The sequence below is a fragment of the Vibrio sp. 1288 genome (genome assembly GCF_033344475.1).
Window position 1 is genome coordinate 57672 of record NZ_JAWPOX010000002.1, and the last position, 57671, is coordinate 115342.

Sequence of the window (57671 nt, forward strand, 5' to 3'; positions counted from 1 at the left end):
GCAAAGTTGAAGGTATGGAGTACGCTATCTGTAACTCGTTTGGCTTTGGTGGTACAAACGGTTCTTTGATCTTCAAGAAGTTCGCTGAGTAACACTATCTAACCTAATTTAGATAAGCGAAACTTGTATTCTAACGGCTCGATGCTTAGCATTGAGCCGTTTTGTTTTATTTGTTGTCTGCTAATTTGAAGGTACGTGAATGTTTTGGGTAAATGGAGTTCCGCAAACGCATGTAGAGCTAGGTGATCGCTCATTCCAATACGGTGATGGAGGCTTTACCACCATCCTGACCCAAAATGGAGAGTTGGTTTACTGGCAGGAACATACTGAGCGCATGAGTGCTTGCCTTGACGCTTTGAAGATCTCTTCACCTGACTGGAAAGTTGTGCATGATTGGGCAAGCAAAGCGGTTTTATCTGACGCACGAGCGGGGGTGAAGATTCACGTTAGCCGCGGTATTGGCGGGCGAGGGTATAGCCCTAATGGGATTGAAAGTCCTATCGTGACGATTTCCAATTTTGCGTTTCCTTCTCATTATTCATCTTGGCAAGAACAAGGTGTGGACTTGGGCGTTTGTAATACTCGTCTAGGGATTCAACCTTTACTTGCGGGACATAAGCACAACAACCGTTTAGAGCAGATTCTCGCCAAGGCTGAAATCGACAATACAGAGTTTGCAGATGCAATAACGTTAAATGTGCAAAACCATGTCATTGAAACTACAATGGCCAACCTTTTTTGGGTTAAAGGTAATAAAGTATTTACGCCGGAGCTGACCTTATCAGGCGTTACGGGCGTAATGCGTCGTAAGGTGCTTGAGTTACTTAAAGTAAGTCATATTGAAGTCATCGAGGGGCGTTTTATACTTCCAGATTTGCTGAGTGCTGACGAGGCTTTCATGTGTAACTCAATATTAGGTGTCGCACCTATTCGCAGCATAGTGACATCGAACTCTAAGACTATATTTCCGATAGGAAAATTGACTCAACGACTGCAAGGGAATTTAACTACGTGATTAAAAAACTGTTGGCTTTTGTTGTGCTGATCGCAGTGATAGGCGCAGCAGCTGTTTTTTATATAATTTCACAGGCTAAACAATACGTTGAAAAGCCTATTCTATTGGAACAACCTCAGCTGTTTACTGTAGAAAGTGGTACAAGCTTTCATCATGTCATGCGCGCCTTAGTTGAAGATGAGGTGATTGAAACATCGGAGTACATCCGTTTAATTCCTCACTTATATCCAGAATTGTTGCAAGTGCGAGCGGGTACTTACCAACTTGAGCCTGGTATGTCACTTTCGCAAACATTGGAGCATCTGAATACTGGAAAAGAATACCAGTTTGCGATCACTTTTGTTGAAGGCAGCCGCTTTTCTGAATGGGTAGATCAACTAAAAAGTGCTCCTTATTTAAAGCATGATTTAACCGATCTTTCAGAAAAAGAAATGGCTGCGAAGCTCGGAATTGAGAGAGAAAAGCTAGAAGGGTTGTTTTTAGCAGAAACCTACCATTACACAGCGGGTGCGAGTGAAAGCCAGTTATTAAAACGAGCGCATCGAAAACTCAATAAAATACTGGACGCTAGCTGGGAAGCTCGTCAAGAAAAGCTGCCATTACAGGATAAATATGAAGCCTTGATTCTCGCGTCTATCATCGAGAAAGAGACGGCTATTGATTCTGAGCGTGAGCGCGTCGCTTCTGTGTTTATCAACCGATTGAACAAACGTATGCGGTTACAAACTGATCCGACAGTTATTTATGGTATGGGTGACGCCTACGATGGCAACATTCGTAAGAAAGATTTGCGTACGCCGACACCATATAACACCTATACCATCAATGGTTTGCCACCAACACCGATTGCGATGGCTGGTGAAGCTTCCATTGAAGCGGCTTTGAATCCAGAAAGCAGCAACTATTTATATTTTGTAGCAAGTGGAAAGGGCGGACATGTATTCTCGAAATCCCTTGCTGAGCACAACCGTGCTGTTCGTGCCTATTTAAGAGAACTAAGAAAGAACAAATGATGAAAGCAAACTTTATTGTCGTTGAAGGCCTAGAAGGCGCGGGTAAAAGCACTGCGATTAAAACCGTTTTAGATACGCTAAAAGCGGCCGGTATTGAGGATATCGTAAATACCCGTGAGCCAGGAGGCACACCGCTAGCAGAAAAAATGCGCGCTCTGGTGAAAGAAGAGCACGAAGGCGAAGAACTTAAGGACATGACGGAGTTGCTTCTTCTGTACGCTGCACGTGTTCAGTTGGTTGAGAACGTGATCAAACCAGCTTTGGAAAACGGTCAGTGGGTGGTTGGTGACCGACACGATATGTCGTCGCAAGCTTATCAAGGTGGTGGCCGTCAGATTGACGCATCGTTAATGAAAAATCTCCGAGATACAACGCTTGGTGATTTTAAACCTGCTCTCACTCTCTATATGGATATTGACCCTCGTGTTGGGCTTGAGCGTGCACGTGGGCGTGGTGAGTTAGATCGTATAGAGAAGATGGATATTAGTTTCTTCGAGCGTACACGTGAGCGTTATTTGGAGATTGCTCATGCCGATCCTTCCATCGTTATCATTAACGCAGAACAGACGATTGAAGGCGTGTCGCGTGATATTCGGGACGCTCTAAACGAGTGGCTAGCTCGTCAATAAGTGAAACGTAAATTTAGGTGACTCATGTTAAATGATTATCCATGGCTACAGCCAATATGGGATAACCTCAAAGTAGGGTTAGAGTCGGACAGAATACCAGGTGCGCTTTTATTACAAAGCGAGCAGGGCTTGGGCATCGAAAAACTTATCGAGTTTTTTAGCCAAGCACTTCTTTGCCAAAATTACGCGAGTGAAGCATGCGGTTTTTGTCATAGCTGCCAGCTAAATCAATCTCAAAACCACCCTGATTTACACTGGATCAAGCCAGAGAAAGAAGGAAAGGCGATAACGGTGGACCAAATTCGCGCTTGTAACCGTCTTGCTCAGGAATCATCTCAGCTTAATGGTTACCGCCTATTTGTAATAGAATCGGCGGACTCTATGAACGAGTCGGCATCGAATGCGCTGTTAAAGACGCTAGAAGAGCCTGGGGAAAAGTGCTTGTTTTTGCTCGTTACCCACAATCAGGAGCGTCTGCTCCCAACGATTCGTAGCCGTTGTCAACACTGGGTTGTTGCGCCTCCGTCAGCGGAACAAGCAATGCAATGGATGCACGAACAAGGGGCGAAGCAAGTTCCTGCTTATGCCTTAAAACTGAATATGGGATCTCCAATAAAAACATTGGATGCGTTAAATAATGGTGAGCTCGAAGCTTACTTGGCTTTTGAACGCAGTTTTATTAAGGCAATGTCTTCGCCTGTTTCAGACGTTTCTGAGTGTGCTTCTTTAATCGCTAAACACTCAGAGCAATCATTAGACTGGGCATGGTATTTACTGACAGATGCTCAGAAAGCGCAGTTTGGTGTATCAGAAGCTCAAATGCTTCCGGGCGCGACAAAGTTTCAACCGGACAACTATAACGGTTTGTACTCATCAGCGAAGGCGCTGATGAACCTGAAAGCTCAGGTGCAAGCCTTTCCTGGCCTGAACCTTGAGCTACTATCAATGAATTGGTTAATTGAATCACGAGAGGCATTATGTTCGTAGATTCTCATTGTCATTTAGACAAATTGAATTACGACGATCTCCACATCAATGTGGAAGACGTTATTAACAAAGCTAAACAAGCAAACGTAACTGAGCTACTTTCTGTTGGAGTAACGCTGGATTCTTTCCCGAAAATGATGGAAATGATCGAGCCTTATGACAATGTTTATGCTTCGTGCGGTGTGCACCCACTTGATGTTGAAAGCGACTTTTCGATGGACGTATTGCGCCACCATGCGTCAAATGCAAAAGTCGTCGCTATTGGCGAAACGGGTTTAGATTATCATTACAAGCCCGAAACGGCCGCGTTACAGAAAGAGCGCTTTGAGCAACACGTTGATCTTGCAGTGGAGCTCAACAAACCTTTAATTATCCATACCAGAAACGCACGTGCGGATACTCTAGATATTTTGCGTAAGGGTGGGGCAGAGAAATGTGGTGGTGTTATCCACTGTTTTACAGAAGATCTTCCATTTGCTGAAGCTGCACTGGAGCTGGGGTTTTATATTTCTATCTCGGGGATTGTTACTTTCCGTCAAGCTACAGAGTTAAAAGAAGTGGTGAAGACTCTACCTTTAGAGAAGCTTCTTATTGAGACAGATTCTCCTTACTTGGCTCCTGTCCCTCATCGTGGCAAAGAGAATCAACCCGCTTACGTTGTCGAAGTCGCTTCTTATATTGCGCAACTCAAATCGTGCTCTCTTTCTGAAGTGGCACAAAAAACCACCGAAAACTTCCGAAATCTTTTTTTGCGATGAAAAAATAATAAGAGCATAAAAAAGGAGCTTAGGCTCCTTTTTTGTTGATAAAAACAACAGATACGCTCACGAGTTTAATGTTTACTAAAAATGTTGATTTAATAACATTCAAAAATCACAAATGTAATTTTGTTACTAAAAATAACATTGAGGCGTATTTTATTTACGCCTTAAAATTAATTATATAAATAATTAATTCTTTATAAAACAGTAATATAAGTGCAATGCAAACCTTTTCATCGGCTGTTTTTGGGTGTGATCCAAGACTTGTTTTGAAACTAAATTTCGTAACTGTGTGGAAAGTTTGAGGGTCATCAATATATATTTAGAGCCGGAAAATATAATGCAGTTGTGGTTACATTTTCATTGGGTGCTAACCTTTAGGCTACGGGGGTGTGCCGTTAGTGCCCAAATAATACTTATAAATTTATCAGGAGCATAAACATGTTTAAGAACCTTTTTGCTAACCTGCAAAAAGTTGGTAAGGCTCTGATGCTTCCAGTATCAGTTTTACCAGTTGCAGGTATTTTATTAGGTGTGGGTGCTGCCCATCTAAGCTTTATTCCAGAGATCGTTTCTAATCTTATGGAACAAGCTGGTGGTTCAGTATTCGGCCAAATGGCACTTCTATTTGCAGTAGGTGTAGCGCTAGGCTTCACTAACAACGACGGTGTTGCAGGTCTTGCAGCTATCGTTGGTTACGGCATCATGACGGCAACGCTAGGTGTAATGGCGGGCGTTATGGGTGTTGAGAAAATCGATACAGGTGTACTAGGTGGTATCCTTGTCGGTGGTGTGGCTGCTTGGGCATTCAACCGTTTCTTCAAAATCCAACTTCCAGAGTACCTTGGCTTCTTCGCTGGTAAGCGCGCAGTGCCAATCATCACTGGTTTTGCTGCGATCGTCCTAGGTGTTATCCTTTCTGTTATCTGGCCACCAATTGGCGGTGCAATTTCTGCATTCTCTGATTGGGCTGCACACCAAAACCCACAGCTAGCATTCGGTATCTACGGTGTTGTTGAGCGCTCTCTAATCCCATTCGGTCTACACCACGTCTGGAACGTACCGTTCTTCTTCGAAGCAGGTTCTTGTGTTAACGCTGCCGGTGAAGCTCAAAATGGTGTACTAACTTGTTACCTAGTTGCTGATGAAGCATCTCGTGCTGCTGGTAATGGCTTCGGTCAGCTAGCGGGTGGTTACATGTTCAAGATGTTCGGTCTACCAGCTGCAGCAATCGCAATTGCTCATTGTGCTAAACCAGAAAACCGTGCAAAAGTAATGGGTATCATGGCGTCAGCTGCACTGACTTCATTCCTAACTGGTATTACTGAGCCAATCGAATTCTCATTCCTATTCGTTGCTCCACTACTATACGGTATCCACGCTCTACTAGCTGGTTCTGCATACATCGTTTCGAACACTCTAGGCTTTGTACACGGTACTTCTTTCTCTCACGGTCTGATCGACTTCCTAGTTCTATCTGGTAACGCTCAGAAGATGGTGCTAATGATTGCCGTTGGTCTAGTTTACGCAGTAATTTACTACGTAGTGTTCCGTGGTGTAATCACAGCGCTTGACCTAAAAACACCTGGCCGTGAAGATGAAACGGAAAGTGCAGCTGTAACTTCTGGCTCTGATATGGGCGGTGAACTGGTTGCAGCGTTTGGCGGTAAAGCTAACATTACTGGTCTAGATGCATGTATCACACGTCTACGTGTAGCAGTTGCAGATACAGCAGCTGTTGACCAAGACAAGCTAAAACAACTAGGCGCTGCTGGTGTTGTAGTTGTAGCTGGTGGTGTACAGGCTATCTTCGGTACTAAGTCTGATAACCTAAAAACTGAAATGGATGAGTGGATTCGTAACCACGGTTAATCGCAGTCATTCATAGTAATGCATAAAAGGAGGCTTCGGCCTCCTTTTTTAGTTCCTATTTTATTAACTGACAGTTCCTTTTTAGTGTGATCCTAAACTCATCTTTACTTTTGTCAGCTTTTTCATACATCGAGCTTACCCATCGTTGACATATTGATATGCCATTATGTTTGAATAGCGAATAATGTTTTTTTGAATAATTGATAACGTGTATGAAGAACAAATTCATTTTAGTTTTGGGACTAGTTTCTAGTACGGCAATGGCGGCAAGCGAGCCAACGGATCTATCAGTTGGTATGGCTGTCGATCAACAATTAAGTGTTGTTGTAGAGTTAGATAACAAATATCGTGGCATTATCGGAAACGATGGTATGGCGTTTGATTACATCGCTAAGCGTGGAACATTCGATCAAAACATGCCTGTGACTTGGTATGTCGGCGTTGGTGGCTGGTATGAATGGGATGACGAGTTTGGTGTGAGAGTACCACTTGGTGTGAACTGGGATTTATCACGCGGCTGGGACCTTTATGGTCAAATACACCCAGAGCTAGATCTTTACAAAGGTGCTGACTTGCAACTTGGCGGCGCCGTTGGCATCAAGTACAGTTTCTAGAATTGAACTAATGTATGTATAAAAAAACGCCGGTAACTACCGGCGTTTTTTATGTGGAACTTAACGTTCTATTGTTTATCCATGGCTCGCTTGATGCAAACGGCAGCGCCGCCCCAAGTGATACCTAAACCAATAACCATCATAATAATTGCGCTGATTGTCATTTTGCTGTCTCCTTGCGGTTCACTGCGTTGATCACTAGACCAAAGATAAAGAGTGCGGCGATAAGTGCCCAGCCTAAAGTTAGATCATAGCCACCGTAGCCTTCAGTAATTAGGGCGTATAGCTTGGTCGCTAAGATAATGGCGAGCATGATTGGTGTAACGAAGCGTAAGCAGATCTCGAACCATTGACCAACAGAGAAATCAGAGCGCTCGTTAACGTAATTACGTACTTCTGGCACGCGCTTCAATAGCCACGCCATCAAGACAATCTCAACCAGACCACCAACCATGATGCCAACGTTGTTTGCAAAGTGGTCTACTAGATCGAGTAGCAGCAGACCGCCATTGGTAGCAAACGCCATAGAGACAACGAAGCCAATACCAATCACAACATTTGCAGCTTTTTTACGGCTCCACTTCAGCTTGTCGATAATGGCTGAAGTTACGGCTTCCATAATTGAAATATGCGAACTTAGACCAGCAACCACCAGTGCAAAGAAGAACAGTGGACCAAGAATATATGGGGCAGGTAGTAGGTTAATTGCCGCAGGTAAAGTAACAAAAGCCAAGCCAACGCCTGCAGATACCACCTCTGTTAACGGCTTACCTTGCTCTTGAGCCATGTAACCCAATACTGAGAAGATCATGATGCCGGCTAGGATCGAGAAGCCACAGTTGATCAACACGGTCATAAACGCGTTATTCGTTATGTCTGACTTTTCTGGTAGGTAGCTAGAGTAAGCTAGCATGATGGCGAAGCCGATACTTAGCGTAAAGAAGATCTGACCATATGCCGCTGCCCATACTTTCACATCCCAAATTTTGCTGAAATCGGGTTCGAACATGTAGTTCACGCCATCTAGAGCTCCTGGCAAGAAAATCATACGTCCGATTAAGAAAATCACCATCAAGAATAGGATTGGCATCATAATTTTAGATGCTCGTTCAATTCCTGATTTCACGCCTTTGGCAATGGCGGTGTAAGTAATTGCCCAAGCAATTACCATGGATAAAGCAATCTTCCATTGAATACTGCCTAAGTCTGTTGGTGAGTTGTCACCTAGCTTTAGGTATTCACTAAAGAAAAATGCGTTGGTATCGGTTCCCCAACCTTGAGTGAACGACAACCCAAAGTAAGAAATCGACCAACCGATAACAGCCACATAGTAAACGGCAATAACTGCAGCCACACCAACTTGGAACCAGCCAAGCCATTCAAATTTAGAATGAATTTTCGCAAGTGTTTTTGGTGCCGAGCCTCGGTATTTTTGTCCCATACTGAACTCAAGGATCATAAATGGAATACCGGCAGTGATCATGGCAAAAATGTAAGGAATAAAAAATGCGCCGCCACCGTTTTCATAGGCCATGTATGGGAAACGCCAAATGTTTCCCAAACCGATAGCAGACCCAACTGCTGCTAAGATGAATCCCGCCCGGGATCCCCATTGTTCTCGCTTCATATTTGACTCCTATAAGACTCCCTGAGGAATGAAGCTCTCTACGTAACACAGTAATAATTGCGCAAACAGTTGGAAGAAAGGACCGCTGTTATCCATCAGCTTTTCTATCCTTAATTCTAACTTTTTATAATTTTATAGAGCTATATTCTGGCTACTGTAAGAGAAAGTAGATTATTAATCTTAAAATTTTGATGTGTGTTTGATAAAACTGAAATATTTATCTGTTTTCACTGATCAGACTAACTTCTAATAATACTTAGCGCAATAGAATCTAAATGTTAATTCAGATGCGTTGTCTGGTTTTAATCTTGTTAAATTTGAGTTTGATTGTGGTTTTGTGTGGGTGGTTGGTTGTTTGTCTGGAATAAATGACTGGGATCTAATAATTACTTTGGTGTTTAAGACTATTTTGATGAATTAGGGCGTACGGCTATCTTTTGTGCACCTATCTAGATGATGCTTCGTTACTTTGCCAAACAATGGTGTTTAGACGATGTCCTTTATCGGCTCTGTGCAGGACTCGTTCAGCGTTCTTTGTGACGAGCCCTACAGAGGAACATGCATAAAAATTAGAAGCGGAAACTAAAACCGACATTTGATTGGAATTGGTTCATCCAATCAGTATCGAACTTAATGATACAGTTTGAGCCGTCATTAGGTAGATTACAGGCGCCAGATGTATCGTTATCAACGACCGTTCCTAACCATCTCAGTTGGGCTGTTAATGCAAAGTTCTTTGAAAATTCATATTCCAGCCCTGCAAAAGCGCTAGCCGAAAATCCGTATTTTTTGTCTACCCAATCCACATCGGCATAAGAAGCGCCCAAACCTACACCGATATAGGTTTGCCAATTTTCTGCGACAGGATAGTACATGCTGCTTTGGAAGTGCAGATAATGGATATCTGCTGAGTTGGACAGCTTTTCAAGTTCCGTCGATTGATTGGAGTAAAACAATCCGATCCTTCCTTTTTCTAAGGGAGTCTCGACTGAAAGAGCGTAGTTCACTGCGGGGGCGAGATCGTATGTATTACCACTTTCATCCTCTACTTGGCCGCCTCCTGTATAGCCTATGTATGGTGTAACGATGATATTCGCTTGTGCATTGATAGCAGTACTCATCATCATGATTCCTACTAGCCAGCTGAGTTTTTGGTTCATGCCCTATCTCCTTATTATGACTAAGCTAATTGTGATGGGTTAGTCAAAATTGCGCGACTAAATTAAGCAAATCTTGAACATATTTCACACCGGTGTTATTAATTTGTTACATATTAAGGAGGTGTTTATGGAACACGATCTAAAATCCGCATTAATCATTGTGGTGACTGTTTTTGCAGTGCTTTTGTCATTTGGCATCATTGCTATTACAACAGCTTAAGATAACCACTTTTACCAAACGTTTTAACAAAATGGCGTGAGCCTATGATACGTAACAGCGGTATAATCACAGAAAGCCATGCAGAGCTTGATGTAAAAGTTTATGAGCACTTTAGGCATGGTAAAACTGCTTTAGTCACGCAAGGTGGAGGGCAGAGAGGGATTTTTACCGCTGGCGTTTTAGACGCCTTTTTACTTTCCAACTTCGATCCTTTCGATGAATTCTATGGCACCTCTGCCGGAGCACTTAACTTATGTTCTTACTTGTGTCGTCAACATGGCATGGGCAAAGCTTTTATTACCGAGCTGACAACGTCTCCTGAATTTTTTAATCTGTTTCGCTATATCCGAAAGCAGCAGTACTTAGGTTTAGAGTGGGCATTAGAACGGATTCAAGATTTCCCATACAAGCTTGACCTTGATTTAGGTCGTAGTGCATTGGGAAAACGAGAAGCGTTTGCTGCGGTAACGAATATAGAGACGCTATCAGATCAATATCTACCAATCTTGGATGACTCGTGGTTTAACACTATGCTAGCGACATGTGCGATTCCCAAGTTGTACCACGGACCTGTCGACGTAAATGGCAATAAGTTTGTTGATGGCGGCGTGTCTGCCTCTATCCCTGTTCAAGAAGCGTGGCGTCAGAATGCTCGCAACATTATTGTCATTCGCACAGAGCCGTTTTCAGAGATTGAAGCGAGAGCCCAAAGTGAAGTGGGGGATGTGCCTGTCGAATGGTATCGAGAGTCTATCAACTCAGTACAGCAATCATGGCAGCAAAAAGTGAATCAGTGGAAGCTGGATTGGGCGTCGTTCTTCCAACAAAAAATTAATGCAGCACATCAATCGAAGCTTGCAGGGAAAATGCTGCTAAATGGAGGCCGTTGGTTGTTCGGTGCCGATAACTTGTATCGTTTAAGTCATCTGATTGGTGAGAATTTTGATTCAGGTTTAGCCGACATGCTGATGATTCATTATCAAACATTTGAGCTCACTCAGGCCTTTATTTCTGCTCCACCTGACGACACTTTTATTTTACAAGTTGCGCCTAAAGAGGGACTTCGTTCTTCTTCTTTGTTAAGTGACCAAGAGTCACTAGAGCATGACTATCAACTTGGGCTTCAAGCTGGGTTTAACCTAGTTCAACTCTATGACCAGCTGGATGTTGAAATTGATGGTAGAGAGAGTGCATAAACCTTCTTACGTTCACGATGTGCGCAATATACAAAGCATATAAATAAGGCTCCATTTTCGGAGCCTTATTTGCGGGTTCTTGTGGTTAACTCCGGTTAGGTATAACGACTACGCTTGTAGAATGCGCATGCAATTGGTTGAGCCAACAACATCCATTACATCGCCTTGAGTAATAATGACTAAATCACCTTTGTGCAAGAACCCTTGCTCTTTAAGGCTAGTAATTGCAGCTTGAGCCGTTGGTAAACCCGCATCACTTTTTGACTCGAAATATACAGGTGTCACGCCTCGGTATAATGCTGCTCGATTTAGTGTCGATTCATTCCGTGATAAGGCAAATATTGGCAAGCCAGAGCTTAAGCGAGACATCATCAACGCAGTCCTGCCGGACTCAGTTAACGAGATCATCGCTTTAATTCCTTCCATGTGATTCGCAGAGTACATGGTTGCCATTGCGATGGTTTCTTCAGCGGTTTCGAAGGTTCTATCTAAGCGATAAGTAGATAGACTTGCCTCCGACATTTTTTCTGCCCCCACACATACTTCGGCCATGGATTTGACCGTTTCTACAGGATATTTACCTGCAGCAGTCTCTCCAGACAGCATCACCGCGTCAGTGCCGTCTAGAACCGCATTGGCCACATCCATCACTTCAGCACGCGTTGGCATTGGGCTAGTAATCATGGATTCCATCATTTGTGTCGCAGTAATCACGATACGGTTTAAACTGCGTGCGCGGCGAATCAGTTTTTTCTGGACACCAATGAGCTCAGGGTCACCGATTTCTACACCAAGGTCACCACGTGCAACCATCACCACATCGGATGCGAGAATAATGTCGTCAATAGACTCATTGGTCGCGACGGTTTCTGCTCGTTCGACTTTAGCCACTAACATAGCTTCAAGGCCTGCATCTCTGGCTAAGCGTCGAGCGTAATGCATGTCTTCGCCGTTACGTGGGAATGAAATAGCAAGGTAGTCTACTTGAATTGCTGCGGCGGTAAGAATGTCGGCTTTATCTTTCTCTGTGAGCGCATCGGCTGACAATCCGCCGCCTTTTTTGTTGATCCCTTTATTGTTGGACAGTGGACCACCGACAATCACACGGGTATGAACTTTATTACCCTCTACTTTGGTAACTTGCAGCTGAACGCGTCCATCATCGAGTAATAAAATGTCATTTGGTGAAACATCTTGCGGTAGTTCTTTATAATCTAACCCTACAGATTCTTGATTGCCTTCACCTTTTGGTAAATCACTATCTAATGTGAATTTATCGCCCACATTCAAAATGACTTGGCCGTCTTTAAACGTTGATACACGGATTTTAGGGCCTTGTAAATCACCAAGAATTGCAACCTGACGCCCAAGTCTTGCTGCAATGGTACGGACTTTGTTCGCACGTTGAATGTGGTCTTCACTGGTTCCATGTGAAAAATTCATACGGACAACGTTTGCACCGGCTTTGATGATCTCCTCAAGTATATTGTCCTTATCCGTTGAAGGACCCAGCGTAGTGACAATTTTTGTTCGTCTTAATTTGGAAGTCATAGATTCTCCGATGAATGTGTGTGTAAAGGTAACTTGAACTCTATCCTTACTTTACGCAATCGCTCTCAAGGTTAGCCTCGTTGCTGAGCCCACACCTTAAAGCTACTTGAATATAAGTATATGCACAGAATGTTTACATTAAGAGTAACCCCGGTAAAACAGACAGATATTCGACAGGCAATGGCCTTATTGATAAAAATACGCTGCTTTAAAGGCATTACTTCATAATTTAGTGAATAAAAATAAGTTATTTTTCAAACAATTTAACAGGAGTAGATTCTTCGTTATTTGATTGAATACACAAACAAACAGGTTTATACGTGATGCTTGTCACGGGGATTTATTAATTCACTTCACAATTAGTTCGCAAAGTAAAAAAATTGTCCCGTTATAGAATTTCGGAGTGCAAGATGTACATGGCTCAACCGGGCCATATTGATCATATCAAACAGGTCAATGCTGGTCGTGTATATAAACTAATTGACCTAAAAGGTCCTATTTCTCGAATTGATTTGTCCAAGCAGAGTGAGCTTGCTCCTGCTAGTATCACCAAAATCACTCGAGAATTAATTGAAGCGCACTTGATTCATGAAACGACAGTACAAGAAGCGACGAGTCGTGGTCGACCTGCTGTCGGTTTGCAGGTCAATAATGAAGGCTGGCAATTTTTGTCAATGCGTTTGGGGCGAGGTTATTTAACCATTGCTTTGCATGAGTTAGGCGGTGATGTACTGATCGATACTAAAATCGAGATACACGAGCTTGATCAAGACGATGTGCTTGAGCGCCTGCTTTACGAAATTGATGAATTCTTTCAGACTTACGCGGATCAACTTGATCGTGTTACCAGTATTGCTCTTACGCTGCCTGGTCTCGTGAACTCAGAGCAAGGTGTCGTTTTGCAGATGCCTCATTACAATGTCGAAAATCTTGCTCTTGGACCAGAGATATACAAAGCAACAGGCTTGCCAGTTTTCATTGCCAATGACACGCGAGCTTGGGCATTAGCAGAAAAGCTTTTTGGTCATTCTCAAGATAATGACAACTCCGTTCTTATCTCTATCCACCACGGTTTAGGTGCGGGCATCATTCTGGATGGGCGCGTTTTGCAAGGCCGTCACGGTAACATTGGTGAACTCGGGCATATTCAAATTGACCCAAATGGAAAACGTTGTCATTGCGGCAATATTGGCTGTTTGGAAACCGTTGCCAGTTCTCAGGCAATTCGTGAAGAAGTCGTAAGACGAATCGCTGATGGCGAAGACTCTATTCTTGCTAAACAAGAAGAAATGAGTATTGAGAGCATTTGTGAAGCCGCTGCAAACGGTGATCCTTTGGCCGTCGATGTGATTGAAAAACTTGGAGGCTACTTAGGCTCTGCAATTGCTATTGTGATCAACTTATTTAACCCTGAGAAAATCTTGATCGGTGGTGTGATTAACCAAGCAAAAGATGTGCTTTATCCTGCGGTTCGTCGCTGTATCGAAGAGCAGAGTTTACCTGTTTATCACCAAGATCTTGAGCTGGTGGAGTCTCGTTTCTATAAGCAAGCCACAATGCCTGGTGCCGCGTTGATTAAGCAAGCGTTGTACGATGGTCAACTATTGATGAAGGTTGTGGAAGGTTAAGTACTTTTTAACATGATGATGTGCCTGGCTGTTGAGACTACATTTGTAGGTGATTTAGGGTGAGACTTAACGGCTCACCCTTTTTGATCGCCTATTACTAGAATGGGAATTTGAGTTATGTTGCATTGCTATATCTGCGCCATTCATGTAATTTCCTAAAAAGCTCAAGTAAATAAACAAAATGGCTTTCAATGTGCTGCGTGACTTTGCGTCTGATGCAAAGAGAAGTAATACGCTAAAACTGTTGTACTTTAAAGCTGTGCTCGAAAAGCCAAATATTTTAAGGTTATTTGGTTATATAACCTTGCTGTGTCTGTACTGATTTCGAGTAAAATAAGAATTATCCATAATTTAGGTAGTAGTATGTCCGGAGTGTTAAATACGGTTGACCAGCGTACAAACTTGGTTGGTGAAAATCGACTAGAGCTTCTGCTGTTCACTTTAAATAGTCGCCAATTATTTGCGATTAATGTGTTCAAAGTGAAAGAGGTCATCAAGCTTCCACCGTTAACCAAGCTCCCTGGATCGCACTACAATATTCGTGGGGTTGCTTCTCTACGAGGTGAAGCGGTACCAGTGATTGATTTACGAGGCGCAATTGGTTTTCCTGCTTTACGTGGTGAAGCGGAAGAAGAAAATTTGATCGTGACAGAGTACAACCGCACGGTGCAGGGCTTCTTAGTCGGTCCGGTTAAAAACATTATTAATACGGCATGGACTGAAATTCAGCCGCCTCCTTCCACGTCTGGTCGCTCGAATTACCTCACGGCTATCACGCAAATCAAAGAGGGGGATGCCTCTCAAATTGTCGAAATTATTGACGTTGAAAAAGTTTTAGCAGAGATCGTACATTACGACGTGACTATCTCGGAGGACATTCTCGATCAAGAATTGGCCCAAGCAATGGTCGGGCGTAATGTTCTGATTGTGGATGATTCCTCTACAGCTCGTAATCAAGTTCGCGATACGCTTTCTCAATTGGGTATGAATATCATCGAGTGCCGTGACGGGCTAGAAGCGTTAACGGTTTTAAAACGTTGGTGTGATGAAGGTAAAGATGTAGAAAAAGAGCTGTTGATGATGATTACGGATGCTGAAATGCCTGAAATGGACGGTTATAAACTGACCCATGAAGTGCGCCAAGATCCACGTATGTCTAAGTTGTTTATCACATTGAACACTTCTCTGAGCGGTAGTTTTAATGAAGCCATGGTACAAAAAGTAGGCTGTGATCGCTTTATATCTAAATTCCAACCGGATCTGCTGGTTGAAGTTGCTCAAGACCGATTACGCCAGATGCTTTCTAAAAGTGCATGATTAGATCTAGTGAAATCAGAGGGAGCGCACCTCTCTCTGATTTTTAACATTTCTCTCCTTAATTCCTCTGTACTAATGGAAATCCCGAGATTTACTTTGTAGATTGTTCAAGTAGTGCGTGCAATCCATCAACTTGCCAGCAATAACGTGTGTGACTTCTCCCTCTTTTTCAAGAATGCCTTTCACCATTAATACTTTAGCGCCTAAATACGCTTGCTTTTGGGCTCGTGCTGTCGCTTGCCAAACGACCACATTAATGTTGCCCGTGTCATCTTCTAACGTAAAAAATGTCACGCCAGCGGCGGTGCCTGGAGATTGTCTTCCTGTTACCACACCTACCACTGTGACCAGTGACTTATGCGGTTTCTCTGTCAGTTGCCTCATGCGGGTAAAGTGAGGGAGTTTGCCCGTTTCTTCTAATAATTTAATTGGATGGCGGCTAAGAGATAGTCCCGTGCTTGCGTAATCCTCAATTAAATTTTCATATTCAGAGGGTTGAGTCTGGTAGCTAACATTGGGTTCTTCGACCTTGTGAAACAATGGTAGGTCAGATAAGGAATCCATTGCTGCCCAGCGAGCGTTATAACGATTTCCCGATAAGGCCTGAAATGCATTGGCTGAAGCCAATAATTCAATGTCACTTCGGCTTCTTAATATCTGCTTTACTTCTTGAATCGATCGGTAACCATTAAGTGGTTTGCGCTCAATAAGCCTTTGTGCGCTTTCTGCGTTAAAGCCTTTCACCAAGCGAAAACCAAGTTGCACGCCGAGCCTGCCATTCGGACGTGAGACGAGATGATGTTGATATTTTGAATGATTGACGCACACCGGCAATACTTCGACGCCATGTCTGCGAGCATCTTGTACTAATTGCGATGGGCTATAAAATCCCATTGGTTGGCTGTTCAATAATGCAGTGTAAAATTCGGCTGGGTAATAATATTTTAACCATGCAGAACAATATGCCAGCACTGCGAAAGACGCTGAATGACTTTCAGGGAAGCCGTACTCACCAAAGCCGCAAATCTGATCGAAAATGCGCTCAGCAAACGCTAAGTCATAACCTCTCTCTTGCATACCATTGATCAGTTTTGGTCTGAATTTAGCGAGATCGCCATTCTTTTTCCATGATGCCATCGCTCGACGGAGTTGATCGGCCTCGCCGCCGCTAAACCCTGCGGCTACCATGGCTAGCTTGATGACTTGCTCTTGGAAAATAGGGACGCCCATAGTCCGCTCCAGAACGCTTTTTACTTCTTCCGATGGATAACTGACAGGCTCTTTGTGATCTCGTCGTTTTAAAAAAGGATGCACCATATCACCCTGAATAGGGCCTGGACGAACAATTGCAATTTGAATCACTAAGTCGTAATAACAAGCAGGCTTTAGGCGAGGAAGCATGCTCATTTGTGCACGAGATTCAATTTGGAATACGCCTATCGTGTCAGCTTTTTGGATCATGCGGTACACGTGTGGATCATCTTGTCGGCGAGTGATCTCGGAAATCGAGAGGGATCGCTGGTGATGTTTCTCGACCAGTTGAAAGCACTTTTTGATGGCGTTTAACATGCCGAGTGCGAGTACATCGACTTTTAGTAGCTTCAAGCTTTCTAAATCGTCTTTATCCCATTGAATGATAGTGCGATCTTCCATCGAGGCATTTTCAACAGGTACCAACTCATATAAAGGGCCAGATGAAATTACAAAGCCACCTACGTGCTGAGATAAATGGCGTGGGAAGCCAATGATCTCGTTGACCAATTGGATAAACTGCTGCCCTTTGAGAGATTCTGGTTGTAAGCCAAGTTCAATAATTTGAGCTTGCCAGCCTTGGCTGCGATCTCGGCGATTAACGTTCTTAATGAAAAAATCTAATTGGGTCTCTTCAATCCCTAGTGCTTTACCGACTTCACGCACGGCACTTTTAAAGCGATAGCTGATCACTGTTGCAGCAAGTGCTGCACGCTCACGACCATATTTTTTGTAAATATACTGGATAACTTCTTCACGGCGCTCGTGTTCAAAGTCCACATCAATATCCGGCGGTTCCTTACGTTCTTTACTGATAAATCGTTCGAATAAGACAGCGATTTGTCGAGGATCGACGGCGGTAATTTCCAGGCAATAACACACTACAGAGTTTGCAGCGGAACCTCGCCCTTGGTAAAGAATACCTTGCTGTTTCGCAAACATTACGATGTCGTGAATAGTAAGGAAGTAGTAGTGGTATTTAAGCTCTTGAATAAGCGCCAGTTCATTCTCGATGGTTTGATTGACTTCTGCGGGCACGCCTTCAGGAAAACGCAGCTTTTTACCACGTTCGACCAACATACGTAAGTAAGAGTCGGGTGTATAACCATCTGGGATCAGCTCGGTAGGATATTCGTATTTTAAATCGGAGAGCTTAAACTCGCATAAATCGGCGATGTAAGTACTTTCTTCCAGCCATTCTGGTTTGTAAATCCGAATCAACTTTTTAAAAGGACGAAGCGCTCGCTCAGTATTCGAAATACGGTCAAAACCGAGTTTATCGACGCTACACCCATGTTTTATAGCAGTAAGTACATGCTGTAATGGCAAGCGTTCAACGTCATGCATGAGAACGCCTCCGCAGGCAGTTATAGGTAATTGAAATTCATGTGCTAACTGCTCGCAGTGCGCAATGTACTCAGTATCGTTGTTACTCAAATGGCGCTGAATCGCTACCCACAAACGATTAGCGTGGTGTTGATTGAGCCAGCGCCCCCAATAGTGATCACTCTCTTGATGTGTGGGCAGCCACAATACCAAACAATGTCGAACCGACATCAAATCCCATTCGAACAGTTGATAGTTGCCTTTTTCACTGCGTCTTCTTGCGTTTGTGATGATACGACACAACTCGGCATAAGCCTTGCGACAAGGGCAAAGCAGTACGATTTGGCATTCATCATTTAACCAAAACATACTTCCAACGATTTGTTTGATATCGAGTTTATGTTGTTCGATGGTCGCATGGGCTTTGACAACGCCCGCGACTGAACATTCATCCGTTATAGCTAGAGCTTGATAGCGATAGAAAGCAGCTTGGAGTACCAGCTCTTCTGCATGAGAAGCCCCAGTCAAAAAAGAGAAGTTAGACTGACAAAATAGTTCCGCGTAACTCATAATGACCCAACAAAAATAACTGTCGATTTAACAAAAATAGCCATGAAGAAACCAGTGCTTGTGCTGATCGCGAAATATCCATAACCAGCGGCCTTGCTTGGTGTGTGCAATGTAGTAATCACGCATGATCTCATCACCATCCCACCACCCAGAAACTATTCGCTCAGGTCCGTGGACCAAAGAAACTTGTTCTTGCAATACAATGGGAGTGGGTAATTGCATTGCGGGGCGTAGTATGGAAGGTATGGCGTGCCCCTTTTTATCTGGAGCATCAGCAGGGCGATACTGACTGGCCTTTTCTGGTCTAGGATCGCAAGCAATATTGGGTTTTAAAACAGCACTTTTTCCCAATTTAGCTTGCAGTAAAGAGAGCAGCTCTAAAGCATTCATGTTTCCTTTCTGCCCAGCAAAGAGATCGCGTGATGCACTAAGAGGCTCACCTTGACGGATGACTTTTAACGTTAGCCCTGTGACTGGGCCATTAAGCGAGAGTGACTCTAAGCTCAAACTCGCTAACTGTTGCCAACGCTGACATAGGTAATCACCTTGCGCAGAAGTGAGTTGAAGGTGTTGCTCTTGTTTCTCACGCTGGTGGAGTGTTAAACACAGTTCAAAAGCGACCTTATCTCTTAATTTAAGAAAGGTTTCGAGTTGACGAAGTAATTTGGCCAACGGTTTTTCAATCCACTGAACGTTTTCGATCTCAAACAACAGCTCTAAATAAACTTGGAAGGATTCGGTAGGGTGATAAAGGTCGACAGGGTGTTTAAACTGCCCAGTCAGTCGACCAACGTAGTTCACCAAATCGATATCAAAGCGTCGTGCGATGTCTTGCAATGGCAGTTCAAGCAGGTTTTGCAATGTGGTGACGCCTACACGTTGTAACTTCTCTACTGTAGCGCTTGATAAATCTGCCAGTGTTAACGGTAATGGTGATAGGACTTTTTGTATGGCAGATTTGTCTTCACTGATGACGTTCGCTCCTGATATTGCCATCAATTTGGCAGCAAAAGGCGAAAAACCACATCCGAATTGAAAACTCAGTTTCAGCTCCGATAAGTGAGCTCTGACTTTATTCCAATAGTTTTCAAGCCCTTCATACAGAGCGAGCATTGGAGTAGCACGCAGTAAAATACCTTGGTTTGGCATCAACACAACGTCAGATGTGATCAAATACAGCCATTGAGCAATTTCTTGTAACTTGCTCCATTCGGTGTGCGGATGATAAGGATGCACTTGTAAATCTCGACACAAGGACGCAGCACTGCCTAAGCCCATACCAGGCTTAATGCCTTGTTGTTCGGCAATCTCGTTGTATTGAAGAATCTGGCAACGTTGGCTTTCGACAATCACCACGGGTTGTTCTTGGTTATCACCAAAGAGTGCGTCTAGCTGCAGGCGAGGGAAGTGCAAGTAAATCCACAGAGACATATCACTAACCTTGGTTCGCCAGTGGGAAATTGACCACAGTCGAGTGCACAGTTTCAGATGATGGTTTCACCAGTTGCGGGTAATGGTGTTGGAATCCGATACTAACGCTACCTCTATTCCAGCCTCCTTTCCTTTTCAGCACTTCAACATGAATCCCTTGCTCGTCGCCTTTCAGTTTTAAACTGAGTGACACAGGCAAAGACAAGCGGTTGATAGTATCTGTTTTAAGCATAAAGAGAGGGCAAGTACCTTGTTCACTCGCTACCTGTAAGCGTTTCACTTGATGTATTTCAAGCTCTTCTTGCCATAACAAAACATTACTGCATACCCCACTTTTCAGACATTGCTCTGCAGCCCAAAGAGCATCTTTGGGGTGAGTTGGAGTAACAACCCACACTTGGTTTATATCCAACCCGATGTAGTGTAAAAACAGAGAATTCACTAGCGCAGGTGGTTGAATAAATGCGGTCATACCATTGGTCTGAGTGGCTTTTAAATAGGGAGCGAGCAAACGCAATTCACCAATACTACCAATAGATTCCATCTCCACTACGCCATGAGGTGGAAAGCCTCCGCCGAGCAAATCATCTAATTCAGAAAAACCGGAACTAGTCTGCAGCTGCTGAGGATCTGCTTTCGTTAAATTTGCTTGCCAAACAAGGTGTTGGCTTTTTAAGTTCTGAATAATATCTTGCATAATAAATACCTGTATATATGTACAGTATATTTCTGTGGGAGAAAGTCGCAAGATTTTTATGAAGAGAGAAATGAAAAAAGGCAGCGTTTGCTGCCTTTTCAATCGATTATGTGAGGTAACCTGAATGAGTTATTTACGCTTCGGTTGAGCGTCGATGCACTGACCGTTCACATCGGTAACCGCAGGATCCATTAAGTGCAAATATAGCGGCATGATATCCAGTGGCGTTTTGAGAGTATTCGCATCTTCACCCGGATATGCTTTTTCACGCATGCGAGTACGAGTGGCACCAGGGTTAATTGCGTTAACGCGAATCGGTGTATCACTCAGCTCGTCAGCTAAAACTTGCATCATGCCTTCTACGGCAAACTTAGAGATAGCGTATGGCCCCCAGAATGCGCGGCCAGAGTGGCCGACGGTTGAAGAGGTAAAGATAATACGCCCAGCTTCTGATTTACGCATCACAGGCAGTAGTGCTTGAGTCATTAGCACTTCGGCTTTCACGTTGATCTGCATGATATCGTCGAAGTCTTCCTCTTTGATTTGATCAAATGGACACAGCGAACTCAAGACACCTGCGTTGTGTAATAGACCATCCAAGCGACCAAACTGTCCTTCGATTGTCTCTGCCATATCAATGTAATTCTGCTGAGTTGCTCCCTTGAGATCCAATGGAATGATAGCTGCTTGTGGATAGCCAGAAGCTTCAATCTCATCATAGATAGATTCAAGGTTTTGCACATTTCTACCCAAGAGAATAACAGTTGCACCGTGCTCGGCATAAGAAAGCGCGGCTTGACGGCCGATGCCATTACCAGCGCCAGTAACAAGAATGACTTTACCTTTTAGAGCATCAGCTGAAACGGAGTAGTTCACGGCGATAAATCCTTATTATTGTAAGAGGGTCCATGATAGTTAATTGACGCTAAAAAACGCCTGTTTCTCAATGGAAAATCTTGGTAATCGTGACAAGATGGTTACAATACACCAATTCATGTGTTATACCAATTCCAGAACTTTCGTTAGGTATGCTATCAATCAGAACAAGTGGTTACAAACCGCGCTGCCTTCTCGCTGATGTTTCTGCGTAACATACTAACGTCATCTGAAATGAGATAAAGGAGCTCTCGTTGGAATTTTTATTAGATTATGGTCTGTTTCTGGCCAAAATTATCACGGTGGTTGCTGCGATAATTGTTCTGCTCATTATTGCAAAATCGGCTGGTGGCAAATCGGGTGCGGCGAAAGGGGAGTTAGAGATTACCAACCTTTCAGAGCAACACAAACAATCTGTTGAGCAGTTAGAGCATCATTTGCATGACGATACTTTCATCAAGGCTCGAGATAAAGCCGTCAAGAAAGAAGAAAAAGAGAAGAACAAATCTCGCGAGAAAGAAATCAAACAAGCGAGCAAAGACGGTTCATTAGATAGCAAGCGTGAACCACACCTATTTGTTCTTGATTTCAACGGTAGCATAGACGCAAAAGAAGTCGCGTCTCTACGTGAAGAAATCACCGCTATTTTGGCTGTCGCACGTGAAGGTGATGAAGTGTTACTTCGCTTAGAGTCTGGCGGTGGTATGGTTCATGGTTACGGCCTTGCCTCTTCTCAACTGGACCGAATCAAAGCTGCGGGTCTTCCTCTGACCATCTCTGTTGACAAAGTTGCGGCAAGTGGCGGTTACATGATGGCATGTGTAGCAGATAAGATTGTTTCTGCACCATTTGCAATTGTGGGGTCTATTGGCGTTATCGCACAAATTCCTAACTTCAACAAACTGTTGAAGAAACATGACATTGAGTACGAACAACTAACAGCGGGTGAATATAAACGCACGCTAACGATGTTCGGTGAGAATACCGATAAAGCGCGCGATAAGTTTAAGCAAGAACTTGAAGAAACACATGTCTTGTTTAAAGACTTCATCCGTGAGCGTCGTCCTAGTTTGGACCTAGACAAAGTAGCCACTGGTGAGCACTGGTTCGGTACACAAGCGAAAGAGCTTGGTTTGGTGGATGACATTAGTACATCTGATGATATCGTTGTTGCAGCATGCAAAGATAAAACTGTACTTTCTGTGCATTATGTACAAAAGAAAAAACTGGCCGACAAGCTAGCAGGTGTGGCGGGTAAAGTCGCTGATAGTGTGATTTTAAAGTTAGCTGAGCGTGGTCAAAAGCCGATTGTTTAATCGAGCTTAAGTTCATGACATTTAAAACGGCGAGGGCGGAAGCTCTCGCCGTTTTTGTTGAACTTTATGTTTATTGATGAATCCAATTACGCATTAGGTGTAATGCTTTACACGACATTTTTCCTCGCTCCAAAGACTGATTACCCGTATAATGTGCGCCTCGAAAACCGAGCAAATTGCTGAAAAGAAACTATTGGTGGAGAAGAACATGTCCTCTCAAACTCCGGTTGTAACCGTAGATGGACCTAGTGGTGCAGGTAAAGGCACTTTATGTATGTTGCTGGCGAAAAAGTTGGGTTTCCAACTCTTAGATTCTGGCGCAATTTATCGTGTACTTGCACTCGCTGCGATTCACCACGGTGTCGACACCGAGTCAGAAGATGCTCTTGTCCCACTAGCAACCCACCTAGACGTTCAATTTATCGCGGAAGGTGACTTAGTTAAGGTCATTCTAGAAGGCGAAGACGTGTCAGGGGAGCTTCGCAAAGAAGAAACAGGCATGGCAGCATCTAAAGTTGCGGCTTTGCCACGTGTTCGTGAAGCATTACTACGTCGTCAGCGTGCATTTGAGACCGCTCCGGGTCTGGTTGCTGATGGTCGTGATATGGGCACAATTGTATTCCCGAGTGCGCAAGCAAAAATCTTCCTTGATGCGAGTGCTGAAGAGCGTGCAAATCGACGCCTTAAACAGTTGCAAGAGAAAGGGTTAGATGTTAGATTTGCTGACCTTTTAAGCGAGATCCAAGAGCGTGACGACCGAGATCGTAACCGCCCAGTGGCGCCATTACGCCCTGCTGAGGATGCGCTTGTGCTAGATTCTACGTCGATGACTATCGACGAAGTAGTAGAAAAGGCACTACAATATATCGAATCGAAGCTAGCTGAGTAATAATACTCGACTAGGCTAAGAGCGTTGGTCGCAAGGATGATGACTGGCGAATTTAATAACCCCATGCGGTAGGATACCCGTGGAAGTTTAATTTATTGAAGATTAATTAAATGACTGAATCTTTTGCTCAACTCTTTGAAGAGTTTCTAAACGAAACAGAATTCCAACAAGGCAGCATCGTTAAAGGTACTGTAGTAGCTATCGAGAACGGTTTCGTTCTTGTTGACGCTGGTCTTAAGTCTGAATCTGCTATCCCTGCTGAACAGTTCAAGAACGCTGCTGGCGAACTTGAAGTTGAAGTTGGCGCTGAAGTAGACGTAGCTCTAGACGCTGTTGAAGATGGTTTCGGTGAAACTCAACTTTCTCGTGAGAAAGCTAAGCGTCACGAAGCTTGGATCGTACTTGAGAAAGCTTACGAAGAAGCTGAAACTGTTGTTGGTATCATCAACGGTAAAGTTAAAGGCGGTTTCACTGTTGAACTAAACGGTATCCGTGCTTTCCTTCCTGGCTCTCTAGTAGACGTACGTCCAATCCGCGACACTGCTCACCTAGAAAACAAAGAGCTAGAGTTCAAAGTTATCAAACTTGACCAAAAACGTAACAACGTAGTTGTTTCACGTCGTGCAGTTATCGAATCAGAGAACAGCGTTGAGCGTGACGAGCTTCTAGAAACTCTACAAGAAGGTTCTGAAGTTAAAGGTATCGTTAAGAACCTTACTGACTACGGTGCGTTCGTTGACCTAGGTGGCGTTGACGGTCTTCTACATATCACTGATATGGCTTGGAAGCGCGTTAAGCACCCATCTGAAATCGTTAACGTTGGTGACGAGATCCAAGTTAAAGTTCTTAAGTTCGACCGTGAGCGTACTCGCGTATCACTAGGTCTTAAGCAACTAGGCGAAGATCCATGGGTAGCAATCGCTAAGCGTTACCCAGAAGGTCACAAACTAACTGGTCGCGTAACTAACCTAACTGACTACGGCTGCTTCGTTGAAATCGAAGAAGGCGTTGAAGGTCTAGTTCACGTTTCAGAAATGGATTGGACTAACAAGAACATCCACCCTTCTAAAGTTGTTAATGTTGGCGACGAAGTTGAGGTTATGGTTCTTGAAATCGACGAAGAACGTCGTCGTATCTCTCTAGGTCTGAAACAGTGTAAAGCTAACCCATGGCAGTCATTCGCTGAAGCACAAGCTAAAGGCGACAAAGTTACTGGTAAGATCAAGTCTATCACTGACTTCGGTATCTTCATCGGTCTAGAAGGCGGCATCGACGGTCTAGTTCACCTATCTGACATTTCTTGGAATGTTGCTGGCGAAGAAGCTGTACGTGAGTACAAGAAAGGCGACGAGATCTCTGCAGTTGTTCTAGCAGTAGACGCTGAGCGTGAGCGCATCTCTCTAGGCATCAAGCAAATGGAAAATGACCCATTCAATGCTTACGTTGCTGACAACAAGAAAGGTGTTCTAGTTAACGCTACTGTAACTGCTGTTGACGCTAAAGGCGCTACTGTTGAAATCGCAGAAGGCGTTGAAGGTTACATCCGTGCTTCTGAAGTATCACGCGATCGCGTAGAAGATGCTTCTCTAATCCTAAGCGCTGGTGATGTTGTTGAAGCGAAGTTCACAGGTGTAGACCGTAAGAACCGCGTAATCAACCTATCTATCAAAGCTAAAGACGAAGCTGACGAGCAAGAAGCAATGGCATCTATCAACAAGCAAGATGACAATGCATTCGGTAACGCAATGGCTGACGCTTTCAAAGCTGCTAAAGGCGAATAATATACTCGCTTAAGCAAAAAAGGAGCCGCAAGGCTCCTTTTTTATATTTGGTCATATTTAAGTAGTAATACTAATGACAGTAAACTATCTTAATAAAAGGCATTTCTTCATTGCGCATTTTGCATAAAATTTGTCTAGAATTGTCAGCAAGTGTTTGTTGGAATTAGTATTACTTACTATAATAAGTGATAAAGATACTCAAAGAGGGCAACTATGACTAAGTCTGAACTGATTGAAAGACTCTGCGCTGAGCAAACACACTTATCAGCGAAAGAGGTAGAGGATGCTGTAAAAGATATTTTAGAGCACATGGCCTCTACACTAGAGAGCGGTGACCGTATCGAGATCCGTGGCTTTGGTAGTTTTTCTCTTCATTACCGCGAGCCTCGCGTAGGTCGTAACCCTAAAACGGGCGATAAAGTGGAATTGGAAGGTAAATACGTTCCACATTTCAAACCTGGTAAAGAACTTCGTGAGCGTGTAAATATTGGTTAATGCACTCTTATTAGTTTGAAAAAAGCGGCATACGTTTGTGTATGCCGCTTTTTTGTAATGTATCCAAGTTAGTCATACATCCAAGATCGTTTACTAATCTAATTGTGGATTCAGCTGTTTTCTATACCCAAATAACTTTAACTTCTAAGCATGTCTACAAACTAAGCATCTTGAGGTTACTTGGGTATAGATTATTGCTAATATACGTAGTCTGAAGAAGCATTTTCCTGCATAATCTTACCGACTTACTCCTAGAAGGGTGATGTAACATGAAAATTATAAAAATCGTTGCTGTTTTAGCTCTCTTTTTAATTGCATTGGCGTTAGGTTCCCAAAACCAAGAGATCGTGACTTTTAACTATCTTCTAGCAAAAGGAGAGTTCCACTTATCTACGCTATTAGGTGTAGTATTTGTGGTTGGCTTTGCTTTAGCGTGGGTTATCTTTGGTAGCATCCAACTGAAAACTCAGCTACAGGTCCGTCGTTTAAAGAAAAAACTGAAAAAGTACGAACCAACTGAATCAAACAACGCTGCTGATAAGCCAGCCATTGAAAAACAGGCATAAGGATAAGGCTTAACTTTAATGCTTGAACTACTCTTCTTGTTGTTGCCTATAGCTGCTGCGTATGGCTGGTATATGGGACATCGCAGCGCTCAGCAAGACAAGCAGAAGCAATCTCATCAAATCTCTCGTCAGTATATGACGGGTCTTAATCTACTGCTCTCTGACCAATCAGATAAGGCTGTCGATCACTTTATTGAATTGCTCCAAGTTGATAACGAGACCATCGATACTCACCTTGCGTTGGGTAACCTGTTCCGGTCTCGTGGTGAAGTCGACCGCGCAATCAGAATTCACCAAAATCTTATTTCTCGTTCAGGCTTAACACTGGACCAAAAGAACCTCGCCCTTCAACAGTTAGCGAAAGACTACATGGTCTCAGGTTTTCTTGATCGTGCAGAGAAAATCTTCGAACAGTTAGTCGAAGAGCCAGATTACAAAGAGGCGGCTCTTCAACAATTAGTGACCATTTATCAGCAAACACGAGAATGGGAAAAGGCGATTTATTACGCGAACCAATTGGCTAAGTTAGGTAATAAACGCTCAAGGATGCGTGCAAATATTGCCCATTTTTGGTGTGAAATAGCCATGCTCGACCAAGCTGATGGGAATACTAATAAGGCAATACAGCATTTTAAAAAAGCGTTAGCGGAAGACCCGAAGTGTGTTCGAGCAAGTATTGCTTTGGGACGAATTTATCTAGAGTCTGAAGACTATAAGCACACCATCAAATATCTGACGGGGGTACTTGAGCAAGATAAAGACTTTATCAGTGATGTCTTGCCAACTATTGCAGAATGCTATCATCATCTGGGTCAGGAAGATGAACTTGTCGAGTTTCTGCGAGCTTGTATTGATAAGAAAGCAGGCGTATCAGCCGAGTTGATGTTGGCTCAATTAGTTGCTCATCACGAGAACGTTGGGGCTGCTCAAGAGTTACTGACGAAACAATTGCTGAAAAATCCAACCATGAAGGGCTTCTACCGTTTAATTGACTACCACATTGCAGAAGCAGAAGATGGTCGAGCGAAAGACAGCCTATCAACACTACAAGCGATGGTGGGTGAACAATTAAAAGTGAAACCGCATTACCGATGCCGGAAGTGTGGATTTTCTACCCATTCCCTTTATTGGCATTGTCCGTCCTGTAAAGGATGGGGGACGATCAAGCCAATCCGCGGATTGGATGGTGAATAATTCTTAATGCAGCTGGCAGAGTTTCTGTCCGCTGCATTTTTTTAACTTTTTATTTAATAAGAACCAAAACAGTTAGGAGATGAAATGATCGACCAAAAAGTTATTGTCGCACTGGATTATGATAACCAAGCAGATGCACTTGCGTTTGTAGATAGAATTGATCCTGCGTCATGCCGACTAAAAGTTGGCAAGGAGATGTTTACGCTATTTGGTCCTGATTTTGTACGTGAACTCGATAAACGTGGTTTCTCGGTATTCCTAGATTTAAAATTTCACGATATTCCAAACACCTGTTCGAAAGCAGTTCGCGCTGCGGCTGAAATGGGTGTATGGATGGTGAACGTACACGCGAGCGGTGGTGAGCGTATGATGACGGCATCACGTGAAATTCTTGAGCCATATGGTAAAGATCGTCCACTTCTTATCGGTGTAACGGTACTAACCAGTATGGAACAAAGTGATTTAGCTGGTATTGGTTTGAATGTTGCGCCTCAGGAGCAAGTGATTCGTCTAGCAACCTTGACCAAAAACGCAGGCTTAGATGGTGTCGTATGTTCAGCGCAAGAGTCTTCACTACTGAAGAGCGAACTAGGCCAAGAATTTAAATTAGTGACCCCTGGTATTCGACCTGCTGGTTCAGAACAAGGTGACCAGCGCCGTATCATGACGCCAGTAGACGCTATCCAATCAGGTTCAGATTATCTTGTGATTGGTCGCCCTATCACTCAAGCGTCAAATCCTGCAGAAGTGCTGAAGTCGATCAATGAGAGCTTATCTAAAATGTAAGCACTGTCTCGATTGTATGGAGAAAAGTGAGGCTAAGATGCCTCACTTTTTATATCGAATGAAAATACTGATCGCGGTAAACAACCATTCCTTTTAACCAGCTATGTCTGATCATTTACTCGCTGTAACTGGTATATCGGGGCCAATTGAGATAAAGGTTCTGCGGTTTATTCTGAGTAAAGTAGGGCTTGGTACTATGCTGATCACACTTTTGTAACATAACTCACTGTGATGCCTCGAAAATGCAATCATGTGTTATTGATGGCTTGCGTTACAAATATCTAAAGAATACTATGGCGAAGATGCATTCACTGCGTTGTAAGGTCTAGGATGACCTAGTGAAACTCTTTGAAATTAATATAGAAGCTGGCAGGACGTCACTTCATATTACGTTCCTATTATTTCCTATCTGCGTATTTTAAATCGCAGCTTTCTGTGAGCTTTCACACGCTGTCTTCCTTGTTACGACCTTAGTGCGCAAACACAACAAGGAAGAAACATGACTAAAAAACTGCCATTTTCAGTACTAGCAACACTGACCGCTGCCAGTTTTCAACTGAGTGCGGCAGAATTGCCAGCTGATATCGAATGGATTTCAAACAACAACGAACCTCTATTTGCCTCTGAAGAAGCGGTACGAGGTGGCACCTATCGCACTTACATTCAGAGCTTTCCGCAAACATTACGAAGTGTTGGTCCAGATGCGAACTCAGGTTTGCGCCAATACTTAATGGATGGTTCACCAAAACTGGCTCAGCGTCATCCAAATACTGGCAAATGGATCCCTCAACTTGCTAAGTCATGGGCATTTGGAGAGGACAACAAAACCGTATTCTTTAAACTCGACGAAACGGCCGAGTGGTCAGATGGTGAAAAAATTACAGCAGATGATTACGTCTTTATGATGAAGTACTACACGTCAAAAGACATTATCGACCCGTGGTATAACGACTTCTTCACAAACAGTATTGTGAGTGTTGAAAAAATTGATGACTACACGATCAAAGTCAATCTTGCTGTAGCTCAAAGTCATGACTCACTTATGGTTATGATTAACATGCCAAGTAATGGTTTTCAGCCTCGTCCTGAACACTTCTTTGAAGGAGAAAAGGACGCAAATAACGATGGCATGCCTGATAACTTTGTCAGAAAGTTTAACTTTAAATCTGAGCCAACCGCAGCGCCTTACTACATTGATCAAGTGAAGAAAGGTAAGAGCGTGACATTCAAACATGTCGGTGAAGATTGGTGGGGATACAACAACCGCTACTATAAAAACCGTTATAACGTTGAAAAGGTTCGCATTAAGGTAATTCGCGATCCTGATATTGCCATGAAGCACTTTGAGAAAGGCAACTTAGACTACTTTGAGATGGTGCTACCAAGCTTTTGGCATGACAAAACCAATAGTGATGTGTACAAAAAAGGCTATATCCAAAAGTACTGGGGCTTTAACGAAGCACCGCAAGGAGCTGGTGGTCTTTGGATGAACACAGCGATGCCTATGTTGGATAACCTAGAAGTGCGTAAAGGTGTTATGGCAGCCACTGACTATGACGGCATGATTGAAAACATCATGCGTGGAGATTATTCACGTAAACCGCATGGACTCGGCTTTGGTCATGGCGAATACGATGATCCTAACAATACACCGCCAAAGTTTGATGCTGATGCGGCGGTTAAACACTTCGAAAAAGCGGGCTTTGATAAAGTGGGCGCAGATGGTATTCGTGTTAACGACAAGGGCCAACGCTTGAGCTTTGCTATCACCTACGGATACAACTCTTGGACACCGCGTATTGCATACCTGAAAGAGCAAGCGAAACTTGCTGGTCTTGAGTTCACGTTAAACTTGGTGGATGGCTCATCTGCGTTTAAATACATTCTTGAGAAAAAGCATCAGCTAGCGTTTTTGAATATGGGCTCTGGTGAGATCCCTGCGTACTGGGAATACCTACACTCGGATAATGCAAATCGACCACAAACGAATGCTCACACCAACTACAGCAGCCCTGAGCTAGACAAGTTAATTGAAGCGTATGATTCTGAGTTTGATCAGGAGAAGCGTTACGACTTGTCGCATCAAATCCAAAACTATGTCAGCAAAGCGAATATCATCGTTCCTGGCTACATGGTGCCTTATTCTCGAGTTGCTCATTGGCGCTGGGTTAAAATTCCTAAAAACGGCATGACAAAAGCGACAGAATGGGTGCTTCATCCAATGGATATCGGTAATTTCTGGATTGATAACCAAGTAAAAGAAGAGACAGAAGAAGCGATGGACGAGGGTAAAACCTTCCCAGAATTAACGGTAATTGATGATCGTTACAAATTGTAAATCAGTAGTTTAGATAGAAAATGATAGCCCCGGTAATGAATTTTATCGGGGCTTTCTTTTTTATTTAATAAGGTAAGACGCTTCTAAAAGGTAGGTTTTTGCATCACCAAGCAAAGAGAACGCTTTATCGATGGTTTTAAATCGATCATCAAGCGAGTCGCTTGATATCAGCTGGCTGAATGTTTGCAACGAGAAAGCTTCGTTTGCTTTGAAGAACTGATGTACGTTTTCAAGCTGCACTTTATGAATATGCTCCACCTTATTTAGGGCGGTGGTTAAATCGGAAATGTTAATCGACATTGCTACTCGGGAACCTTATCAACAAGACCTATATGAGGTCATAGAGTGGGGTTTTATATTTTGTGACAGAGAGTAGCACCGAAGAGCAATTTATAGTCTGATGAAGATCAATTTGCCTTATTTAAGCATCTGTAACGCGGCACTAGACGTGTACCTAGAGCTAGTACACGTTACAACGCTTGAATATAGGCTAGGGTTTCACCTAATCAAAAGTAAAAGCCAAGTCCGACTAAAAGCCCTTGAGAAGCCGTATCATATTCAAATACCTCTTCATTTTTGTAATCGACCCAGGTCGACTTGTAAGCTAAGTTGAGATCAGACCATTCGTTAAAGCTATAACGAACACCAGTTTGAATGGCATAAGTGAAGTGAGTATCGTTGCCAAGTCCGGCGTCGATACTGGCATGAAATCGCCAGTTTTCGCTCAATTCATCAATGAGTCGCAAGCCAACTAAAAAATCGACCCAATCTTCTTGTAATGACAGTCTATCTTCTAGTACCCGGTTATCATTGCGATACAGTTTGCCGGTGATGTCATTGTCCCACCAACGTAATCCAAACATATAATCCAGTTTACCAAATGAATATTGTTCGCGTTGGAATGCCTTTGCTTCTAGAACACCTTGCCGTATTTCGATGTCCGCACGATAACGAGCGTTAGGCAGAGCGCCCTTGATATTATTAACATCACCACTTAAGTTCATGAAACTATAATCTATGTAGTAGCCCCACTTACTTTGGTAAATACTCTCGAATCGCAACATCGCCCCAATATCGAGGTGGTCTACGATGAACTTAGGATCGACATCCACCTCTGATGAAAAGCGACCAATACTGGTATCCCCGTGGATATTCAGTCCTAGCATGTACACTTCTATGCTATTTCGCCAACGAGATTCTTGTGTCTCGGCTGAGAGCGCTACTGATGTAGGTAATACAAGAATGAGTGAGGAGAGTGATAGCAGGTTACATGGTTTCATCCAATTTCCTTTTCGGCTTTTCGGCTTTTCGTCAGCTTTCAGCTTAGTAGAAGTCGCTACACTCTGCATAAAAAAGGGAAGCAACTTGCTTCCCTGTAATTAACATTGACTTAGAGTTGTTTGGCAATGTCTGAGGTTAGGCTTTCTAAGCCTATGGATAAAGCGTTGACGAGCGCTTCATAGCCTTCATCTTGAAGCGGCTTTGAGATTTGTATTGGCGCACTGTTTTCGACCTTACCTTCGGCATTAATGAGTAACCATTCTCCCTCAATTTCGATATTACCTTTGTAGCTGCCATTAAATTTATTTAACGTAAGCTGTAGTTTGGCTTCACCGCTTTGATCCAACAGATTATTCATTTCAGTCGGCCAATAATGACTTTGCTTGTGGCGTAGTTCCGCGACGACTCTCTGAGTGATTTGCTCAGAAATACTGTGCGCCCATTGATTGTGTTTCGCCTGAATAACTAGGGTCTCAGAGGTTCGATAAACAATGCCATTATCATTCAAATAACTCGCCAATGTCACTGGACGAACAACTAAAGTTGGGCGCTGAGCGATATCAGAAGAGCTCAGCGTCACTGGTTCCACCTTAGGTAGAAGGTACATAGCTCCTTTAGTTTGCGGAGCGCTACTGCAACCCGTTAGACCGACAAATAGCGCGATAGACAGAAAGAATACTCGTTTCATTAGTTTTGGCCTTTAATTGGTATTGGGTCACTGATTTCATCTTCTCCAAACACAAGAGAGTTTGGCTTTTCGTTTAGCTGTTTAAGTACGGGTTTAAACTCTGTCATCACGCTTTCTAATTCTTTTAGCGTGGCTTCCATTTCGCTGTACATGGTTGAGTTGGGCCCATAACCATCGAGTGTTTTTTGTAATTGCTGTAAGCTTTGGCGAATATCTGTTGGGATCTCTTGCGTCTCTTTTTGATTCAAAAGTTTATCAATACTGTCCGCCACGCGTTCTGCTGAAGCTAACGTTTTTTCAGACGTTTTTAACGTTGAATTGAGAGAATCTAGCGTTTCTTCCATCGGTAAGTTATTAATCTTATTTAGGAAGTCGTTCACTTGGCGCTGAACCTGCGCAAAACCACCACGCATGGTTGGGAAAACATCTAAATCAGCAAACTTACTCGGGACGTAAGGCTCGTCATTTGGATAGAAGTCGGCGTCAACATACAGTGCGCCTGTTAATAAGTTACCTGTTTTTAAAGTACCACGTAGGCCTTTAGCAAACTCACTCTTCAATTTATCTTTTAACATTGGTAAAGATTGGGATTGGAAATCGCCATAAACACGGCCGAGCTCGATACGTACCAATACAGGGATTTTTTTCGCAGAAAAGTTCTCTTCTGGGGTTGGAAGTCGCATTGGTACACGCATCACAGTACCAATTCTCAAGCCTCGATATTCGACAGGTGCCTTACGTTTAAGTCCTCGTACCGATTCATCAAAAAGCATAACGAATTCAATATAATCATCGTACATGCCTTCTCGAAGTTGTTTAATATCATCGTACAAGCGGAAGTTGACCATATTTTCAGTGAGCTGTTCACCGGATTCAAGACCTGGAACGGTATCGAAGGTAACACCACCCGTTAGCATGCTCTCTAATGAGCCAAACTTGACTTCGAACCCTTCAGCGTTGAGCTGTAAATCTACGCCAGAATTCAGCCAGAACTTGGTACGAGTGCGCACTAAGCTGTCATAAGGCTTGAAAATAAAGAGTTGGTATAACGCTTTGCGAGTGTCAACATCAAAGCTGGTTTTCTCTACACGACCAACCGTAAAGCCTTTATAAATGACGGGGTCACCAACGCCTAGTTTACCGGCCTCGCGATGTGTTAACACAAGGCGTAGCCCCTCCGCATCAGGAGAGGCGACTGGGGGAACATCTAAGACCGTAAAGCGCTCTTTCTCTATTTTAGATTTACCCGGCTGAAGTTGGATATAAGCGCCAGAGAGCAAGGTTTCTAAACCTGAAACGCCATCACGGCCAATACGAGGCTTCACCACCCAAAACATGGTGTCATCTCGCAACATGCGTTCTGCATCCTTGTTCATTTGTGCCTTAGCGATGATGTGATCGTAATTTTCACTGAGAGTGACTTCAGTAATCAGTCCGACTTTTACATTCAATGCTCGGATTTCGGTTTTGCCAACCTCAATCCCATCTGCGGTTGGCAGTTGGAGAGTAATTTGTGGGCCTGTACTGTTGATATATTGGAACAGCATCCACGCTCCCATGGCTAGCGCAAGGATCGGGACAATCCATATCGCAGAAATCTGCTTTTGCGGTTTTATTTGAGCGGTTACGTTGTTCTCATCACTCATATTTGGCTTTCTCGTTTAAGTTGTCAGAAATCGGCTCCTGCACTTCGTTTTGTGGCAATTGCCACAACAAACGTGAGTCAAATATCATTGCAGAAAGCATAGTAAAAATGACCACTGCCGCGAAAGAGAGCGCAGCAGGACCTGGATAAATCGCCATTAAGTTTTGCAGTTGAACCAGTGCAACTAAGATCGCGACGACGAAGATATCGATCATGGACCAACGGCCAATAAACTCAGTTATACGGTAGATCTTTAAGCGTGAAATACTCTCTTCGTGCGGAAGATATCGCGCTTTTTGCGCATTGTAATACAGCCACGCGAGTGCCAGCATTTTCGCCATTGGAATAAATACGCTAGCAAAGAAAATTACCATCGCAATAGGGTAAGAACCTAAATGCCAAAGCAATATTACCCCCTCCATGATAGTTGAACCTTCTGCATGTCCAAGACTTACGGTGTACATCATAGGGTAGAGGTTTGCAGGGATATAGAAAATGACTGAAGCAAACAAAAGCGCCCAAGCTTTTTGTAAGTTGTCTGCGGGGTTGTATTTATGAATAGGGCTTTTACAACGAATGCAGTGTTGGTGTTTTTTAGCTTCAATAGGGTTGAGCTGGTGACACGTATGACAACCAATATGGTTGTGGTTATGGTGCGTATCACCCTCTTTTACATCAGATAGCTCGATAGCTGGAATAAAGTGTCCCCAGAGCCAGCTTTTGTCGACCATTGATATGCATTTGACTACCAGAACGGTATATACACAAAACGCCCAGAATGAAGTGCCCATTCCTATGTCTGCGAGGGAAGCGATTTTAATTAAGCTGACCAACACGCCAATCAAAAATACATCCACCATTAACCAGGGTTCGACTCGAAATAGAAGACGGCATAAAACTTTTGCCATTCGTTGCTGCTTTTTAGAGGGGGTATGTTTACGTGCTTTTAATGCTTCAAGGTGAAGAAAGAGAATGAGACCAACATAGATTGCAGGCAAAACGATAACTGTTGCGAGTAGCAGCACACCCAAAAGCACATTTTGAAACTCAGCCAGCATTTTGGCAGCGTGCAACAAGGTGATTTCTTGCGACAACCCTTGCACGCTGAACGACATAAAAGGGAAAGAAATGCTTAGCACTAACATGATCAAACATGCCGATGATATGGCGATCACGCTTTGGTAAGGCTTGGCATTCACTTTAGTCAGCGAATGCGAACATCGAGGACATTGTGCTTTTTGCCCCTGTTCGATATCGGGAATGCGAACAACAAGGCCGCACTCTTCGCATGAAATTAACTGACGGGAATTAGGTTGAATACTCATCGGGTAGGTTTTAGATTCATTTGCTTTAAGAATACTCTTTTTTCACTAGGCACGCTTGTTTTGATTCAGGAGTTTACGAGTTTCTTACTTTTGGCATTAGAGCATATGGGAGATCTAAGACATAAACGAAGTCGCGTTTGGTACAAGATTTTACGGCGAAGATGAATATGTTGGAAGCCGAAAGTAATGTGATATTGCTTGTCTGTGGAGGGGGGTAATTACTTGTTTTAAGGGTAAGTAACCCTGCCCAGATAATCTGAGCAGGGAAAAAGAGCATTTTATTTAAGGTGCTTAGTTGTACTTTACTTGACCGTTCCGCTCTTAAAGGCATTGGAGCCGACTTGCGTACCGTTGAGCGTTTTGCCGTAATAGCCTTGGTGCTGGTGATATTTCTCCGCGTTTGCGGTGACATTGCCTTTGAATCGAGGATCTTGTGGACGCTCATGACTGTTGACGTATGCTGCGACATCCCAAGCTTCTTGCTCTGTCAGCTGCACACTTTTCCCAAGCGGCATGTTTTCGTAAATAAAATAGGCTGCAGTGTTAATCCGGTGCATGCCTGCGCCCCAGTTATACGCATATTCGCCCCAAAGTGGTGGAATGTATGAATGGTCGTTGGTGTCTTTGATGCCTGAACCGTCGGCGCGATGGCAAGTTTCACAGCTCTTTTCGTAGACCAATGCGCCTCGCTCTATTGATGGTTCTTGCTCAGGGGCGGCGATTTTTGGGTAGCCACGCCCAGAGAGATTACCTCGCTTTTCAACTGGTAATGCTTGTGCGATGGCTTCGGGCAACGGAAAGTCTTTTGCTTTTCCACCAATTTGCAACGCTTTTGCGTCTAGCTCTGGAATGGGTTCATCCGCCATACCATGTTTGTCAAGCAAGCCGCCCATCGCTAACCAGTAGGCGTAAGCACTAAGGGCAACAATTTCTGTCGAATCGTAAGCGGGCGCTTTACCGTTCATGGAATACTCGAAACAACCTTGGATACGGTCAGCATAGCTGTTTACGCGATCGTTTTTCTTACGATATGCTGGGTATGCCATGTAAGCTGCCCACAGTGGCGCAGCGTTTGCTTTTCGTCCTGCCTCCATATGGCAGTTCACACAGTTTTGTTCGTTGCCAACGTATTTTCCGCGCATTTGTTGTGAGTTAACAAAGAGCGAGTAACCGCGTTTTACTTGCTCACCAAATGCGGTGTTTGGGATTGTGCTGAGATCACGCGGTTTTAAGTATTCACCGTGCTTTTCTTTTTCTATCGCAGGTAGCTCTTTCTGGCGGTCCGGTAACAGATCGTTAGCTAATACGAGCGTAGAAATGAAAGGCAGTGCGAACAAAGAATAGAAACGTTTCATGACTGCTCCTAGTAACGTAATGAGGCAAAGTAGTAAGCAAGATTTTCGATCTCTTTGTCAGTGAGATTTTTTGCGATGGTCCCCATCATATTGAGCGGGTCGCCACTGCGAGTGCCGTTTTTCCATGCCATCAATTGCGTTTTTAAGTAATCAGCATGTTGGCTTGCGAGGCGAGGGAACTTGTCGACGCCCATACCGCTGGCTCCATGACAAGTCGCGCAAGCTGGAATATTTCGATCCCAATCGCCTTGGAAAATTAACTTACGATACGGGTTACGAATATCAGCTTGGTCGCCGCGTTGTTCTGGATTCGTGAACTCATAGCTCGGGAGGTTAGCAAAGTACTCCATAACTTCCTTACGGTCTGCGGGATCGCTGAGTTCCTTCGCCATGCCTTGCATGACCACATTTTGGCGTTCGCCACTAAGGAATAATTCGATTTGAGTGTTGAGATAATTCGCGTTTAAACCAGCGATCATCGGCGCGATATTTGGCTGTCCCATGCCATCTTGGCCGTGACAACCGCTACATACGCTGGCTTTTTCCGGAATAGACGAGGCGCTTGCGCCCATAGTGGTTGCTAACAAACAGGCCACCACCACTGGAAGAATTTTTGACATGCTGACTCACTTTAATTTTTATTAATATGTCTAAGTGCTACTTGGTAGTCACTCGGACGATATTGTCGGCCTTGTCAATAATGAAAGGTATTGTGGATTTCCACATATTTAATAAGTGTAAATGGCCGTATTTGTTTTTATTGGTTGTTCTATAAGCGATAAAAACAAAGTGGTGAAGAGCTGCACAAATCGGCAGCTCTAAGTGGTAGAGACGTCTTAACGTGCGGCGTTACGCTTTGCGGATTTTGGCCGGCAAGGACTGACGTGCCGCCGCGCCCACTACCCAATCCAACAATACACCTTTACCTTCTCGGGTAGGATCAATTAAGCCAATGTCGTTAATGTTGACGCCATCTTGGCTGCGCGTTTTTACGGGTTGTTGTTTATCGCCGATCCAGTGCGAGCGTTGTCCTAGCTCGGTATGACCAAACCCATGTTCAAATCCGAGTGTGCCAGGGCGAATTCCGCTGACTATCATCGCAAGTGCTTTGGTGCTTGCAGATGGTGTCTCAATAACAAACTCATCACCTGTTTTAATGCCTGCGCGCTCGGCATCGATTGGATGGATGTACACTGGGTTTACGCCTTTAATCGAGTTCAACCTTGGCGATAGATTGGATACCGCACTGTGAATGTTGGATTTAAAGTTCGTCAGGCTGAATGGCCATTCTGAGCTTGGGAACTGTTCTTCCATTGGTGTGCCATCGGCCAGCTTTTGTGGATGCCATGTTGGGCAACCCGTGTAGAAATCACCGGTCATGGTGTTTCTTGCGCTGCCGACACGTTCATTCCATATCGCGACAGGTCGTGTCCATTTATGCTTCATTTGCTCACCTTGATACGCTTCGGTTGCATTTTCAAAACGTCCACCGCGAGCAAAAATAAACGCCACACGTTTCATCTCATCCGCTGTCAGCGTCTTCTGCATGGCTGGCATTAAACGCTCTAGGCCGGACCACGCAATGTCTTCTGCCGAAACTTCAGGTACCCCGCCTTTCACATAAGCCAAGTTTGCCGCGGAACGTAAGTAGAAATCTTCAGCGCTGTGGAGGGCGTGCCAATTCCCTTGCGCATCTTGAATCGCGTTGTCACCAAAGCCGCCTAGTTGCATTTTCTTGGCGACATCAATCAAAAAGTTTTCTAAGCAAATTGAACGACCATCGGCGGTTTTCTCTGTTCGCGCTCCCACAATCGGCCAGCGAGCGGTGACGGTTTTCACCGGAACGTCGTGCCAAGGCGTTGCCATACCCCAGCTTTCGTAGGTGACCGTGTCCGGCACAATATAGTCCGACAATGCGGTGGTTTCGTTAATGAACGCATCAACAGACACAATCAAACCGAGCTGCTTTGGATCTTTAAGCTTGTATTCCAGCAGCGTTTTCAAACCGGGTACACCATACATTGGGTTCGCCATGTGGTTGATCCACGCTTTTACGCGGTATGGATACCCATCAATAGCCGCAGATAGGTGCTCTGTCAGCAGTGGCGCGGCAAACGGATACCAAGGGGCGCGAGTTGGGTAAGGTGATTCACCTGCCTCAACGCGACGTTTGTATTCGCTGGTTTTGTGGTAGGGGAATTTACTGCGCGACAAAAAGACGCCTTTCGGGCCGACTTTGCCAGTAAATTTGGTGAAGTCGTAACGAGGACCCGCAGCGGAAGTTGGGTAGCCACCCGCTTTGGCCATCGCGCCGCCTTTCATATTTATGTTACCAATCAACGCATTGAGCATCATGATGGTAAACGAGTTATAGAACCCATTGGTGTGCATGTTGCCACCGTGGGTATCGACCACCGCTTTTGTTCCGTGACTGGTGAAGCGCTTTGCTAGTTCAACAATTTGTTCGACAGGGATTTCACATTGTTGGCTGTAGAACGCAAGGCTGTATTTGAACGCCTCTTCTTTGAGTCTTTGTAGAGACGATTTTACGCGCACTTCGCCCGATGCAAGCGAAACCGTTTTATCGACAAACAGTGCCGCTTCCTCAGCTTGGGTATGAACACCAAATTCGCTGCTTTGCTCATCCACGATGACGTACGGGTCGGAGTCAGACAACGCTTCGCCCTCAAATGGCAGGTTCAGATCAGATGCGCGTAAAAACGTGCCGTTTCTCGGGTGCTGCTCATCGCTGATTACCAAGTGCGTGGCATTACACCAGTGCGCGGTGCCGGCTCGCTTCATCGCGTTTGCCCCCGGCTGCGCCAAGAAGGTTTTGTTGTAGCGTTGGTTTTCGATGATCCACTGGACCATGCCAAGCACGAGGGCAGAATCGGTACCCGGTTTGATTGGTATCCAGCGGTTGTTGTCACCAGCGGCCAAGCTCGATGAACCCGCAGGCAAACTTGGCGTGATGATGGTGTATTCCAAGCTACCTTCTGTTCGCGCATTGGCGAGTTGGCGCGCCTGGCGCTTAAAAGGGTTGCCAGCTTGCGCAGGCGACATACCGATGAAGATGATGTATTCCGCATTATCAAAGTCTGGCTTCAAATGTGCGTTCTTATCTAAGTCGTTCATAAATGCGCCGCTGCCAGCACGAAATGCGTAGCCGCAGTAAGAGCCGTGATGCCCAAAGTTACGTGTACCATAGCTGTTGAACGCGAAGCGTTTGAATATGTCGTCTCGGCCTTCGTTACCGGCGTTGGTCATTAACAATTGGTTGGCTTTCGGTCCATATTCTGGGTTTTCAGGATCAACGGGTGTTGTTAAATCGCGAATGTCGCGTAAGCCATCAACATGGCCTTCACCAAATAAATCACCACCTTCTACGACTTCTTCTATCAATTGCTCGTAGCTGATCGGAATCCATTTTCCTTCGCCGCGTTTTCCAACTCGTTTCAGTGGCTGAGTAATGCGGTACGGGCTGTTGCGAATTTCTAACATCCCATTGCCACGTGCGCATGCTGTTGAACGACCTTCAAGGCCCGCTTCTCCAGCCAAACTTAAATAAGCATCTTTGACTGGCGTTTCGAATGGAATGTGTTGCTGATGAGAGAGTGGGTGATATGGGTTGCCAGTGATACGCAAAATCTCGTCGTTGCGGTTATCAATGCGCACACGCAACCCGCACAGTGACCAACAGCCAAAGCACATCGATGGAGCTACGCGCTGGTTTGGGTTCGGGATCAGGTTGCCTTTGCTGTTGACCGTGTACTCTGGTTCAAGAGAATTACCGTGGTGAATATCACGCGTTTTTTCTCCTGCGGTGCCTTCGAGCGCACCCTCGACCATATGTTTGGTGGTGGTGGCGTAACCCGCAGCGAATGCGCCAAGCCCACCCACTACAATGCCTGATTTCAAAAACTGACGGCGTTTGTTATCCATGATGAAATCCTCTTTGATTAGCGTTCAGTTAAGGTGAGTGATGAGGCTTTTACTTCGATCTTTTGTTTTGGCTGAACCAGCTCCGAACCGAGCAGTGCCAGTGCAAGCCATAATCCGAGCATGCCGATAATGCCTATCCAGCCATTTCCATCCATAGTGAGTTGGTATGGATACAGCGCTGCATCGAACTTGGCGATGATTTGCACTTCCATGATGGTAAACCAGCGAATCAGCCATGCACTTGCCAGTGCGGCAGCAGACACAAAACTGAGCCCTATGACGTGACGAAATCTGGCTGATGCGGACTTTTGGGTATCGCGCAAGAAGATGAAAGCGAGCAAAACACAACCTAAAACGACAAAAGTGAGCAGGGCAATGTTGTGCATCCACTGTTCGCTAGAATAGAGCGAAAATGCGGAATTGTTGGATGCCCAAATCGGTAGCAGTATCAGCGTTAATACACCGCTGGTAACCACTGATTTTTTAAGTAAATTAGTATCGCCAGATGTCAGTGTCTTTGACTGACTAGGCAGCAAGAGCCAAATCAACAGAGAAAATCCGACCGCGCTCATAAATGCAGTGACAAACCAAAGAACCGGCGACGCGGGTTGGTGCCATAAAGAGCGCGATTTAACGACTGCAATTTCAGCGCCTGTGTAGACTGCAATGGTGATGCCTGATAGCACCGTGATAACAGATACCATAAGCATGACTCTACGAGAGAGCACCCAGTCACCCAGTGACAGCTTTGAAATTAGAGGCAGTACTTTCCCTGGCTGATTACGTAAGTTGATCAGATCCTCGCGGAGATACAGCCATGCAGTCACTACCGCTAAACCTGAGAAAACAGGCAGGAACAGCGAGCCTAGAGACATCCATGACCACGGCGTGATGTGCACGTAAAAATGCCAAGCTCGTCCCGGCTGGTGAAGGTCGCCAGTTAACGCCAACGGGCCTACGATAGCGCCGATGGCCATCGTTAGCACCAGCGCGGCGCGTAACCGATGACTGGTGTGTTGCTCAAATAATAGGGCGATTAGGAACAAAATAGCGGCAGCGTAAGCAGAACCGATGTAAAAGAAGTACTGCACCGCCCACGGGAGCCAAGCCATCGCTTGAGGTTGGACTAACACTTCGGTGATGTTCATGCTCGCTCTCCTTGAGGGTCGTAAATAGCTGGCTGCCCGTCGATGTGGCTGGTGAAGCGTTCATCCATGCCGATGTAAAACACATGTGGCTTGGTCTCTTCATTGGGCTTTAGCACTTTGATGTCGTCTTGGTGCTTCGTAATTAAGCGGCGGGCTTCACTTGATGGATCATTCAAATCACCAATCACGCGAGCACCACCCACGCAGGTTTCCACACAAGCGGGTAATAAACCTTGTTCTAAGCGGTGTGCGCAGAAGGTGCATTTGTCTGCGGTGAGCGTGTCCTCATTGATAAAACGCGCATCGTAAGGGCAGGCTTGTACACAGTACGCACACGCTACGCAGCGACTGTTATCCACCATGACAATGCCATCTTCGCGCTGAAAGGTTGCTTGAACCGGACACACTGCCACGCAAGGTGGGTTGTCGCAGTGGTTACAAAGGCGCGGTAGCATAAAGGCTTTTGCTTCTCGCGTGGTAGAGCCATCATCTAACGTAACTTCGTATTGCTTTACGGTGGTTCGGAATTGACCGATAGGCGCTTGGTTCTCGATGCTGCAACCCACAGTGCAAGCCTGGCATCCGACACATTTACGCAAATCTATCACCATGGCATAACGCTTCCCGACTTGTCCTTTTCGGTCAGCGGACTGGTTATTTCGAATAATGTTTCCCGCAGTTGCCGTGCCAATGCCTGCGACTGGAATTAACGCGGCTCCGGCTGTGACCGCGCTGAGAAAGCGACGTTTGGTGGAATCCATAACTCACCTGCTTTTTTGTTGTATTTGAATTGACTGATTCCATTGTGAGAAATGCACTGCGAGGCTTATATTGTGGATTTCCACATACCCAGATCAAACTTGATCTAAAACAAATGTGGTTTAGGGAAGGTAGCTGTTATTCTTGTCGTACTCTCTTGACGGAACGATTCGACTCATCATGAAAAAAGCACTGTGGCTTCAGCTTTGGATTCTTTGCTTAGTTGCCTTTGCATCTTTGGCTCACGGCGCAGTTTCTGAACAAGCAGATCTGCAAGAGCAAAAAGCAGAGCAGCCACAGGTCAAGAAAAAAGTCGAAGTGGGCGTGTTAGCGATACGTGGTCATCTTTATGCCGAGCAGAGATGGCAACCGACCATTGATTGGCTCAATCAGCAAATTTCCGATGTGCATTTTGTTCTTCATCCCCTTAACTTGGATGAAATGGGCGAAGCGGTGAAGTTTCAGACCATGGATTTCATCTTAACCAACCCAGGTCAAGCAGTGCGGTTGGGCAGGCAATACGCGCTGTCGTGGATGGCAACGCTAACCAGCAGAGCACCACAAAACTCGAATTACGGAATTGGTTCGGCGCTTGTGGTTCGAGCCAATTCAAGTTATCAAACGGTGCAAGATGTCTCAGGACGTCCCGTTGCGGCGGTATCAGAAAAAGCCTTTGGTGGTTATCTAACGATGCGCTATCAAATAGTCAAAATGGGGCTTAATCCAAACGATTTCTTTTCCGATGTCCGCTATCTTGGTTTTCCTATTGATGCCAACCTGTATCAATTACGTGATGGCAATGTGGAAGCGGCCGTCGTCCCTGCTTGTTTATTGGAACAGATGTTAAGTGAAGGGCTTTTACAACCGGGTAATTACCGAGTTTTAAATCAACAGCCGAACGAGCGCTCGTTATGCGCTGTTTCCACACCGCTTTATCCTAACTGGTCATTTGCCAAAACAGAGCGCGGCTCAGCTCAGATTGCCAAACAGATTGCGCAAGTATTGTTAGCGATGCCACCTGAACACCCTGCGGTTATTGCGGCAGGCGCGTCAGGTTGGACGTCCCCCGTCAGCTTGCTGAGCATCGACAAACTTTATCAGGCGTTGGATCTCCATCCGTTGCAACAACCTTGGTGGCAAGAAGCATTGCGCTGGCTGCGTAGTCATCAAGAATGGGCATGGGCGCTGTTCATGTTTGTGATTGTGTTGAACGCGTACCACTTTTGGCTTGAGTATCGATTTAGCAAGAGTAAGCAAGCGTTGGAGCAGACATCGTTACGATTAAAAGAGAAAAGTGAACAGTTAGAACATTCACAAAGGGTCGCGATTGTCGGAGAAATCGGCACTAGTCTTGCTCATGAACTCAATCAGCCACTGGCAGCCATTCGCAACTATAGTGAAGGCGGTTTACTTCGCTTGGCCAAAAAGCGCCCTCATGAAGATATTGTCCCTGTACTTGAGAAAATACAGGGCCAAGTTGAAAGAGCCGATGCAATTATTCAGCGATTAAGAACGTTGATTCGTAAGCGCAGTGTCGACAAAGCGCCGTGCGATCCTCAAGTACTCATTGATGACACGATTGAGTTACTCCATTTTCGAATGCAGAAGCAAAACATTTCTATTGTGGCCAGTACAGAAGGGAACATTCGTCCATTACTTGTCGATGCAGTTGGCGTACAACAGGTTTTAGTTAATGTGATCAGCAACGCGATTGATGCGTGTACTTTGTTCCAAGAGAAATATCACTCATCAGGTTATCAAGGTAAAATTGCCCTGCATTGCGATTACCAAATCAGTCAACTCTCTATTCGAGTGTTAGACAATGGTACAGGGTTGCAGCAAGAGAATCCGACTCAAGCGTTTGTGAGTAGCAAAGAAGAAGGGCTTGGGCTGGGGTTAGCCATTTGTCGCGATGTGATGGAAATGCATGGTGGCGAGTTTGTCATCAGCTCGACAGCACCACATGGTTGTTTGGTTGAGCTTGTGTTTCCATATCAAAACTAATCTGAACTAGGCATAGGAGCATTCAATGAGCAGCGGTGAAAAGCAGCTACCTGTTTTTGTAGTCGATGATGATGAATCGGTGCGTGACTCGCTCGCTTTTATGCTGGAAGAGCATGACTTCAACGTGACGACTTTTGCTGATGGGCAATCTTTTCTCGATAAAGTGGACATTCATCAAGCCGGATGCGTGATCCTTGATAGCCGAATGCCCAACTTTCGTGGTCAGCAAGTGCACCAAATTTTAAATCAAGCCAACAGCCCGTTGGCCGTTATTTATCTGACAGGGCATGGTGATGTCCCGATGGCGGTCGATGCATTACAAGCTGGGGCGGTCAATTTCTTCCAAAAACCAGTCAAAGGCGATGAACTGGCACGAGCTATTTTGCAGGGACAGGCGCAGTCTGCCACAAACCTCGATATGGCAGCAGCTAAATCGGCTTATGAATCGCTCACACCTAGAGAAAAAGACATTTTACGTTTGATCATTGAAGGAAAACGCAACATTCGTATTGCTGACGAACTTTGCATAGCAATGCGAACGGTTGAAGTACACCGAGCCAATCTATTGAAGAAGTTCTCGGCAAAAACCGTCGCAGAGTTGGCATATATTTATGGCAAGTTAGATTAAAGCTTAGCGAGTGAAGCCTCTTAAGGCTATTTAGAGGATACAACTTGAGCTTTATGACGACTCGCGTATTATCTTCTTCGTTCTTACTTTATCTGAATTCTTATGGGTTTGTTGACTAAACGACATCACACGCCACATAAGCGGGCAAAATGGCTACTGGCGATTATTGGCTGGGTGGTCGTTGTGTGTCTGATGCAAAATTCAGGCTTTGCATCGTCATGCTCTATGAAATATGAGACGGAATCGCCCGCGGTTTCACTTACTGATGAGCGTTCGAGCGTCAAGTCGATTGATACTAAAGAAACCAGCAAGTGCGAATTGTCTGAAAAGTTAATTCAGTTTTCTCAACATCAACTCGATGTATTTATTGTTGTTCTGTTTGTGGGTCTTTTTGCTTCGGCAATTTGGTTGTGCAGTGCCTATATTGGTGCGCAACATTGGACGGAACCGATAGGCCGTAAGTATCGAGTCCATCTGACTTTCTGTGTGTTCCGAGAATAAAAGCGTGCTTTCTGACCACTAGCGTCAGTTATTTAGCACCTTTGTCTTTTAACTAGGAATCACTATGAATCAAATTACTAAACTGACTCAGTTTGCGTCCATGTTTTTTATGACGCTTGCTTTGAGTTTGCTCTCTCTGAGTATTTCAGCTCAAACTACTGATACAGGTTGGCTAACCAACCCACAACATCCTCCAGTGCAAACGCGCTTTGTGCTCACTGGTCAACAAGATCCGCAAGCCAAAACAATTACTGGTTATCTGGACGTCAAGTTGGCTGGGGACTGGAAAACTTACTGGCGTTCACCTGGTGAGGGCGGCGTAGCACCATCTATTGATTGGCAAAATTCACAAAATTTATCCAAAGTGGATTGGCAATGGCCGCACCCACAAAAATTCGAACTATTAGGTATCGAGACTCTTGGGTATAAAGGCGACACTTTGTTCCCCATGACGCTGCACGTCGAAGACATGTCCAAACCTGTCACGATTGATGCGGTACTGACACTTTCTTCTTGTACGACGATTTGTGTGCTGACCGACTATCAAATTCAATTGACGTTCTTGCCTTCTGATCTAAAAGTCGATGAAGACGTGATGTTCAGTTACGCTCAAGCAGTGAGTAACGTGCCGCAGCCATCGCCGTTTATTGATGTTACTCAGGCGAGTTGGGATGCGAACCAATCGAAACTACAAATCAAGCTACAGAACAGTCAGGGTTGGCAACAACCACAAGTGCTGGTGGATGGTGTCGATGAAGCAACGCGAGACTATAGCTTCAAGCTTGAAGGAATGCATCCAGAAGGAAACATCGTCACCGCGAGCTATATCGTTGATACTTGGCTGGGCGATGTGGAGTTAGATGGTCAGTCGCTGTTTGTGACCATCAAAGACACCAATTTACTAGCAGAAGAAACCACTCAAGCAACTGCTGAGGCAATAGTTGAACCGCTGCCGAGCACGTCTCTAACGAGTGTTTTTCTGTTCGCGTTGCTCGGCGGTTTAATTCTTAACATTATGCCTTGCGTTCTTCCGGTTTTGGGGATGAAGCTAAGTAGTATTGTTGCCGCTCAAGGTATCGAGCGTCGTCAAATTCGCGCTCAGTTTGTTGCCTCCTCACTTGGTATATTAACGTCGTTCTGGATTCTCGCTGGTTTTATTTTGGTGCTCAAGCTAACAGGTAATGCCATTGGTTGGGGCGTGCAATTTCAAAGCCCTTGGTTCTTAGGTTTGATGGTGTTGGTCACCAGTTTGTTTGGGGCCAATATGCTAGGGCTGTTTGAAATCCGTCTATCATCGGGTACCAATACATGGCTGGCCTCGAAAGGTGATAACTCCCTAGTTGGCCACTATGTTCAAGGTATGTTTGCCACATTGCTTGCGACGCCTTGCTCCGCGCCTTTTCTAGGAACGGCCGTGGCGTTTGCTTTGGGTGCCGATGTGGTTACGCTGTTTGCTATTTTCACCGCCTTAGCGTTGGGGATGGCGTTGCCTTGGATTATGGTGGCAATTTTCCCAAGTATTGCGCTTAAATTGCCGAAGCCGGGTCAGTGGATGAACGTGGTCAAAAACGTATTTGGTGTGATGATGTTGGCCACCAGCGTTTGGCTACTGTCTTTGATGGCCAATCACCTCCCAGTGTTTTGGGTCATTTTCGCCGGTTTAGTCGCGTTTATTGTTCTGATGATTCGCGTTAAACGCGTTCATGGCGATAAAGCACTCGTGCTATCCGGCTTTGCATCGCTTATCTTAATTGCTGGCGGGCTGCTACTTGGTAGTATCACTGCCGACCAATGGGCGACACCGCTTCCTGAGGACTTAGCGTGGCAGAAGCTTTCTAACTCGGCGATAGAACAGCACGTCAATAATGGGCGAGTGGTGTTTGTGGATGTCACTGCGGATTGGTGTGTCACGTGTAAAGCGAACAAGATCGGCGTGATCTGGCAAGATCCTGTCTACTCATTGCTGCAAAGCCCTAATGTGGCGACGTTAAAAGGGGATTGGACACATCCGGACGGCTCGGTAACGGACTTTTTACGAGCTCATGGGCGTTACGGTGTGCCGTTTAACATCGTCTATGGCCCGGCGGCGCCACAAGGTATCCCGTTACCTGTTATTCTGACTGATGATGTTGTTTTAAGCGCGGTGAAACAAGCGAGTGGGGGAACCATTCAATGAGTTCGACAAAGCAGCGTAGAACATTCCGATATTGGCTCGTTCAAATCGTACAGATGGTGCTTATTGTCACCGCGATTTCTATCGCGATGGATTGGTATCGCACCAAAGATATTCCTAAACAGGAGGCTCCACCATTGAGCTCCGTATTGAGCGATGGTGAATACTTCGATGCAATCGCGCAAAGTTATGAACAACCTGTCGTTGTTTATTTTTGGGCTACTTGGTGTCCCGCTTGTAAATTTGTAAGCCCAAGCGTGAGTTGGCTGAGTGATGACTACACCGTAGTTGGCGTTTCTGGATCGTCGGGACCGAATGAGCGTGTGGCGCAGTTTATGAGGGCAAAAGAATATCGTTTCGAAAACATAAACGATCCTTCAAGCGATATTATGCGTGAATGGAAAATTAGCGTGACCCCAACCATTTATGTTTTAAGAAATGGTGAAATTTCCTCCGTCACAACTGGCGTTACTACTCCGATAGGAATATTAGCGAGAATTTGGTTAGCTCGATAACGTAATAAAAATCCGATATTCAAAATATTGAGTATCGGATTTTTTCTTTTTATTTTCTTGCTCTAACGGGAATAATAATGTGTGCGTATGGCATACCATTCCACATCACGTATGGGCCATCATAACTTGAACCGATGGGTAGATAGTCGAGCAACACTTGGTCTAGGGTAATAATCATCATGTGTGGTCCTTCCACAATCCATTGGTTATCGTCCGTTATTCCTTCTGAAAATGGGTCGGTGTTATTGGCGCCGCCATCACCCGCTAACATGCCAAAAAGTACAATTAACTGAAATGAAATTAGTTAAATAGTCAGATTAATAAATTAAAGCTCAATTTAATAAAAATTAAAGTTTGATAAATTTAATTATAGAGTGCCTTTAAAAAGGAAGTGTTATTTAAATTTAAAATAGTAATTGATAGTTTTACTATGTTAATTTAAGTGTTCATTTATAAACATTTTTTCGTCTATTAATACGCATGGTTTAAAACATCTTGGCTGTCCTGCTTTGAAGTGTGACCAAAAGGTGATAAATAGGTGTTTTTAGTGATATGAGCTGAGTTTATTTGTAATCTATATTTTCAACACCTAATTCCCCTCGTATGGCTAATCGTATAAAACAACATTTTATCTTTATTGTTGTCACGCTAAAGCGTACTTTCTTAATTATATGATTAGTTATAAAGGTAACGAGAATGGGATTAAAAATCCGTGGCTCTGTTGGTATAAATGGCACTAATTCGAAAAATGATGTTAAAGCAGTTCAACAATTTTTAAATGATAACCAAAAGAGAATAGGTTTTACCCGACTGTTGGTTGTTGATGGCTCGTTAGGGCGGAGTCCTCATTTGTCGAAAACAGTAGAGGCAATAAAAGTGTGTCAGCGTAAGCTACTTTATATGGTAAAGCCAGATGGTCGGATCGATGTAAATGGTAGAACTCATCGTAAGCTCAATGGATTACCATCCTATAGTTCAGTGAAAAATGATCCTCATGATGCTCAAAAACTAGTAACCAAAGTGCCTTGGATGAAAACAGCGTTGGGAGAAATTGGACAAAAAGAAGTTTCAGGCACTAAGGCCAATCCAAGGATTTTAGAGTATTTTACAGCATCTAAGTTCTGGGGCACTGATGACTCTGGAGGTCAAAATGCTTGGTGTGGTTCGTTTGCCGCTTGGGTTTTTAAACAACACGGAATCACTCCAGTAAAAGAAGCTTATCGAGCAAAGGAGTGGAAGGGTTTTGGTAAAAACATCTCAGAACCTATACATGGAGCTCTAGGGATTAAATCGAGAAAAGGTGGTGGGCATGTTGCTTTTGTCGTGGGAAAGAGCCCTGATGGTAGGCATTTGTACATGTTAGGAGGAAACCAAAGCAACCAAGTCAATATAGCAAAGTACTCTATTGATGTCTGGGACAAGTTCGTAGTACCGAGTAACTACGATGAAACAAAAGGTACTTTACCTGTATATACAAAAGGCTCTGCCTTAGCAGGAACGGAAAGTTAAACATGAATAAATTTATAAGTTTGCTAGGCTGTGTGAGCTTATCAGCTTGTGCTTCACAGGGAGTGTACTCTCAGAATGAGGTACTCAAAGATGCGATATTTCAAACGCCCTATTCTGCAGTGGTGAAAATTACAGGTTTTGAAAAGTTTGCTGAACACGAGGAAGATGTTCTCTTTAAAGTTCAAGCAGAAGTGATTCAGAAACTTCGTGGAGACGTTGGGTCTGAGATTACTTTCAGTATGTATGGCGAGCTAGGAGATGAGCCCAATATACACAATGATCCTGTCATTCTCACACTATGTCGTGATAAAGATACATATTATTGGCCTGGAACGGGGGCTGAGTTTGGGGCTAATCAAGAGAACATATTAAACGCTCAAGAAACAGCTGCTCACTTGGATACAGAACAGCGCCATTTTGCACATTGTTCAGAATGAAAAGGGTGGCGGTTGAAACGAGCGGTTACAGAGCATGTTAGTCGCCATCGTAGACAGCGTCTTTGCTGAATGATTCGTCGAGATTTTTTAGTCTTTGATTGTCAGAGGCGACTGACAAAACCATACCAACTGTGACAACCATACCGCTATTAAAGCAGGATATTATTCCTTCAACTTTGTGTTTTAGGAGTAGTCATTAGACTACCCAATAATTGTTGGAATAAATAATGACGAAACGTTGGCTTGTCTCCGCTGTGAGCATTGCGCTGCTCGGCGGTGGTACGTATTTCTATCTCCAATCTGCCGCTCAACCAGAATTGCTGCCTACATTGATTGTGGAAAAAGGCACGATTGAAAAACAAGCGGTGGCTGTTGGTAAAATTGTCCCTGCACACTCCGTGTCTATCAAGTCACAAATCGACGGTATCGTCGGTGAAATTTACGCGAAAGTTGGTGAAAAGGTGAAGCAAGGCCAGCCGCTGATCAAAGTGCGTCCAAACCCAACCCCCCAAGCATTAACGGATGCATCGGCAGAACTCATGCGTAGTGAAGCCGATCTGGAATCCGCCAAACAAAAACTGTCCAACTTAGAAAGCTTGGTCAAGCAGGACATTATTCCAAGTAACTACGACGAATACGTAAGTGCGCGCTCGGCAGTCAAATCTGCGCAAGCGGACGTATTGCAAAAGCGCCAGAATCTCGAACTCATCCGCAGTGGTGAGGCGTCTATCGGCGATGCGCGTTTAACGTCGACGATCTACGCGCCAATTGATGGCACAGTACTCAACCAGAAAGTAGAGGTCGGAGAGCCGATCATCTCGACTCAATCAAGCCAAGCCGCGACTGAAATGATGTCATTGGCCGACATGAACAGTCTGATTTTTAAAGGTAGCGTCAGTGAGCATGATGCTGCGCAGTTGTCTCCGGGAATGCCCGTTATGTTGACGGTTGCGCCTTATCCTGATGTGGCGATTTCTGGTGTGCTAACCAAAGTGGCGATTCAATCTGAGAACCTTAACTCACCAGAAGGCAACGCTTCGGCAAAAAGTTTTGATAACGGTTTTGAGGTTGAAGTGGGAGAACTCAAGATCCCACAAGATGTGTTGCTTCGTTCTGGTTTTTCATCGACGGCTCAAATCATTCTGAAGAAGTCTGAAAACGTGCTCACTCTACCGGAGCGCGCTCTGCAATTTGATGGTGACGCACCGAATGTTCTGATCCCCGATAGCTCAGAACAAGGGTTTCATAAACAACCTGTGAAACTCGGTCTGTCAGATGGCATCAATGTCGAAGTGCTTGACGGCGTGGAGCTTGATGAAGAGGTTATCGACAACAGTATGATGGGAGCGGCGCATGGTTAAGCTGCAACGATCAACAATCGCCTTTGCATTGTTGGCTGCCACACTCAGTTTGCCGACCTACGCAATTTCTATTGAACAAGCTTGGCAACAAGCAAAGCAGAACGATCCTAATTACGAAAAAGCGAAAATCGGCGTCCAGCTTGGCGAGGTTGGCGTACAGAGTAGCCGCAGTGCGTTATTGCCGGGTTTAAGTGCCAGTGCGTCAGCGGATTGGAATGAGTCCTCAAGCCATTCGAACAGTTACGGCGCTACCTTATCTCAAACTATTTGGGATAGCAGTTTGTGGTCGGAACTGGATCAAGCGAATGCCAATTATCTCAAAGCACAGTTAGAGCTATCTCAATCACATAACGAGCTTGCGCAGAAGTTGCTCACCGCTTACCTAGATGTGGCAAGCGCACAGGGCGACCTCAAATTGGCGCAGTCCAAGCTGGAGGAGGGGAAAGAACTTCTCAACATCATCGAGAAACGCTATCGAGCAGGCAAAGTGAAGTCGGTTGATGTCGAAGAGATGAGAGCGAATCAAGTCTCTGAGCAAGCAAGTATCCTCAATGCAAAAGCCGATCTCGAAGTGAAAAAAGCAGAGCTTGCGGCGTTAATCAATCAAATGCCGGAGAGTGTCGACCAAATTCGAACGGATTCTTTGATTCAGCCGCCGATGCTGGTGGACTCTCAGGAGCAATGGCTAAAGCTGGCTAAAGACAGCAGTCCAGAGCTGTTGGTGGCGGCGCAGATGGTGAAAGCGAGCGAGTTCGCGAAAGATTCAGCTAAAGGTGGATACTACCCAACCGTCAAAGGCAGTGTGGGCTACAGCGATGGTGACAATCGTTCAAACGGCGAGTTTAACGCTGGGATTAGTTTGAGTTTGCCGATTGACCTCAATGGTGCAGTGCGAGCGAAAGTGGACGAAGCATCGTTGAACATTTTAAGCGCCAAGCAAGATATGCGTAGAGTGGAAATTGATATTCAGAAACGAGTTATTCAGCAGTTTACGCAGGTCGATATCAACTGGAATCAAGTTTTGATAGCGAACGAGCTAGTTGAGTCGCGCGCCAGAGTGTTGCAAAGCAAAGAGAAACTTTACGACGCTGGCCTGCTTGAAGTGTCGGAAGTTATCAGTGCACACAACAGCTTGTTTGAGGCGAAAAACAGTCTGCAAACCAACTTGTACAGCTATTGGCGTAAGAGAATCGGCTTACTGCAAACCGCAGGGAAACTCGATGACGATACCATGGCGTTGATCTCTCGGGCTTTTCATTCATGAGCAGCCTGTTGCAGCAAACTTGGCAAACGTTGATGGCACACCGCATGAAGAGCGTGCTAGCCATTATCGCGATTGCTTGGGGCGTGATCTCTGTGGTGGTGTTAATCGCACTTGGCGAAGGCTTTTATCGCCATCAGACCCAGTCGTTTTCATTTATGATCAACAATGTGCAAGTGGTGTTTCCGTCGAGTACCAGTAAACCGTGGCAAGGGTTACCTTCAAGACGACAAATTGATATTCCACAAGAAAAAGTCGACATGATCAAACAGTCGGGCTTCGTGCAACAGGCGTCGAGCGTTTACGCCAAATGGGATGCGAATATCACCAATCTCAAAGGACAGAATTTATCGAGTACGGTCAGCGGTATTGATACGTCTTACTTTCCTTTAATGCAACGCAAGCTGCAATCCGGTTCGAGAAACCTGTCACCAAGTGATATGGACAACCACACTCGCGTGGCAGTGTTAGGCGATCAAATTGCGCAAATGGGCGGAATCCAAATCGGGGATAGGCTCAAAGTCAACGGCATTCCGTTTTTGGTGATTGGGATAACCGTTGGTGAGGACACTGGCATTTCATTCGGCGATAGCCGCACGGTTTTCATTCCTCAAACAACGTACCGCGATTTGTGGGATGCGAAACCTTGGATGGTATTGATGAAGCCGAGAGAAGGGATGGATGCATCGTCATTTCGACAAAATATCGTGAACTTTTTCGCCAAGCAGTTTCATTTTGACCCAAGTGATAAAGATGCGGTCGAACTACCCGATTTTAGTGAAGGTGCGGCGGTCATCAGTGGAATTTTGCGTGGCATTCAGATTTTTCTCGGAGCGAGCGGCGCGATGACCATGGCGGTCGGTGCGCTTGGTGTTGCCAACATCATGTTTTTATCCGTCACGGAGCGCACGCGTGAAATCGGTGTGCGTTTGGCGATCGGGGCGACTCAAAAATCCATACTCAGTCAGTTTATTCTTGAAGGGCTTATATTGGTAGCCGTGGGCACGGCATTAGGTCTGATGTTTTCGTATGCAGTGGTATCTGTCCTAAGCAGCATGGCATTACCGGAATGGATTGGTTTACCTGTGATCACGCCAGATTCCATTGCTTGGTCTTTACTTGTGACGCTTATCTTGGCATTGATGGCGTCGTATTTCCCAGCAAGGCGAGCATCGCGTCTCACGCCAGTCATTGCTTTGAGTGCGAGGGCCTAGTCATGTTGTTACCGATGAGACAAATTTTCCAAGAAATGGCTGCAGAAAAGCTGAGATTGGGTTTGACCATTCTGGCTGTAGCGTGGGCGACCCTCTGTATCGCTGCTATGTTGGCGGTAGGTGAGGGCATTCGTCAGGGTGTATTGAAAACCGCACAAAATGGTAACGGCAACTTGATTTATTTGACCGGAGGGATGGCCACCGTCGACCACGGTGCTTTTCACCAAGGTAAATTTCTGACATTAAAAATGGACGATTCAGAGGTCGTTCGAGCGTTACCCGATGTAAAAAGTGTTGCGCCAACTGCGAAGTGGAAAGAGCGCATCACCGTTGGTGATAGAAACTCGTGGCAAGAGCCGTTAGCGGTCACGAGCGAGTTTCAATCCATGACCAATTTGGTGCCGATGGCGGGGGGGCGATGGTTAAATCCACTCGATCAAAAAGAGACGCGCAAAGTCGTTGTACTGGGTTATGAACTGGCAGCCGACTTATTCAACCCGAATGAGGACTTTAGTTGGTTTGCGACAGTCACATTGCAAGTCAACCCTGTGGGGAAAAAGGTAAAAATCGGCAATGAGCAGTTCACCGTTGTGGGCGTATTGGAGAAAAACAGCGCCCAAATAGAACTGGGGGATCTTATCAACTATTCCAGCTTTGTGCCGTTAGCGACGTGGAAGCGATTTCATGTCAACGGTGAAATTGGTGGCATCAATGTGCAACCACAAGCCGATGTAGACCGAGAAGCCTTAGCAAAGACGATCAGGCAAGTGATTGCCCGTAAACACGGGGCAAGTGTCAGTGATGAACAGATCGTCCAAGTCGATGATATGTTCCTTAAGCAAAAGAGTATGCAGCAGTTTCTGATAGGTTTGCAGAGTTTCCTTGGCATTATCGGCTTCGTGACGTTAGCTGTTGCTGGTGTTGGCATCGCCAATGTGATGTATGCCACCGTAAAGCGATCTACGCGTGATATCGGTGTGCGCATGGCAGTCGGTGCAACCCCAACGGCTATTCGCATGCACTATTTAGTACAGTCTTTATTGACAATGATGATGGGGGGGGCGTTTGGGTTAGCCGTGACGTACGCGCTGGTGTCTGCCATCAGTTCCATTCCTTTAGAGGGCAATGCTTTTTATGAACAACTGGGTAAACCTGTCCCTGAGTTGTCGTGGGTCGTTGTCGCGATTGTCATCCTCACCTTAGTGATCATTGGTGTGGCATCTGCATGGTTACCTGCAAACCGAGCCGCAAAAGTCAGCCCGTTGGAGGCGCTACAAAGTGAATAACAACAATAACTCTGGAAAGAACATGTCGAACAAGCCGCTTGTTGAGCTGACCAACATCTGTAAATACTACTCAAGCGGGGAGGCGGAAGTTCGCGCGCTAGACGGCGTTGACTTAACCATTAATCAAGGCGAGTTTCTTTCGATTCTTGGCCCGTCCGGTTCAGGCAAATCAACGTTGATGAACATGCTCGGCTGTTTAGATAAGCCCACCGATGGCAAGTACCAACTTGGCGGCCAAAACGTCGCAAGTTTAAGTGCGAATGAGCTGGCTGGCATTCGTAACCAAAAGATCGGATTTGTCTTCCAAAGCTTTAACTTATTGGAATACGCGACGGCGCTTGATAACGTGGCACTGCCGTTGGTTTACTCTGGTATCAAAGCCAAAGAACGTCGCCAGCGCGCAGCTAAATTGCTAGAGCAAGTCGGGCTAGGGGATCGTTTAGACCATAAACCAAACCAGCTTTCTGGTGGTCAAAAACAGAGGGTCGCGATTGCAAGAGCCTTGGTCAACGATCCGCAAATCATCTTAGCAGATGAACCAACGGGTGCATTGGATTCAAAATCCGGCGCAGAGATTGAAGCCTTGTTCAACCAACTCCACGCCGAAGGTAGAACGCTGATCATCGTGACGCACGATAACGCTCTGGCAGAGCGCACTAAACGCATCATCACCATCAAAGACGGCAAGGTGATTTCGGATAGGGTGCCGGTAAGTAGGGAGAAATGAGCTTTTCTTAATTGAGAACTGAGTTTTAAGGGAAATAGCGATACAGAGGCTATCTCCCTTTACTTTTATTCGCGATGTTCGTTTTGTCTCTCTTTTATCAAGTCATGCTTTTTTTCTTTAAGTAGAGTGATTGCGAGCTTAGTGTCCTCAATCAATTTACTGTTATCGTTGAGATCTTTGCTCTTCAAAGGCAAAACTAGATAATGAATGCTGCCATCTGCATTCTGTACTCCGGTAGCGATGATGACATCACCTTCAGACGCCGTACCAAAATACTCTGATACGACTTTGGTTTCGCTGACACCGTAGCTATCCAAATAGGATGACTCCGTATTGTCAAACAAGATAGGAACCCCTTGCTTAGCTAATGTTCGCAATTGTTTTTGCTTTTTCTCGTCGAATGGATAGTCGTTCGTACTGATGTAACTTACCTGTTCAGCTTCAATAAAATCGTACAGTTCATTGCTCAGTTCATTTAATGGGGCAGATATCCAAGGTGTAGCTGGAATGACGTCGGAAGTATCATCATTGCGACTTAGTGGTGTTGGAGCGGTAACAACCTCTTGAGCAGCATCGCTCTCAGGAGGCGTTACACTTATTGTCGCAGCGTCTTCTGTCTTGATTTGCTCATCAAGGCTTGCAACAGGTTCGGTCTGGGCATTCTTGTTATTTGAATTAATTAGAAACATGGCGAGTACTGCACCAAGTGCTAGCGCCGATCCAGTCAAGAGTTTTTTGTTACTTGTCATGTGTCATGTCTTACCGTTTATTTCATTAGTAAATATAGCGGCCACTTATTTATTCCG

General features: G+C 44.8%; 52 protein-coding genes (1 of these 52 only partly in view). 32 read left to right on the top strand and 20 right to left on the bottom strand.

The annotated features are described in order from the left end of the window. From fabF to R8O11_RS01875, 8 genes are all read left to right on the top strand, one after another. A protein-coding gene (fabF, locus tag R8O11_RS01840) for a beta-ketoacyl-ACP synthase II (protein ID WP_065274709.1) crosses the window boundary here: on the top strand, positions 1-92 show its end. 1159 nt of this gene lie to the left of the window's left edge; 92 of the gene's 1251 nt are visible here — the last part of the coding sequence; the start codon falls outside the window, past its left edge; it ends in the stop codon at positions 90-92. Between the two features lie 107 nt (positions 93-199). After that, positions 200-1015, top strand: a complete 816-nt coding sequence (pabC, locus tag R8O11_RS01845) for an aminodeoxychorismate lyase (RefSeq protein ID WP_065274708.1) — start codon at positions 200-202, stop codon at positions 1013-1015. After that, positions 1012-2028, top strand: a complete 1017-nt coding sequence (mltG, locus tag R8O11_RS01850) for an endolytic transglycosylase MltG (protein WP_005372950.1) — start codon at positions 1012-1014, stop codon at positions 2026-2028. The genes pabC and mltG overlap by 4 nt, the downstream gene beginning before the upstream one ends. Next, positions 2025-2657, top strand: a complete 633-nt coding sequence (gene tmk / locus R8O11_RS01855; protein WP_005387350.1) for a dTMP kinase — start codon at positions 2025-2027, stop codon at positions 2655-2657. Before mltG ends, tmk begins: the two co-directional genes overlap by 4 nt. 24 nt (positions 2658-2681) lie before the next feature. After that, complete coding sequence (locus R8O11_RS01860) at positions 2682-3644, top strand: DNA polymerase III subunit delta' (protein ID WP_064377077.1); 963 nt, start codon at positions 2682-2684, stop codon at positions 3642-3644. Next, on the top strand, positions 3635-4402 hold the full coding sequence (locus R8O11_RS01865) for a TatD family hydrolase (protein WP_005372957.1): 768 nt from the start codon (positions 3635-3637) through the stop codon (positions 4400-4402). The genes R8O11_RS01860 and R8O11_RS01865 overlap by 10 nt, the downstream gene beginning before the upstream one ends. Before the next feature lie 444 nt (positions 4403-4846). After that, positions 4847-6277, top strand: a complete 1431-nt coding sequence (gene ptsG / locus R8O11_RS01870) for a PTS glucose transporter subunit IIBC (protein ID WP_064377078.1) — start codon at positions 4847-4849, stop codon at positions 6275-6277. 212 nt (positions 6278-6489) lie between these two features. After that, the gene (locus R8O11_RS01875) at positions 6490-6891 is read left to right on the top strand and encodes a hypothetical protein (RefSeq protein ID WP_005372960.1); all 402 of its coding nucleotides are present in this window, start codon (positions 6490-6492) and stop codon (positions 6889-6891) included. 68 nt (positions 6892-6959) lie between these two features. Here the strand turns inward: R8O11_RS01875 and R8O11_RS01880 are convergent, their stop codons facing one another. The 3 genes from R8O11_RS01880 to R8O11_RS01890 form a co-directional block, all read right to left on the bottom strand. Beyond that, positions 6960-7055 (bottom strand): MetS family NSS transporter small subunit, encoded by a 96-nt coding sequence (locus R8O11_RS01880; RefSeq protein WP_005372963.1) that lies wholly within the window; start codon positions 7053-7055, stop codon positions 6960-6962. Next, positions 7052-8518 carry a sodium-dependent transporter gene (locus R8O11_RS01885; protein WP_005372966.1) on the bottom strand — a complete coding sequence of 489 codons (1467 nt, stop codon included), beginning with the start codon at positions 8516-8518 and terminating at the stop codon, positions 7052-7054. The genes R8O11_RS01880 and R8O11_RS01885 overlap by 4 nt, the downstream gene beginning before the upstream one ends. Positions 8519-9087: 569 nt before the next feature. After that, entirely contained in the window at positions 9088-9678 is a 591-nt protein-coding gene (locus R8O11_RS01890) for an outer membrane protein (RefSeq protein WP_213963874.1), read from the bottom strand. A gap of 127 nt (positions 9679-9805) precedes the next feature. On the opposite strand from R8O11_RS01890, the gene R8O11_RS01895 reads away from it, so the two are divergent. Both R8O11_RS01895 and R8O11_RS01900 read left to right on the top strand, forming a co-directional pair. Then, entirely contained in the window at positions 9806-9898 is a 93-nt protein-coding gene (locus tag R8O11_RS01895; protein WP_005372970.1) for a YnhF family membrane protein, read from the top strand. 44 nt (positions 9899-9942) lie between these two features. Beyond that, entirely contained in the window at positions 9943-11094 is a 1152-nt protein-coding gene (locus tag R8O11_RS01900) for a patatin family protein (protein WP_047103410.1), read from the top strand. A 108-nt stretch (positions 11095-11202) separates the two neighbouring features. On the opposite strand, the gene pyk is transcribed toward R8O11_RS01900, so the two are convergent. Then, positions 11203-12645: a pyruvate kinase gene (gene pyk / locus R8O11_RS01905; protein ID WP_005372972.1), complete on the bottom strand. Its 1443-nt coding sequence runs from the start codon at positions 12643-12645 to the stop codon at positions 11203-11205. A 410-nt stretch (positions 12646-13055) separates the two neighbouring features. Between pyk and R8O11_RS01910 the strand changes: the two genes are divergently transcribed. Then, on the top strand, positions 13056-14273 hold the full coding sequence (locus R8O11_RS01910; RefSeq protein WP_005372973.1) for an ROK family protein: 1218 nt from the start codon (positions 13056-13058) through the stop codon (positions 14271-14273). A gap of 363 nt (positions 14274-14636) precedes the next feature. Then, complete coding sequence (locus R8O11_RS01915; RefSeq protein ID WP_005372976.1) at positions 14637-15590, top strand: chemotaxis protein CheV; 954 nt, start codon at positions 14637-14639, stop codon at positions 15588-15590. 72 nt (positions 15591-15662) lie between these two features. Here R8O11_RS01915 and R8O11_RS01920 read toward each other — a convergent pair whose 3' ends face one another. From R8O11_RS01920 to R8O11_RS01935, 4 genes are all read right to left on the bottom strand, one after another. After that, positions 15663-18737 carry an error-prone DNA polymerase gene (locus tag R8O11_RS01920; RefSeq protein WP_064368639.1) on the bottom strand — a complete coding sequence of 1025 codons (3075 nt, stop codon included), beginning with the start codon at positions 18735-18737 and terminating at the stop codon, positions 15663-15665. Between the two features lie 27 nt (positions 18738-18764). Further along, a complete protein-coding gene (locus R8O11_RS01925) occupies positions 18765-20168 on the bottom strand; it encodes a Y-family DNA polymerase (protein WP_238969996.1) in 1404 nt (467 codons plus the stop codon). Between the two features lie 4 nt (positions 20169-20172). Continuing rightward, the gene (gene imuA, locus R8O11_RS01930) at positions 20173-20865 is read right to left on the bottom strand and encodes a translesion DNA synthesis-associated protein ImuA (RefSeq protein WP_005372979.1); all 693 of its coding nucleotides are present in this window, start codon (positions 20863-20865) and stop codon (positions 20173-20175) included. Positions 20866-20994: 129 nt separating this feature from the next. Further along, positions 20995-21741, bottom strand: a complete 747-nt coding sequence (locus R8O11_RS01935) for a YciK family oxidoreductase (RefSeq protein ID WP_213905694.1) — start codon at positions 21739-21741, stop codon at positions 20995-20997. A gap of 254 nt (positions 21742-21995) precedes the next feature. On the opposite strand from R8O11_RS01935, the gene sohB reads away from it, so the two are divergent. The 8 genes from sohB (at position 21996) to R8O11_RS01975 (ending at position 31106) form a co-directional block, all read left to right on the top strand. Continuing rightward, positions 21996-23057, top strand: coding sequence for a protease SohB (gene sohB, locus R8O11_RS01940; RefSeq protein WP_213965581.1), 1062 nt, complete (start codon positions 21996-21998; stop codon positions 23055-23057). A gap of 208 nt (positions 23058-23265) precedes the next feature. Next, positions 23266-23946: a (d)CMP kinase gene (gene cmk / locus R8O11_RS01945; RefSeq protein WP_021033981.1), complete on the top strand. Its 681-nt coding sequence runs from the start codon at positions 23266-23268 to the stop codon at positions 23944-23946. A gap of 110 nt (positions 23947-24056) precedes the next feature. Next, the gene (gene rpsA, locus R8O11_RS01950; RefSeq protein ID WP_005385817.1) at positions 24057-25727 is read left to right on the top strand and encodes a 30S ribosomal protein S1; all 1671 of its coding nucleotides are present in this window, start codon (positions 24057-24059) and stop codon (positions 25725-25727) included. Positions 25728-25940: 213 nt separating this feature from the next. After that, positions 25941-26222, top strand: coding sequence for an integration host factor subunit beta (gene ihfB / locus R8O11_RS01955; protein WP_005385816.1), 282 nt, complete (start codon positions 25941-25943; stop codon positions 26220-26222). A 269-nt stretch (positions 26223-26491) separates the two neighbouring features. Beyond that, positions 26492-26788, top strand: a complete 297-nt coding sequence (locus R8O11_RS01960; protein WP_318193868.1) for a LapA family protein — start codon at positions 26492-26494, stop codon at positions 26786-26788. Between the two features lie 18 nt (positions 26789-26806). Beyond that, positions 26807-27982 (top strand): lipopolysaccharide assembly protein LapB, encoded by a 1176-nt coding sequence (gene lapB, locus R8O11_RS01965; protein WP_005376665.1) that lies wholly within the window; start codon positions 26807-26809, stop codon positions 27980-27982. Between the two features lie 84 nt (positions 27983-28066). Next, positions 28067-28768, top strand: coding sequence for an orotidine-5'-phosphate decarboxylase (gene pyrF / locus R8O11_RS01970; protein WP_167415347.1), 702 nt, complete (start codon positions 28067-28069; stop codon positions 28766-28768). Between the two features lie 499 nt (positions 28769-29267). Beyond that, on the top strand, positions 29268-31106 hold the full coding sequence (locus R8O11_RS01975; protein ID WP_017633867.1) for an extracellular solute-binding protein: 1839 nt from the start codon (positions 29268-29270) through the stop codon (positions 31104-31106). Between the two features lie 60 nt (positions 31107-31166). Here R8O11_RS01975 and R8O11_RS01980 read toward each other — a convergent pair whose 3' ends face one another. The 10 genes from R8O11_RS01980 to dsrO form a co-directional block, all read right to left on the bottom strand. Continuing rightward, positions 31167-31406: a hypothetical protein gene (locus R8O11_RS01980; protein ID WP_005376679.1), complete on the bottom strand. Its 240-nt coding sequence runs from the start codon at positions 31404-31406 to the stop codon at positions 31167-31169. Positions 31407-31612: 206 nt separating this feature from the next. Further along, the gene (locus tag R8O11_RS01985) at positions 31613-32386 is read right to left on the bottom strand and encodes a hypothetical protein (RefSeq protein ID WP_031778929.1); all 774 of its coding nucleotides are present in this window, start codon (positions 32384-32386) and stop codon (positions 31613-31615) included. A 110-nt stretch (positions 32387-32496) separates the two neighbouring features. Next, positions 32497-33075: a membrane integrity-associated transporter subunit PqiC gene (locus R8O11_RS01990; RefSeq protein ID WP_256902939.1), complete on the bottom strand. Its 579-nt coding sequence runs from the start codon at positions 33073-33075 to the stop codon at positions 32497-32499. Continuing rightward, positions 33075-34721: an intermembrane transport protein PqiB gene (gene pqiB / locus R8O11_RS01995; protein WP_213970712.1), complete on the bottom strand. Its 1647-nt coding sequence runs from the start codon at positions 34719-34721 to the stop codon at positions 33075-33077. The genes R8O11_RS01990 and pqiB overlap by 1 nt, the downstream gene beginning before the upstream one ends. Further along, complete coding sequence (locus tag R8O11_RS02000) at positions 34714-36045, bottom strand: paraquat-inducible protein A (RefSeq protein WP_025767235.1); 1332 nt, start codon at positions 36043-36045, stop codon at positions 34714-34716. Before R8O11_RS02000 ends, pqiB begins: the two co-directional genes overlap by 8 nt. Before the next feature lie 302 nt (positions 36046-36347). Beyond that, complete coding sequence (locus R8O11_RS02005) at positions 36348-37400, bottom strand: c-type cytochrome (RefSeq protein WP_171344328.1); 1053 nt, start codon at positions 37398-37400, stop codon at positions 36348-36350. Positions 37401-37408: 8 nt separating this feature from the next. Further along, a complete protein-coding gene (locus R8O11_RS02010) occupies positions 37409-37972 on the bottom strand; it encodes a c-type cytochrome (RefSeq protein WP_370687796.1) in 564 nt (187 codons plus the stop codon). A 277-nt stretch (positions 37973-38249) separates the two neighbouring features. Continuing rightward, positions 38250-41342, bottom strand: coding sequence for a tetrathionate reductase subunit A (locus R8O11_RS02015; protein WP_169628451.1), 3093 nt, complete (start codon positions 41340-41342; stop codon positions 38250-38252). Between the two features lie 17 nt (positions 41343-41359). Then, a complete protein-coding gene (gene nrfD / locus R8O11_RS02020) occupies positions 41360-42490 on the bottom strand; it encodes an NrfD/PsrC family molybdoenzyme membrane anchor subunit (protein WP_318193869.1) in 1131 nt (376 codons plus the stop codon). Beyond that, complete coding sequence (dsrO, locus tag R8O11_RS02025) at positions 42487-43251, bottom strand: sulfate reduction electron transfer complex DsrMKJOP subunit DsrO (RefSeq protein ID WP_318193870.1); 765 nt, start codon at positions 43249-43251, stop codon at positions 42487-42489. The genes nrfD and dsrO overlap by 4 nt, the downstream gene beginning before the upstream one ends. Positions 43252-43429: 178 nt before the next feature. On the opposite strand from dsrO, the gene R8O11_RS02030 reads away from it, so the two are divergent. The 5 genes from R8O11_RS02030 to R8O11_RS02050 all read left to right on the top strand — a co-directional run bounded on the left by R8O11_RS02030 (position 43430) and on the right by R8O11_RS02050 (position 49070). Then, entirely contained in the window at positions 43430-45253 is a 1824-nt protein-coding gene (locus tag R8O11_RS02030; RefSeq protein ID WP_318193871.1) for a sensor histidine kinase, read from the top strand. 25 nt (positions 45254-45278) lie between these two features. Beyond that, positions 45279-45881 (top strand): response regulator transcription factor, encoded by a 603-nt coding sequence (locus R8O11_RS02035; RefSeq protein ID WP_170893504.1) that lies wholly within the window; start codon positions 45279-45281, stop codon positions 45879-45881. Between the two features lie 102 nt (positions 45882-45983). After that, on the top strand, positions 45984-46382 hold the full coding sequence (locus R8O11_RS02040; RefSeq protein WP_318193872.1) for a hypothetical protein: 399 nt from the start codon (positions 45984-45986) through the stop codon (positions 46380-46382). A 64-nt stretch (positions 46383-46446) separates the two neighbouring features. Further along, on the top strand, positions 46447-48558 hold the full coding sequence (locus tag R8O11_RS02045) for a protein-disulfide reductase DsbD family protein (protein WP_318193873.1): 2112 nt from the start codon (positions 46447-46449) through the stop codon (positions 48556-48558). Continuing rightward, positions 48555-49070 (top strand): protein disulfide oxidoreductase, encoded by a 516-nt coding sequence (locus R8O11_RS02050; RefSeq protein WP_033905715.1) that lies wholly within the window; start codon positions 48555-48557, stop codon positions 49068-49070. The genes R8O11_RS02045 and R8O11_RS02050 overlap by 4 nt, the downstream gene beginning before the upstream one ends. A 49-nt stretch (positions 49071-49119) precedes the next feature. Here the strand turns inward: R8O11_RS02050 and R8O11_RS02055 are convergent, their stop codons facing one another. After that, positions 49120-49341, bottom strand: a complete 222-nt coding sequence (locus R8O11_RS02055; RefSeq protein ID WP_033905714.1) for a hypothetical protein — start codon at positions 49339-49341, stop codon at positions 49120-49122. A 425-nt stretch (positions 49342-49766) separates the two neighbouring features. Here R8O11_RS02055 and R8O11_RS02060 point away from each other — a divergent pair, with 425 nt between their 5' ends. From R8O11_RS02060 to R8O11_RS02090, 7 genes are all read left to right on the top strand, one after another. Continuing rightward, positions 49767-50579 (top strand): TIGR02594 family protein, encoded by an 813-nt coding sequence (locus tag R8O11_RS02060; protein WP_017821644.1) that lies wholly within the window; start codon positions 49767-49769, stop codon positions 50577-50579. A 2-nt stretch (positions 50580-50581) separates the two neighbouring features. Continuing rightward, positions 50582-51016: a hypothetical protein gene (locus tag R8O11_RS02065; RefSeq protein ID WP_318193874.1), complete on the top strand. Its 435-nt coding sequence runs from the start codon at positions 50582-50584 to the stop codon at positions 51014-51016. 227 nt (positions 51017-51243) lie between these two features. Next, positions 51244-52377 (top strand): efflux RND transporter periplasmic adaptor subunit, encoded by a 1134-nt coding sequence (locus R8O11_RS02070; RefSeq protein WP_005376722.1) that lies wholly within the window; start codon positions 51244-51246, stop codon positions 52375-52377. Then, positions 52370-53641 carry a TolC family protein gene (locus R8O11_RS02075; RefSeq protein ID WP_017448389.1) on the top strand — a complete coding sequence of 424 codons (1272 nt, stop codon included), beginning with the start codon at positions 52370-52372 and terminating at the stop codon, positions 53639-53641. Before R8O11_RS02070 ends, R8O11_RS02075 begins: the two co-directional genes overlap by 8 nt. Continuing rightward, positions 53638-54852: an ABC transporter permease gene (locus R8O11_RS02080; protein ID WP_033905710.1), complete on the top strand. Its 1215-nt coding sequence runs from the start codon at positions 53638-53640 to the stop codon at positions 54850-54852. Before R8O11_RS02075 ends, R8O11_RS02080 begins: the two co-directional genes overlap by 4 nt. Positions 54853-54854: 2 nt before the next feature. Next, on the top strand, positions 54855-56138 hold the full coding sequence (locus tag R8O11_RS02085; protein ID WP_033905708.1) for an ABC transporter permease: 1284 nt from the start codon (positions 54855-54857) through the stop codon (positions 56136-56138). A gap of 22 nt (positions 56139-56160) precedes the next feature. After that, positions 56161-56865 carry an ABC transporter ATP-binding protein gene (locus R8O11_RS02090; RefSeq protein ID WP_025767247.1) on the top strand — a complete coding sequence of 235 codons (705 nt, stop codon included), beginning with the start codon at positions 56161-56163 and terminating at the stop codon, positions 56863-56865. A 65-nt stretch (positions 56866-56930) separates the two neighbouring features. Here the strand turns inward: R8O11_RS02090 and R8O11_RS02095 are convergent, their stop codons facing one another. Next, positions 56931-57614, bottom strand: a complete 684-nt coding sequence (locus R8O11_RS02095) for a hypothetical protein (protein WP_033905706.1) — start codon at positions 57612-57614, stop codon at positions 56931-56933. Between the last annotated feature and the right edge of the window lie 57 nt (positions 57615-57671).

Bases quoted from the DNA above. Each gene is read 5' to 3' on its own strand.
- R8O11_RS02000 (WP_025767235.1), bottom strand. From the start codon at position 36,045: ATGAGTATTCAACCTAATTCCCGTCAGTTAATTTCATGCGAAGAGTGC.
- pyrF (WP_167415347.1), top strand. From the start codon at position 28,067: ATGATCGACCAAAAAGTTATTGTCGCACTGGATTATGATAACCAAGCA.
- R8O11_RS02075 (WP_017448389.1), top strand. From the start codon at position 52,370: ATGGTTAAGCTGCAACGATCAACAATCGCCTTTGCATTGTTGGCTGCC.
- R8O11_RS01895 (WP_005372970.1), top strand. From the start codon at position 9,806: ATGGAACACGATCTAAAATCCGCATTAATCATTGTGGTGACTGTTTTT.
- R8O11_RS02035 (WP_170893504.1), top strand. From the start codon at position 45,279: ATGAGCAGCGGTGAAAAGCAGCTACCTGTTTTTGTAGTCGATGATGAT.
- R8O11_RS02050 (WP_033905715.1), top strand. From the start codon at position 48,555: ATGAGTTCGACAAAGCAGCGTAGAACATTCCGATATTGGCTCGTTCAA.
- nrfD (WP_318193869.1), bottom strand. From the start codon at position 42,490: ATGAACATCACCGAAGTGTTAGTCCAACCTCAAGCGATGGCTTGGCTC.
- R8O11_RS01990 (WP_256902939.1), bottom strand. From the start codon at position 33,075: ATGAAACGAGTATTCTTTCTGTCTATCGCGCTATTTGTCGGTCTAACG.
- imuA (WP_005372979.1), bottom strand. From the start codon at position 20,865: ATGCAAGATATTATTCAGAACTTAAAAAGCCAACACCTTGTTTGGCAA.
- R8O11_RS01865 (WP_005372957.1), top strand. From the start codon at position 3,635: ATGTTCGTAGATTCTCATTGTCATTTAGACAAATTGAATTACGACGAT.
- R8O11_RS01985 (WP_031778929.1), bottom strand. From the start codon at position 32,386: ATGAAACCATGTAACCTGCTATCACTCTCCTCACTCATTCTTGTATTA.
- R8O11_RS01975 (WP_017633867.1), top strand. From the start codon at position 29,268: ATGACTAAAAAACTGCCATTTTCAGTACTAGCAACACTGACCGCTGCC.
- R8O11_RS02060 (WP_017821644.1), top strand. From the start codon at position 49,767: ATGGGATTAAAAATCCGTGGCTCTGTTGGTATAAATGGCACTAATTCG.
- R8O11_RS02065 (WP_318193874.1), top strand. From the start codon at position 50,582: ATGAATAAATTTATAAGTTTGCTAGGCTGTGTGAGCTTATCAGCTTGT.
- R8O11_RS02090 (WP_025767247.1), top strand. From the start codon at position 56,161: ATGTCGAACAAGCCGCTTGTTGAGCTGACCAACATCTGTAAATACTAC.
- pqiB (WP_213970712.1), bottom strand. From the start codon at position 34,721: ATGAGTGATGAGAACAACGTAACCGCTCAAATAAAACCGCAAAAGCAG.
- R8O11_RS02095 (WP_033905706.1), bottom strand. From the start codon at position 57,614: ATGACAAGTAACAAAAAACTCTTGACTGGATCGGCGCTAGCACTTGGT.
- R8O11_RS02040 (WP_318193872.1), top strand. From the start codon at position 45,984: ATGGGTTTGTTGACTAAACGACATCACACGCCACATAAGCGGGCAAAA.
- dsrO (WP_318193870.1), bottom strand. From the start codon at position 43,251: ATGGATTCCACCAAACGTCGCTTTCTCAGCGCGGTCACAGCCGGAGCC.
- tmk (WP_005387350.1), top strand. From the start codon at position 2,025: ATGATGAAAGCAAACTTTATTGTCGTTGAAGGCCTAGAAGGCGCGGGT.
- R8O11_RS01875 (WP_005372960.1), top strand. From the start codon at position 6,490: ATGAAGAACAAATTCATTTTAGTTTTGGGACTAGTTTCTAGTACGGCA.
- R8O11_RS02055 (WP_033905714.1), bottom strand. From the start codon at position 49,341: ATGTTAGCGGGTGATGGCGGCGCCAATAACACCGACCCATTTTCAGAA.
- R8O11_RS01900 (WP_047103410.1), top strand. From the start codon at position 9,943: ATGATACGTAACAGCGGTATAATCACAGAAAGCCATGCAGAGCTTGAT.
- R8O11_RS01960 (WP_318193868.1), top strand. From the start codon at position 26,492: ATGAAAATTATAAAAATCGTTGCTGTTTTAGCTCTCTTTTTAATTGCA.
- R8O11_RS01885 (WP_005372966.1), bottom strand. From the start codon at position 8,518: ATGAAGCGAGAACAATGGGGATCCCGGGCGGGATTCATCTTAGCAGCA.
- ihfB (WP_005385816.1), top strand. From the start codon at position 25,941: ATGACTAAGTCTGAACTGATTGAAAGACTCTGCGCTGAGCAAACACAC.
- ptsG (WP_064377078.1), top strand. From the start codon at position 4,847: ATGTTTAAGAACCTTTTTGCTAACCTGCAAAAAGTTGGTAAGGCTCTG.
- R8O11_RS01915 (WP_005372976.1), top strand. From the start codon at position 14,637: ATGTCCGGAGTGTTAAATACGGTTGACCAGCGTACAAACTTGGTTGGT.
- R8O11_RS02010 (WP_370687796.1), bottom strand. From the start codon at position 37,972: ATGGGCGCAAGCGCCTCGTCTATTCCGGAAAAAGCCAGCGTATGTAGC.
- R8O11_RS02030 (WP_318193871.1), top strand. From the start codon at position 43,430: ATGAAAAAAGCACTGTGGCTTCAGCTTTGGATTCTTTGCTTAGTTGCC.
- pabC (WP_065274708.1), top strand. From the start codon at position 200: ATGTTTTGGGTAAATGGAGTTCCGCAAACGCATGTAGAGCTAGGTGAT.
- R8O11_RS02085 (WP_033905708.1), top strand. From the start codon at position 54,855: ATGTTGTTACCGATGAGACAAATTTTCCAAGAAATGGCTGCAGAAAAG.
- R8O11_RS01860 (WP_064377077.1), top strand. From the start codon at position 2,682: ATGTTAAATGATTATCCATGGCTACAGCCAATATGGGATAACCTCAAA.
- R8O11_RS02070 (WP_005376722.1), top strand. From the start codon at position 51,244: ATGACGAAACGTTGGCTTGTCTCCGCTGTGAGCATTGCGCTGCTCGGC.
- R8O11_RS01910 (WP_005372973.1), top strand. From the start codon at position 13,056: ATGTACATGGCTCAACCGGGCCATATTGATCATATCAAACAGGTCAAT.
- R8O11_RS02005 (WP_171344328.1), bottom strand. From the start codon at position 37,400: ATGAAACGTTTCTATTCTTTGTTCGCACTGCCTTTCATTTCTACGCTC.
- lapB (WP_005376665.1), top strand. From the start codon at position 26,807: ATGCTTGAACTACTCTTCTTGTTGTTGCCTATAGCTGCTGCGTATGGC.
- rpsA (WP_005385817.1), top strand. From the start codon at position 24,057: ATGACTGAATCTTTTGCTCAACTCTTTGAAGAGTTTCTAAACGAAACA.
- cmk (WP_021033981.1), top strand. From the start codon at position 23,266: ATGTCCTCTCAAACTCCGGTTGTAACCGTAGATGGACCTAGTGGTGCA.
- R8O11_RS02015 (WP_169628451.1), bottom strand. From the start codon at position 41,342: ATGGATAACAAACGCCGTCAGTTTTTGAAATCAGGCATTGTAGTGGGT.
- R8O11_RS01920 (WP_064368639.1), bottom strand. From the start codon at position 18,737: ATGAGTTACGCGGAACTATTTTGTCAGTCTAACTTCTCTTTTTTGACT.
- R8O11_RS01880 (WP_005372963.1), bottom strand. From the start codon at position 7,055: ATGACAATCAGCGCAATTATTATGATGGTTATTGGTTTAGGTATCACT.
- R8O11_RS01925 (WP_238969996.1), bottom strand. From the start codon at position 20,168: ATGTCTCTGTGGATTTACTTGCACTTCCCTCGCCTGCAGCTAGACGCA.
- R8O11_RS01890 (WP_213963874.1), bottom strand. From the start codon at position 9,678: ATGAACCAAAAACTCAGCTGGCTAGTAGGAATCATGATGATGAGTACT.
- R8O11_RS02080 (WP_033905710.1), top strand. From the start codon at position 53,638: ATGAGCAGCCTGTTGCAGCAAACTTGGCAAACGTTGATGGCACACCGC.
- R8O11_RS02045 (WP_318193873.1), top strand. From the start codon at position 46,447: ATGAATCAAATTACTAAACTGACTCAGTTTGCGTCCATGTTTTTTATG.
- pyk (WP_005372972.1), bottom strand. From the start codon at position 12,645: ATGACTTCCAAATTAAGACGAACAAAAATTGTCACTACGCTGGGTCCT.
- R8O11_RS01980 (WP_005376679.1), bottom strand. From the start codon at position 31,406: ATGTCGATTAACATTTCCGATTTAACCACCGCCCTAAATAAGGTGGAG.